General features: G+C 33.0%; 60 protein-coding genes, 2 tRNA genes and 1 riboswitch (2 of these 63 cut by a window edge). Of the genes, 26 read left to right on the forward strand and 36 right to left on the reverse strand.

Annotated elements, in window-relative coordinates:
* The 7 genes from NLG42_RS07580 to ahcY all read right to left on the reverse strand — a co-directional run.
* A protein-coding gene (locus tag NLG42_RS07580; RefSeq protein ID WP_257683402.1) for a bifunctional helix-turn-helix domain-containing protein/methylated-DNA--[protein]-cysteine S-methyltransferase crosses the window boundary here: on the reverse strand, positions 1-66 show its 5' end (the start). The gene continues 777 nt to the left of window position 1, outside the view; 66 of the gene's 843 nt are visible here — the first part of the coding sequence; its start codon is at positions 64-66; its stop codon lies off the left edge, out of view.
* A gap of 210 nt (positions 67-276) precedes the next feature.
* Positions 277-741 carry a GNAT family N-acetyltransferase gene (locus tag NLG42_RS07585; protein ID WP_257683403.1) on the reverse strand — a complete coding sequence of 155 codons (465 nt, stop codon included), beginning with the start codon at positions 739-741 and terminating at the stop codon, positions 277-279.
* Positions 742-800: 59 nt separating this feature from the next.
* Complete coding sequence (locus NLG42_RS07590; protein WP_089057534.1) at positions 801-1,133, reverse strand: DMT family transporter; 333 nt, start codon at positions 1,131-1,133, stop codon at positions 801-803.
* Positions 1,134-1,177: 44 nt separating this feature from the next.
* A complete protein-coding gene (locus NLG42_RS07595) occupies positions 1,178-2,257 on the reverse strand; it encodes a hypothetical protein (protein ID WP_257683404.1) in 1,080 nt (359 codons plus the stop codon).
* Between the two features lie 9 nt (positions 2,258-2,266).
* On the reverse strand, positions 2,267-2,551 hold the full coding sequence (locus NLG42_RS07600; protein WP_089057536.1) for a hypothetical protein: 285 nt from the start codon (positions 2,549-2,551) through the stop codon (positions 2,267-2,269).
* 130 nt (positions 2,552-2,681) lie between these two features.
* Complete coding sequence (locus NLG42_RS07605) at positions 2,682-5,000, reverse strand: patatin-like phospholipase family protein (RefSeq protein WP_257683405.1); 2,319 nt, start codon at positions 4,998-5,000, stop codon at positions 2,682-2,684.
* Positions 5,001-5,189: 189 nt separating this feature from the next.
* Positions 5,190-6,506, reverse strand: a complete 1,317-nt coding sequence (gene ahcY / locus NLG42_RS07610) for an adenosylhomocysteinase (RefSeq protein ID WP_089052655.1) — start codon at positions 6,504-6,506, stop codon at positions 5,190-5,192.
* A gap of 350 nt (positions 6,507-6,856) precedes the next feature.
* On the opposite strand from ahcY, the gene NLG42_RS07615 reads away from it, so the two are divergent.
* Positions 6,857-7,507, forward strand: a complete 651-nt coding sequence (locus NLG42_RS07615) for a 4'-phosphopantetheinyl transferase family protein (protein WP_257683406.1) — start codon at positions 6,857-6,859, stop codon at positions 7,505-7,507.
* A 67-nt stretch (positions 7,508-7,574) separates the two neighbouring features.
* On the opposite strand, the gene NLG42_RS07620 is transcribed toward NLG42_RS07615, so the two are convergent.
* The 3 genes from NLG42_RS07620 to NLG42_RS07630 form a co-directional block, all read right to left on the reverse strand.
* The gene (locus NLG42_RS07620) at positions 7,575-7,985 is read right to left on the reverse strand and encodes a group III truncated hemoglobin (RefSeq protein ID WP_257683407.1); all 411 of its coding nucleotides are present in this window, start codon (positions 7,983-7,985) and stop codon (positions 7,575-7,577) included.
* Complete coding sequence (locus tag NLG42_RS07625) at positions 7,982-8,266, reverse strand: hypothetical protein (protein ID WP_099720612.1); 285 nt, start codon at positions 8,264-8,266, stop codon at positions 7,982-7,984. The genes NLG42_RS07620 and NLG42_RS07625 overlap by 4 nt, the downstream gene beginning before the upstream one ends.
* Before the next feature lie 80 nt (positions 8,267-8,346).
* Positions 8,347-8,943: a Crp/Fnr family transcriptional regulator gene (locus NLG42_RS07630; protein WP_257683408.1), complete on the reverse strand. Its 597-nt coding sequence runs from the start codon at positions 8,941-8,943 to the stop codon at positions 8,347-8,349.
* 96 nt (positions 8,944-9,039) lie between these two features.
* Here NLG42_RS07630 and NLG42_RS07635 point away from each other — a divergent pair, with 96 nt between their 5' ends.
* The 6 genes from NLG42_RS07635 (at position 9,040) to NLG42_RS07660 (ending at position 16,123) form a co-directional block, all read left to right on the forward strand.
* Positions 9,040-9,768 carry a phosphoglycerol geranylgeranyltransferase gene (locus NLG42_RS07635; RefSeq protein ID WP_089057542.1) on the forward strand — a complete coding sequence of 243 codons (729 nt, stop codon included), beginning with the start codon at positions 9,040-9,042 and terminating at the stop codon, positions 9,766-9,768.
* A 33-nt stretch (positions 9,769-9,801) separates the two neighbouring features.
* Positions 9,802-10,425, forward strand: coding sequence for a nicotinamide riboside transporter PnuC (pnuC, locus tag NLG42_RS07640; protein ID WP_089057543.1), 624 nt, complete (start codon positions 9,802-9,804; stop codon positions 10,423-10,425).
* Positions 10,386-12,500 carry a DUF4301 family protein gene (locus NLG42_RS07645; protein ID WP_257683409.1) on the forward strand — a complete coding sequence of 705 codons (2,115 nt, stop codon included), beginning with the start codon at positions 10,386-10,388 and terminating at the stop codon, positions 12,498-12,500. The genes pnuC and NLG42_RS07645 overlap by 40 nt, the downstream gene beginning before the upstream one ends.
* A complete protein-coding gene (arfB, locus tag NLG42_RS07650) occupies positions 12,500-12,901 on the forward strand; it encodes an alternative ribosome rescue aminoacyl-tRNA hydrolase ArfB (protein WP_099720616.1) in 402 nt (133 codons plus the stop codon). The genes NLG42_RS07645 and arfB overlap by 1 nt, the downstream gene beginning before the upstream one ends.
* A 13-nt stretch (positions 12,902-12,914) precedes the next feature.
* On the forward strand, positions 12,915-13,676 hold the full coding sequence (locus tag NLG42_RS07655) for a hypothetical protein (protein ID WP_257683410.1): 762 nt from the start codon (positions 12,915-12,917) through the stop codon (positions 13,674-13,676).
* A 257-nt stretch (positions 13,677-13,933) separates the two neighbouring features.
* Entirely contained in the window at positions 13,934-16,123 is a 2,190-nt protein-coding gene (locus NLG42_RS07660) for a TonB-dependent receptor (RefSeq protein ID WP_257683411.1), read from the forward strand.
* A gap of 56 nt (positions 16,124-16,179) precedes the next feature.
* Here the strand turns inward: NLG42_RS07660 and NLG42_RS07665 are convergent, their stop codons facing one another.
* Positions 16,180-16,593, reverse strand: coding sequence for a Rieske (2Fe-2S) protein (locus tag NLG42_RS07665; RefSeq protein WP_089057548.1), 414 nt, complete (start codon positions 16,591-16,593; stop codon positions 16,180-16,182).
* A gap of 155 nt (positions 16,594-16,748) precedes the next feature.
* Between NLG42_RS07665 and greA the strand changes: the two genes are divergently transcribed.
* Both greA and NLG42_RS07675 read left to right on the forward strand, forming a co-directional pair.
* Entirely contained in the window at positions 16,749-17,225 is a 477-nt protein-coding gene (gene greA / locus NLG42_RS07670) for a transcription elongation factor GreA (RefSeq protein ID WP_089052667.1), read from the forward strand.
* Between the two features lie 44 nt (positions 17,226-17,269).
* Positions 17,270-17,659, forward strand: a complete 390-nt coding sequence (locus NLG42_RS07675) for an HIT family protein (RefSeq protein WP_099720619.1) — start codon at positions 17,270-17,272, stop codon at positions 17,657-17,659.
* Between the two features lie 95 nt (positions 17,660-17,754).
* Here the strand turns inward: NLG42_RS07675 and NLG42_RS07680 are convergent, their stop codons facing one another.
* Positions 17,755-18,909, reverse strand: coding sequence for a sensor histidine kinase (locus NLG42_RS07680; protein ID WP_099720620.1), 1,155 nt, complete (start codon positions 18,907-18,909; stop codon positions 17,755-17,757).
* Between the two features lie 161 nt (positions 18,910-19,070).
* Here NLG42_RS07680 and NLG42_RS07685 point away from each other — a divergent pair, with 161 nt between their 5' ends.
* The 4 genes from NLG42_RS07685 to NLG42_RS07700 all read left to right on the forward strand — a co-directional run bounded on the left by NLG42_RS07685 (position 19,071) and on the right by NLG42_RS07700 (position 22,119).
* A complete protein-coding gene (locus tag NLG42_RS07685; RefSeq protein WP_089057551.1) occupies positions 19,071-19,946 on the forward strand; it encodes a flavin reductase family protein in 876 nt (291 codons plus the stop codon).
* A gap of 30 nt (positions 19,947-19,976) precedes the next feature.
* Positions 19,977-20,348: a DUF3127 domain-containing protein gene (locus NLG42_RS07690; RefSeq protein ID WP_089057552.1), complete on the forward strand. Its 372-nt coding sequence runs from the start codon at positions 19,977-19,979 to the stop codon at positions 20,346-20,348.
* 336 nt (positions 20,349-20,684) lie between these two features.
* Positions 20,685-21,323 (forward strand): leucyl/phenylalanyl-tRNA--protein transferase, encoded by a 639-nt coding sequence (gene aat / locus NLG42_RS07695; RefSeq protein ID WP_089057553.1) that lies wholly within the window; start codon positions 20,685-20,687, stop codon positions 21,321-21,323.
* 1 nt (position 21,324) lies between these two features.
* Positions 21,325-22,119 (forward strand): MOSC domain-containing protein, encoded by a 795-nt coding sequence (locus NLG42_RS07700; RefSeq protein WP_257683412.1) that lies wholly within the window; start codon positions 21,325-21,327, stop codon positions 22,117-22,119.
* Here NLG42_RS07700 and NLG42_RS07705 read toward each other — a convergent pair.
* The 12 genes from NLG42_RS07705 to NLG42_RS07760 form a co-directional block, all read right to left on the reverse strand.
* Entirely contained in the window at positions 22,116-22,826 is a 711-nt protein-coding gene (locus NLG42_RS07705; RefSeq protein WP_257683413.1) for a HesA/MoeB/ThiF family protein, read from the reverse strand. The two genes, NLG42_RS07700 and NLG42_RS07705, sit on opposite strands and share 4 nt — an antisense overlap.
* 63 nt (positions 22,827-22,889) lie before the next feature.
* Positions 22,890-24,011 (reverse strand): 2-iminoacetate synthase ThiH, encoded by a 1,122-nt coding sequence (gene thiH / locus NLG42_RS07710; protein WP_257683414.1) that lies wholly within the window; start codon positions 24,009-24,011, stop codon positions 22,890-22,892.
* Between the two features lie 37 nt (positions 24,012-24,048).
* The gene (locus NLG42_RS07715; protein WP_257683415.1) at positions 24,049-24,426 is read right to left on the reverse strand and encodes a GxxExxY protein; all 378 of its coding nucleotides are present in this window, start codon (positions 24,424-24,426) and stop codon (positions 24,049-24,051) included.
* A 156-nt stretch (positions 24,427-24,582) separates the two neighbouring features.
* Positions 24,583-25,359 carry a thiazole synthase gene (locus NLG42_RS07720; protein WP_307774305.1) on the reverse strand — a complete coding sequence of 259 codons (777 nt, stop codon included), beginning with the start codon at positions 25,357-25,359 and terminating at the stop codon, positions 24,583-24,585.
* Positions 25,340-25,978: a thiamine phosphate synthase gene (locus tag NLG42_RS07725; protein WP_257683416.1), complete on the reverse strand. Its 639-nt coding sequence runs from the start codon at positions 25,976-25,978 to the stop codon at positions 25,340-25,342. Before NLG42_RS07725 ends, NLG42_RS07720 begins: the two co-directional genes overlap by 20 nt.
* Positions 25,968-26,723, reverse strand: a complete 756-nt coding sequence (locus NLG42_RS07730) for a hydroxymethylpyrimidine/phosphomethylpyrimidine kinase (protein ID WP_089057559.1) — start codon at positions 26,721-26,723, stop codon at positions 25,968-25,970. Before NLG42_RS07730 ends, NLG42_RS07725 begins: the two co-directional genes overlap by 11 nt.
* Complete coding sequence (locus tag NLG42_RS07735) at positions 26,690-27,298, reverse strand: thiamine phosphate synthase (RefSeq protein ID WP_257683417.1); 609 nt, start codon at positions 27,296-27,298, stop codon at positions 26,690-26,692. The genes NLG42_RS07730 and NLG42_RS07735 overlap by 34 nt, the downstream gene beginning before the upstream one ends.
* A gap of 55 nt (positions 27,299-27,353) precedes the next feature.
* Positions 27,354-29,177, reverse strand: a complete 1,824-nt coding sequence (gene thiC / locus NLG42_RS07740) for a phosphomethylpyrimidine synthase ThiC (protein WP_257683418.1) — start codon at positions 29,175-29,177, stop codon at positions 27,354-27,356.
* Positions 29,178-29,323: 146 nt separating this feature from the next.
* Entirely contained in the window at positions 29,324-29,530 is a 207-nt protein-coding gene (thiS, locus tag NLG42_RS07745; protein ID WP_257683419.1) for a sulfur carrier protein ThiS, read from the reverse strand.
* Positions 29,531-29,616: 86 nt separating this feature from the next.
* Positions 29,617-29,713, reverse strand: a riboswitch (TPP riboswitch).
* A 135-nt stretch (positions 29,714-29,848) separates the two neighbouring features.
* Positions 29,849-30,409: a DNA-3-methyladenine glycosylase I gene (locus tag NLG42_RS07750; RefSeq protein ID WP_257683420.1), complete on the reverse strand. Its 561-nt coding sequence runs from the start codon at positions 30,407-30,409 to the stop codon at positions 29,849-29,851.
* Between the two features lie 68 nt (positions 30,410-30,477).
* Complete coding sequence (locus NLG42_RS07755; protein WP_257683421.1) at positions 30,478-30,930, reverse strand: lipocalin family protein; 453 nt, start codon at positions 30,928-30,930, stop codon at positions 30,478-30,480.
* 38 nt (positions 30,931-30,968) lie between these two features.
* On the reverse strand, positions 30,969-31,643 hold the full coding sequence (locus NLG42_RS07760; protein WP_099720634.1) for a queuosine precursor transporter: 675 nt from the start codon (positions 31,641-31,643) through the stop codon (positions 30,969-30,971).
* 171 nt (positions 31,644-31,814) lie between these two features.
* Here NLG42_RS07760 and NLG42_RS07765 point away from each other — a divergent pair, with 171 nt between their 5' ends.
* Positions 31,815-33,935 carry a M3 family metallopeptidase gene (locus NLG42_RS07765; protein ID WP_257683422.1) on the forward strand — a complete coding sequence of 707 codons (2,121 nt, stop codon included), beginning with the start codon at positions 31,815-31,817 and terminating at the stop codon, positions 33,933-33,935.
* Between the two features lie 109 nt (positions 33,936-34,044).
* On the opposite strand, the gene tsf is transcribed toward NLG42_RS07765, so the two are convergent.
* The 6 genes from tsf to NLG42_RS07795 form a co-directional block, all read right to left on the reverse strand.
* Positions 34,045-35,007, reverse strand: coding sequence for a translation elongation factor Ts (tsf, locus tag NLG42_RS07770; protein ID WP_089057567.1), 963 nt, complete (start codon positions 35,005-35,007; stop codon positions 34,045-34,047).
* Positions 35,008-35,145: 138 nt separating this feature from the next.
* A complete protein-coding gene (gene rpsB, locus NLG42_RS07775; protein WP_099720636.1) occupies positions 35,146-35,916 on the reverse strand; it encodes a 30S ribosomal protein S2 in 771 nt (256 codons plus the stop codon).
* Between the two features lie 176 nt (positions 35,917-36,092).
* Entirely contained in the window at positions 36,093-36,479 is a 387-nt protein-coding gene (gene rpsI, locus NLG42_RS07780) for a 30S ribosomal protein S9 (protein WP_017497947.1), read from the reverse strand.
* Positions 36,479-36,934, reverse strand: a complete 456-nt coding sequence (rplM, locus tag NLG42_RS07785) for a 50S ribosomal protein L13 (RefSeq protein WP_026983738.1) — start codon at positions 36,932-36,934, stop codon at positions 36,479-36,481. The genes rpsI and rplM overlap by 1 nt, the downstream gene beginning before the upstream one ends.
* Positions 36,935-37,128: 194 nt before the next feature.
* On the reverse strand, positions 37,129-37,941 hold the full coding sequence (locus NLG42_RS07790; RefSeq protein WP_089057569.1) for a ferritin-like domain-containing protein: 813 nt from the start codon (positions 37,939-37,941) through the stop codon (positions 37,129-37,131).
* Positions 37,942-37,967: 26 nt separating this feature from the next.
* Positions 37,968-38,714: a ferritin-like domain-containing protein gene (locus tag NLG42_RS07795; protein WP_257683423.1), complete on the reverse strand. Its 747-nt coding sequence runs from the start codon at positions 38,712-38,714 to the stop codon at positions 37,968-37,970.
* Positions 38,715-38,908: 194 nt separating this feature from the next.
* On the opposite strand from NLG42_RS07795, the gene NLG42_RS07800 reads away from it, so the two are divergent.
* Positions 38,909-39,934 (forward strand): LacI family DNA-binding transcriptional regulator, encoded by a 1,026-nt coding sequence (locus NLG42_RS07800; protein WP_257683424.1) that lies wholly within the window; start codon positions 38,909-38,911, stop codon positions 39,932-39,934.
* 31 nt (positions 39,935-39,965) lie between these two features.
* Here the strand turns inward: NLG42_RS07800 and NLG42_RS07805 are convergent, their stop codons facing one another.
* Genes NLG42_RS07805 through polA form a run of 3 tightly spaced genes read right to left on the reverse strand, consistent with a single transcriptional unit; the run spans position 39,966 to position 45,066 of the window.
* On the reverse strand, positions 39,966-41,081 hold the full coding sequence (locus tag NLG42_RS07805) for a hypothetical protein (protein WP_257683425.1): 1,116 nt from the start codon (positions 41,079-41,081) through the stop codon (positions 39,966-39,968).
* A 6-nt stretch (positions 41,082-41,087) separates the two neighbouring features.
* Positions 41,088-42,215: a hypothetical protein gene (locus NLG42_RS07810; RefSeq protein ID WP_257683426.1), complete on the reverse strand. Its 1,128-nt coding sequence runs from the start codon at positions 42,213-42,215 to the stop codon at positions 41,088-41,090.
* 10 nt (positions 42,216-42,225) lie between these two features.
* Complete coding sequence (gene polA / locus NLG42_RS07815) at positions 42,226-45,066, reverse strand: DNA polymerase I (RefSeq protein WP_257683427.1); 2,841 nt, start codon at positions 45,064-45,066, stop codon at positions 42,226-42,228.
* Positions 45,067-45,379: 313 nt separating this feature from the next.
* Here polA and NLG42_RS07820 point away from each other — a divergent pair, with 313 nt between their 5' ends.
* The 7 genes from NLG42_RS07820 to NLG42_RS07850 all read left to right on the forward strand — a co-directional run bounded on the left by NLG42_RS07820 (position 45,380) and on the right by NLG42_RS07850 (position 50,098).
* The gene (locus NLG42_RS07820) at positions 45,380-45,577 is read left to right on the forward strand and encodes a hypothetical protein (RefSeq protein WP_089057575.1); all 198 of its coding nucleotides are present in this window, start codon (positions 45,380-45,382) and stop codon (positions 45,575-45,577) included.
* Positions 45,578-45,636: 59 nt separating this feature from the next.
* Positions 45,637-45,819, forward strand: a complete 183-nt coding sequence (locus NLG42_RS07825; RefSeq protein ID WP_089057576.1) for a hypothetical protein — start codon at positions 45,637-45,639, stop codon at positions 45,817-45,819.
* 185 nt (positions 45,820-46,004) lie between these two features.
* The gene (locus NLG42_RS07830) at positions 46,005-46,679 is read left to right on the forward strand and encodes a response regulator transcription factor (protein WP_089057577.1); all 675 of its coding nucleotides are present in this window, start codon (positions 46,005-46,007) and stop codon (positions 46,677-46,679) included.
* A 9-nt stretch (positions 46,680-46,688) separates the two neighbouring features.
* Entirely contained in the window at positions 46,689-48,023 is a 1,335-nt protein-coding gene (locus NLG42_RS07835; protein ID WP_257683428.1) for a sensor histidine kinase, read from the forward strand.
* A gap of 106 nt (positions 48,024-48,129) precedes the next feature.
* On the forward strand, positions 48,130-48,315 hold the full coding sequence (locus tag NLG42_RS07840; protein ID WP_257683429.1) for a hypothetical protein: 186 nt from the start codon (positions 48,130-48,132) through the stop codon (positions 48,313-48,315).
* 173 nt (positions 48,316-48,488) lie between these two features.
* Positions 48,489-49,724: a metallophosphoesterase gene (locus NLG42_RS07845; RefSeq protein WP_089057580.1), complete on the forward strand. Its 1,236-nt coding sequence runs from the start codon at positions 48,489-48,491 to the stop codon at positions 49,722-49,724.
* 71 nt (positions 49,725-49,795) lie between these two features.
* Positions 49,796-50,098 carry a thioredoxin family protein gene (locus NLG42_RS07850; protein ID WP_089052699.1) on the forward strand — a complete coding sequence of 101 codons (303 nt, stop codon included), beginning with the start codon at positions 49,796-49,798 and terminating at the stop codon, positions 50,096-50,098.
* A 21-nt stretch (positions 50,099-50,119) separates the two neighbouring features.
* Here the strand turns inward: NLG42_RS07850 and NLG42_RS07855 are convergent, their stop codons facing one another.
* Complete coding sequence (locus NLG42_RS07855) at positions 50,120-50,755, reverse strand: polysaccharide deacetylase family protein (RefSeq protein WP_089052700.1); 636 nt, start codon at positions 50,753-50,755, stop codon at positions 50,120-50,122.
* Between the two features lie 92 nt (positions 50,756-50,847).
* On the reverse strand, positions 50,848-54,129 hold the full coding sequence (locus tag NLG42_RS07860) for a glycosyltransferase family 117 protein (protein WP_257683430.1): 3,282 nt from the start codon (positions 54,127-54,129) through the stop codon (positions 50,848-50,850).
* A gap of 245 nt (positions 54,130-54,374) precedes the next feature.
* Between NLG42_RS07860 and NLG42_RS07865 the strand changes: the two genes are divergently transcribed.
* Positions 54,375-54,445, forward strand: a tRNA-Gln gene (locus NLG42_RS07865).
* Positions 54,446-54,553: 108 nt separating this feature from the next.
* Positions 54,554-54,624 (forward strand) — tRNA-Gln (locus tag NLG42_RS07870).
* 73 nt (positions 54,625-54,697) lie between these two features.
* Here the strand turns inward: NLG42_RS07870 and NLG42_RS07875 are convergent.
* Positions 54,698-55,522, reverse strand: coding sequence for a universal stress protein (locus NLG42_RS07875; RefSeq protein ID WP_257683431.1), 825 nt, complete (start codon positions 55,520-55,522; stop codon positions 54,698-54,700).
* 174 nt (positions 55,523-55,696) lie between these two features.
* Here NLG42_RS07875 and rimP point away from each other — a divergent pair, with 174 nt between their 5' ends.
* Positions 55,697-56,161 (forward strand): ribosome assembly cofactor RimP, encoded by a 465-nt coding sequence (gene rimP, locus NLG42_RS07880; RefSeq protein WP_164973666.1) that lies wholly within the window; start codon positions 55,697-55,699, stop codon positions 56,159-56,161.
* A 13-nt stretch (positions 56,162-56,174) separates the two neighbouring features.
* Positions 56,175-57,031, forward strand: partial view of a transcription termination factor NusA gene (gene nusA, locus NLG42_RS07885; RefSeq protein WP_089052704.1) — the 5' portion only. It continues 397 nt past the right edge of the window; 857 of the gene's 1,254 nt are visible here — the first part of the coding sequence; its start codon is at positions 56,175-56,177; the stop codon falls past the right edge of the window.

A 57,031-nucleotide genomic window follows, 5' to 3' on the forward strand; every position in this document is an offset into this window, starting at 1 on the left:
ATTGGCTTTGATATAATCGATCGCTTCTGCAATACGATTATAATTAATGGTTTCCTGTGTGTTCATTTTCATTCAATTTTATAAGGCAAATATCGATTGGTTTCTGCTGGTATAAAATCCGAATCTTGCGGAGTTTTTTTTTAACCGCAAAGGGCACTAAGATTTACGCAAAGTACGCAAAGTTTTTTTTACGCAATATTGTCACCTTGAGCGAAGTCGAAGGGCAGAAAGTATGTCGACAACGATTGGCACAAACCTGAAACCTGAAACAAATTATTAAATCTCTTTTTCCATTTTATAATTGATAAGTATTTCATTGTGACGAATGTTTTTTTGCTCAGCTTTTACAATAAATCCCTTCTTTTCAAAAAATGGTTTTGCAGTAATACTGATATCCGAAGTTATAATTTTGGAATGTTGTTTTTTTGCTTCGAGTTCTAATTCAGTCAAAAGTTTAGCAGCAATTCCTTGTCGTTGAAAATCCTTATGAATGTAAAAGAAATCAATATAATTTCCGTTTTTTAAAGTTCCGTAACCAGCTATTTTATCTTCAATAATTACTAATAAAACAAATTGTGTTTCGATAACTTCAATCCAGCGTTCTTTATTTTTTACACCAGAAATCCAAGCTTCAATTTGTGCAGCAGTATAGTCATTTTTGCAAACAGATTGTATAGTTTCTATATACAATTGCTGCATTTCGTCTAAGTCTGAAAGTGTCGCTTTTCTGAAATTTATCATCCTGTGGATTATTAAAATGATGTGTTTAGGATAGTAATCAATTTTTGATTCTAATTATTTTAATGTGCCGTAGTTTTAGAAAAAACATTGATTACAATAACTCCAATTATAATTAAGCTTAATCCGATAATTGCTGGTAAATCTGGGATTTCTTTAAAGAAAATAGCACCGATAGCAGTAATTAAAACAATGCCGACTCCTGACCAGATAGCGTAAGCAAAACCAACAGGAATAGTTCTTATGGCAAAACTTAAAAAGTAAAATGCAGCAAAGTATCCAACGATTGTAATAATGCTGGGAATGAGCTGGGTAAATTGTTCCGATTTTTTTAATGCTGTGGTTGCAATGATCTCGAAAATTATGGCAATGAATAGAAATAGTAGATTCTTCATGTTTTACTTTTTTACAAAGTTAACTTTTATTGAAAGGCGAAAAATTATTTAAGATTATGTTTTGCTGCAGAAACACTAATCAATTTGTAACCATTTTCAGTTCGTAGAAATTCTAAATGATCTTGAGTGCGATCAATTTTATTTTTTGAAGAAATAACAATATCCATAGTCGGATAAATCCAATCCTTAGATTCATTACAATTATTGAAATACATTTCGTATTCGGCAGATTCAAAAATAAAAGGATTCAAACCGTCAGCCGAAATGAAATATTCGGTTTTTGCAGTATTTAATTCTTGAAGTTTAAGCTTTATATAATTGTAATTTTCATTTATGAACTTGTTTTTTTGGTTGCTTATCCAACCCGTTGGTTCTTTCCAATAAGTAATTTTGTCAAAAGATTGTTTTAAGATATTAGTTTTAGATAAATCTTTGAGCAAATTGTTTGTCAGCCATTCTTTAAATTCCTTTTCAAAGCTTATAAACGAATAATAATTTCCGTTAACTCCAAGAAAACTTTCTCTTGTTGCATTTTTACTTGGTTCTCCCGATTTTTCTAGAGTGTAAAAGTTAAGATTATCATTGTATGCGAAATCTTCAATTAAAACAGTGTTGTTGATGTCGATTAGAAATTCTTTTCCTCCAGTCCAGAAAAAGTGTTCTCCATCTCTTACTTTTTCAGCATCTTTTAAACCTATAAAAGTTCCATTTCTAACTTTGGTTAAATTACTGTATATCGCTGGAATTACGATTTTACCATCGCTGTTAAACATTCCCATTTTATCCGTTTTACGATCTGTAAATCTTATGAAACCTTCGTTTTCACAATCTGGACCATTGTCAAAAATATATAAACTGTCGCGCCCGACAATTTTTCCTGCTTTGGTTAAATAATAACTTTCCCATTTTTGATTGTTTTCTTCATTAACAGCAATAATATTTTCAAATTTATGAGCGATTGTCATTCCCATAAATTTTGGTTCAATTTTGATAACGCCGTTTTTATCTTTAAATCCAATATGAGTTGAATCTTTATCTGGAAATGAGATCCAAATATCATTGTTTTGAGCAAATACAGTTAAGTTTAAAAAGAAGAAAACAGAAAAAAGGATACTCTTTTTCATAAGATTTATTTATCGTATATGAATTTCGGATTCCTTGTTTTTTGCTTCATCAAAGCAGTCGCTGCATAACATTTTAAAATCGGCTTTAGCTTGAAAAACATTAGTCCATTCTTCACCATTATCAAGCAGCCATTGTTCGCATTCTCCGCACCATGCAATTTGCGGAAGATCTTCTTCGGCTTCTGAGTAGAAAAAGCCTGTTTTTTCTTCTGAGTCTATTGCCATTGCAATGTGAATACATCCAAAAGACATTTCTTTTGAGCCATGTACTTCACATAAAACATTTTCAATCATAATTTTTTTTAAGGATTTATTAGAAAGCAATTTTACATTACTTCAATTAATTTGAATTAATTGTTGTCAAATTTGATGTGTAAAGTTAATCTAGTTTTACTGTTATAAACGAAAAATAGTTCTGATTCTATTATGGGTTGAATGAAAATCCAACACTAAAAAATAATCTTACTTTGTCGATATTATTTATCCAGGAAGTATCAAAATGAATAGGTCCTAAAATCGATTGATAAGAAATAGAAGCTCCTCCAGATATTACAAGACTAGGATCAAAGCCATCATCCCATTTTCCTTTTGGACTAAATGCTTTGTTAATGTATTTATCAAAAGATTCAAAACCAACAGTTGCAATATTAAAATGGGGAGTTAGGTAGATTTTTCCCATAAGGTTTATTTGAGAAGCTAGTTTTAAGCCCATATATTGCGAAACATTCAGTTCGTCTTCATGCAGGCCGGGAAATGAAAAACGATTACTGCCAGAACTTGGTATAATTCCCCCTATGAAATACTTTGCTGCATAACCAAAATCAGAAAACGGGATTTGATCGTCGCTAAGTTTATCCTCAAAAATAAAATAAGAATCAAACCCAATGATTCCCGTAATTTTCTTTTTTAAAAGTGCTCTTTTTTCAAAACTGAAGCCAAGTTTTGTATAACCATTGGTTGAGCCTGATATACTTGTATGATCAGGCGAGTTAAAAGAAGTGTAGACATTTGTAAACAATGATCGGGTTATATTTGCTTTTAAAATTGTTCCGTTTTCAGCAAAGAAAACTTTATCCATGTCATTATAGGAATAATGCATGTTTAATTCGATGTTGTTTAATGAGTAATTCGTGATGTCGATTGAATTAGGATTGTATTCTCTGTCGTATTTTGGTTTTAAATTGGCGTATTGATAGTGTAAGCCGTAGCCAAAATAACTTTTTAATGAATTTATGTTTCTATTGATTTCATTACTAAATTCAACAGAATTATAAAGTACATTATCTGAAGCCCTGCCGTTAAAATAAATTTCTTGTCTTAATAAGGCTCCATAAAGTTCAGATGACCACCACCAATCACGGTTTTTTCCAAAATTTTTCTGATAATTGATTCTTGCTTTGGGCTGCTCAGCTATATCGACTGTTACAAGAAGACGAGATGCTCTGGCAAGAACATTTCTGGCAGTGTAATTAAAAATGATTCCAACGCCTCGATAAGTATCATAATGAACAGATGTGTTCAGTTGGTTTTTGGCACGTTCATGGCCAAAGATTGTAACACCTAGTTTGTTGTCATCTTTGACGAAATAGTTGTAGGTAATCTCATCAAAAAGATTGGTGCCCATTGCTCTGTTAATGCCCGCTATTAAATCTTTTGTAGTGTATTTTTGATGTGTCTTTAGATTCATTCTCCCTAATACGAGAGCAAGGTTTTCTGGACTGATTTTTTTGTAAACAATCGTATCAAGAATAATTTCTGAAGGCATTTTTGGTAATTCGTGAATTCGTTGTTGGTATCCTTTTAATTTTTCGGATAATGCTGTTAAAGCCGGAAGATTTTCATTTGTTGCAATTTTACCATCTTTATAGATTTCTGCACTATCTCCAAAATCTGCAGTCGAAAAACGAAGGTTAGGCATGTGATCTACCAAAATATCACAGAGTTTTCTATTAGCAGGATTCTTAATGTTACTCGGAAACATACTGGTTTGCGTCAATATAGTTATAACATTGTTCAGTTTGTCTATTGGTTCCAATCCGCCTCCAACATCACTGCCAATAATAATGTCAGCACCCATTTGTTGGGCGACATCAGTAGGGAAATTATTCAAAACACCTCCATCAACTAATACTGTTTTTTCATAGGTCATAGGTTTGAAAATAGCAGGGAGTGACATACTGGCTCTCATAGCATAAGCCAAGCTGCCTTTGCTTAAAATAACCTCTTTTCCTTCAGACAAATCTGTGGCCATTGCTCTAAACGGAATGGGCAGGCTGTCAAAATCTCTAATATTATATACGGGGTAAGTTAATTCAGAAAGATATTCTCTTAAATTTTGATCATTTAGTAAAGAGCCAATGCTGTTTAGTTTTTTGTTTTTAATTCCGATTCCAACTAAATATCTCTGAAACTCTCTTTTTTCTTCTACGCTTACAGATTTTAATGATTGTCCGCCGCCAAGTAATTTATCCCAATTAATGTTTTTGGTTAGTTTCTCTATGCTGTCTCCAGAATATCCCATAGCATATAAACCGCCAATAATACTTCCCATACTATTTCCAACGATAAGATCAGGAACAATGTGTAGAGAATCTAATTTTTGTAAAAGCGGAATATGCGCAATTCCTTTTGCGCCGCCGCCGCTTAATACCAATACGACTTTAGGTTTCTTTTCCTGCGAAAAAATAATTTGCGGGAGACTGAGTAAGAATAAGAAAGCGAACAAATAAGATGTTTTTTTCAAGATTACAATGTTTATGTATTTGAGAAATAAGGGCTTATTTTTATTTTTAAAATTAAGGACTTATTTCTAAAAAGTAGAATTTTTTGGTTGAAATGTTTAAAAAGACAATTTATTCATTCTTAAAAGCCTTAAAAATTAAAAACCCTCACATTTCTGTAAGGGTTTTTATAAATCTGAAAACTGCGATTTTTAGTATCTGTAGTATTCTGGTTTGAATGGACCTTCAACTGGAACACCAATATAAGCAGCTTGATCATCACGCAAAACTTCAAGTTCAACGCCTAATTTAGCTAAGTGTAAAGCAGCAACTTTTTCATCTAAATGTTTTGGTAACATATAAACTTCATTTTTGTAAGCTGCGCTGTTGTTCCATAATTCGATTTGAGCCAAAGTTTGGTTTGTAAACGAGTTACTCATTACAAAACTTGGGTGACCTGTAGCACAACCAAGGTTTACTAAACGACCTTCAGCAAGAATGATGATATCTTTTCCAGCGATGTTGTATTTGTCAACCTGAGGTTTGATTTCGATTTTAGATGCACCGTGGTTTTTGTTTAACCAAGCCATATCAATTTCGTTATCGAAGTGACCAATGTTACAAACAACAGTTTTGTCTTTCATTTGCTCGAAGTGCTCTCCAAGAACGATATCTTTATTTCCTGTAGTTGTAATGATGATGTCAGCATTAGCAATTACAGTGTTTAATTTTTTAACTTCATAACCGTCCATTGCAGCTTGTAAAGCACAAATTGGATCGATTTCAGTAACCGTTACAATAGAACCAGCACCTCTAAAAGAAGCAGCAGTTCCTTTTCCAACATCACCGTATCCGCAAACGATAACTCTTTTTCCAGCTAACATTAAGTCAGTTGCACGACGTACAGCATCTACAGCAGATTCTTTACAACCGTATTTGTTATCAAATTTAGATTTAGTAACAGAGTCGTTAATGTTGATTGCAGGCATTGGAAGAGTTCCAGCTTTTACTCTTTCGTAAAGTCTGTGAACACCAGTTGTAGTTTCTTCAGATAATCCTTTAATTCCAGGAACCAATTCTGGGAAACGATCAATAACCATGTTAGTTAAATCTCCACCATCATCAAGAATCATGTTCAATGGTTTTCTGTCTTCACCAAAGAATAAAGTTTGCTCAATACACCAGTCAAATGATTCTTCGTCAAGACCTTTCCAAGCATAAACCTGAATTCCAGCAGCAGCAATAGCAGCAGCAGCCTGATCTTGAGTAGAGAAAATGTTACAAGAAGACCAAGTAACTTCAGCACCTAGAGCAATTAAAGTTTCGATTAAAACTGCAGTTTGAATCGTCATGTGTAAACATCCAGCGATACGAGCACCTTTAAGAGGTTGTTCGTCTTTATATTCAGCGCGAAGAGCCATTAAACCTGGCATTTCAGCTTCAGCTAGTTCAATTTCTTTTCTTCCCCAAGCAGCCAGAGAAATGTCTTTTACTTTGAAAGCCACATAAGGCGTAGTCGTTGTACTCATTTATAGTATATTTGTAATTGTAAAATTTTTGCAAATTTACATAATAGCTTTTTATTTTTACTACTTTCTGTCAGATTTGTGAAATCTTTAATTTCTTAATCTTTAGAATGTTAGTTTGTAAAACGATTTTAACCATATAAGTGATATAAGTACGTTAAAAAAAGGATTCTTATATTCTGCTTTTTGAAAACATATAAGTGATATAAGTTCATTTAAAAAAGATTCTTAAAGGATTACCTTTGCTTCTAATTGCTTATATTTACTAATACATTTTTTAAGCTACTAGTTATATTTTCTTAAATGACTTATATGATTTAAAATGTACCATCCATAATTTATAATTAAAGAAAATGCCTTTATTTCAAACCATACAATTCAACGAAACCACAAAAATTTTAATTTGGGAAATAAGCGAATCGTTCGATGAATTGTATAGTAAGGTTACCTTAAAAGAAAAGACGCAGCGCAGACTTGACGGAATGAAATCGCAAATGCATCAGCGGGCTTTTTTAAGTGTTCGAATGCTGATTCAGGAAATGGGTTTTACAGATCATGATTTGCATTATGACGAATTTGGAAAACCTTATTTTGATTGTCATAATCATATTTCGATTACACATTCGTATCATTTTGCAGCAATAATTGTCAGCCGCGAGACCGTAGGAATCGATATGGAATTACAACGTGAAAAAATACTTCGCATTGCAGATAAATTTGTTGATACTGAATTTGAATATTTGAATCCAGATGTTTTACAAGATTACGTAAAAAAGCTAACGGTTATTTGGGGCGCGAAAGAAGCAATCTTTAAAATTAGAAACGAAAAAGGCATTAGTTTTAAAGATCATATTAGAGTTGATGATTTTTCTTTAAATAAAGATCAAACCAGTGCCAGTCTTCATTTTGATGATTTAGTGAAAGGTTTTGATGTGCATTATGAAGAAATAAAATCAGAAAATTTTGAAGGTAATTTTACACTGGTTTATGCTTTTGAGAAATAAGTTTTTTAGTCTTGGTCACGGTTTTAGCCGCAATCTTGTCATTTGACAAAAAGCAGATAGATATTCACTATTCTAAAGGATTCTCTGGCAATTTTTTTCGATGTTCAAACATGCTCATGTACAAAAAAGTGCTCATTTTTCTAGCACGTCTCTTTAGTATTTCGACATTTTCACCTTCAAAATACTCCTCTAAAGTTTGAAACCAATGATTAAGCCAAATTCCAAATTCATTTGAAGTAATCTGCCCCTTAAAATGAGCATCAACTTCATTGTGAACAGCAATAGGATTACCATCGTATTTTTTTACACCAAACAAATTCATTTCCCAAAAATCAGTCAGTTTTTCCAGATGTGAATCCCAATCTTTAATCATTTCATTAAAATAAAAACCAATTTCTTCGTCGGCTCTTATTTTTTCATAAAATCGATGTACTAGAAAAGAAACATCACCTCTGTTTTCTATTTGTTTTTTACTCATGTAAGACTATTCAAAATAATAAATAAAACACTAAAAAAGGCACTTGCAATTAGTAAGTTAAAAATCAGTTTATGCTTCATTTGAGCCAAAATCGAAGTGTTTACAAAGATACAAACTAAAACAATAACTGCCAGTTGTATCATTTGCGGAATAGAAGTTCCATTGGCAAGAATAAACATTGCTGCCGCTGCTCCCAGACAGCTTTGACCGATTACAGCCATTGTTGCAGAACCAATAAAATTTTTGTCAAAATTTTCGAATGTAGTTTGATAAAGTGTCATGATATTAAGTTTTAGAATAACAAAGGTACAGGCACCTTGAGGCTGTTATTTATGACTTAAATCATAAAACAAAATCTTTTTTATCGATATACTTTTCGGTTTATAATCTTTAGTTGTCCCTTTTTTTCTAGCGCTTTTATAGCTCTAATAACAGTTTCAACACGCAGGCCTGTTAAATCTCCAATTTGTTGTCTTGTAAAACTAATAAGATGTCCGTTTACATCTTTTTTAAAATTAAAATAAGCAATTCCGTGATCTATTAATTTTAAAACTCGATGCTCAGGTTCATGAGTAGATATTTCTGCAGCCATTATAGATTTATAATACAAACGCTGTGCAAGATTCTCGATTATTTCAATACTCACAGAAGGGTTTTCCTGAAGCAGCGTCATAAAAATAGCTTTAGGCAGAAGAAAAATTTCAGTATTCTCTACAGCTATCGCATTTGCTGGATATTTTTGATTTAAAAATAATGGAGGTTCTCCAAAAGATTGATTTTTGTAAAATATACCTTGAATAAATTCCCTTCCGTCATCATTATAATTACACATTTTAATCTCACCTGAAATAATTTGATAATAATGTGTTGGAAGCTTTCCCTCTTCAAAAATAATATCATTTTTGTTAACAGATTTTTTTAACGCATCATATTTTTCTAACAATTCAGTAGTAATCATAAATTTGTCTGCTTTGGTTGTTAACTCATGTATTACAAATATAATTCATTCTGAATAGTTCTTCTACACTAAAAACTTTTTACTTTTACAGCCATTATGGAGCAAAAATTACTCACTATTCATCAGCAGATTTTAGAGGCTAAGAAAAATGGACAAAAGTTATTGGCCATACTTCTAGATCCAGATAAAATTGTATGGGAAAATTTAAATCATTTATTGTTCAAAATAAATGAATCTCCTGCGACTCATATTTTTGTTGGCGGCAGTATTGTTCATAGCAGCATTCTAGAAGATTTAGTACAGGAGTTAAAATTAAAGACAAACCTTCCAGTTATTTTGTTTCCAGGAGATCCATCACAGATTTCCCCGCAAGCCGATGCCATTTTGTTTTTGTCTTTATTATCGGGACGTAATCCTGATTATTTAATAGAATATCAAGTTCAGGCAGCGCCAATTCTTAAAAAAACAAATCTCGAAGTTATTTCTACAGGATATATTTTGATTGAAAGCGGTAACGAAACTGCGGTTGCGCGCGTAAGTAAAACAGAACCTCTTAAGCGCGAGAATTTCGATTTGGCACTTGCAACAGCACAAGCCGGCGAAATGTTAGGGAATAAATTGATTTATTTAGAAGCAGGAAGCGGAGCAAAAAATCCAGTTCCGTTAGAAATGATACAGTTAATTGCTCAAAATATTGAAATTCCTGTAATTGTTGGAGGAGGAATTGTAGATTTACACTCCATTAAAAAAGCTCACAATGCTGGTGCTGATTTGGTGGTTATAGGAACTGCATTTGAAAACGACAGCCATTTCTTTGAATCCTAAATAAAACTTTTACAGTTTATAAATACCACACAAATGATAGATTTTTTTCTTGATAGTTATAAAAATGCGCCGCTTTGGCATATTGCTTTAGAGTTTTTAGTTTTCGTGTTTGGGATTTTAAGCGTATGGTTTGCAAAAAAAGAAAACATCTTAGTTTATCCAACCGGTTTAATCGCTACTGTTATTTCTGTATATCTTTTATATATTGCAGGTTACATTGGTGATATGATTATAAACGGATATTTCTCAATCATGAGTATCTACGGATGGTATGTTTGGGGAAGAGGAGGAACAGTGGAGGATAATATGCCCATTACCAGAACGAATCTTAATGAAAAAATAATTGGTGTAGTATTGTTTTTAGTAACTGTTTTTGTAGTTTTCGGGATTTATAAGTATTTCGATTACGAAATTAGAAATGACAATTATGTCGATATGATATCGTCTGGAATATTTTTTGCAGGAATGTGGTACATGGCCAGAAAAAAAATCGAAAACTGGACACTTTGGATTATTGGTGATATTATTGTAGTTCCTCTATACGCTTATCGCGGTCTAGGAATGCTATCACTTCAATATTTAATTTTTACAATTTTAGCTATTTCAGCTTATTTAGAATGGAGAAAAATCTTAGACAGCAAAAAACAACTATCATAAAAATAGCCTTATTTGGTCCTGAAAGTACAGGTAAAACCACATTGGCAAAACAGCTTGCAGAGTATTACGAAACAGAATGGGTTCCGGAATTCGCTCGCGATTATCTGCAAGAAAAATGGGAAGAAAATCAGCATATTTGCGTTGAAGCAGATATGATGCCCATTGCTTATGGGCAGACTGCTTTAGAAAATCAAAAGCTTTCTAAAGCAAATAAATACTTGTTTTGTGATACCAATTTAATGGTTACCAAAGTTTTCTCGGAAATGTATTATAATGTTTGCGATCCGCTTTTAAATGAAGCAGCACTTGAACATGAATACGATTTGTTTTTTCTCACAGACATCGATGTTCCTTGGGAAAAGGATGATATTAGAGATACGCCAGAAGGCAGAGAAACCGTGTTTTCTGTTTTTAAAGAAACCCTGATAAATACTAAAAAGCCCTTTATAACGCTTTCTGGAAACAAAGAAAGCCGTTTGGCAAAGGCAACAGAAATTATAGATGATTTAGCAATAGCTAAAAAGCATAGTTTTACTTCTGCTGATTTTGTGCAGATATACGAACATGGTATTCCTTTTGAAAATGTTCTAAAACAGTTGGAAATTTTTAAAAACGGAATTGCAAAAAGCAGCTTAATAAATCCAGCAACGATTAATAATGGAATTTTAAGTTTATCTGATACAGAATTTAAAGAAAAGGCTGTTTTTTTTGATGCTCAGAGAGGAAATTTAAAAATTAAAAAGTTCGTTCCTGCTTCTGGAGCAGCAACTAGAATGTTTAAATTTTTAATCGCTTTCCTGAATGATTTTGATATTCAAAAAGAGACAATAAACGCTTATATCAACAGGAAAAATGACAAAGGACTTGCTATTTTTATTGTGGGAATGGAGAAATTTCCTTTTTTCGAAATAGTTTATAAAAAGTTAAAAGAGCTTTATCCAGACTTTGATGCCTTAGAAAGAGATTATAAGAATTATTATTTCATAAAATTATTGCTGTCTCCAGAGCATTTCAATTCAGCAAATAAACCAAAAGCGGTGTTGCCTTTTCATCTATACAAAACCCATCTTGCAAATCCAATTGAAGAGCATTTGAACGAATGCGTTCATTATGCTACAACAAATAACAGCTCGAATTTGCATTTCACCGTTTCAGAAATTCATCAAAAATTATTTGAACAGGCTGTTGATGAGGTTAAAGGGAAAATAGAAAAATCTTCAGGAACAAAAATTAATATTGGATATTCCTATCAAAATAAAAGTACAGATTCTATTACAGTTGATGTGAAGAACAAAATTTTAAGAAATCAAAATGAAGAGCTGATTTTTAGACCTGGAGGACATGGAGCATTAATTGAAAATCTAAATAATCTCGATGCAGATATTATTTTTATTAAGAATATAGATAATGTCATTCAAAATCATATTGATGAAATTACCCTGTATAAAAAAACTTTGGGAGGTATTTTGATCGAAATTCAAGAAAAAGTATTCGGCTATTTAAGAGCAATTGAAAATGACAAATTACATGAAAGTGATTTCGCTGCAATTATTGAATTTCTAGCTGAGAAGCTAAATATTCAGGTAAGTAAAGATTTTTATAAATTTACTATTGAACATAAAATCACCAAAATTAGAGAAATCTTAGATCGACCAATCCGAGTTTGTGGAATGGTTCGAAATGAAGGTGAACCGGGCGGCGGTCCGTTTTGGGTAATGAATGATAAAGGAGAAGTTTCTCTTCAAATTGTAGAAGCCTCTCAAATTGATCTTCAAAATAAAAAACAACTTGAAATTTTAGAAGCAGCAACCCATTTTAATCCTGTTGATTTGGTTTGCGGAATTAAGAATTTTAAAGGCCAAAAGTTTAATCTTGATCAATTTATAGATAAAAATGCAGGTTTCATTGTAGAGAAAAGCGTAGAAGGCAGGGCGGTAAAAAATTATGAATTGCCAGGATTATGGAATGGTTCAATGGCACATTGGCTGACCGTTTTTGTTGCAGTTCCTTTAATAACCTTTAATCCTGTGAAGACGGTAAACGATTTATTAAAAGCGACACATCAGCCACAATAATGGATAACGAAAAAATCATATCAGAGTTAAGCTTTAAAGCTGTTAGAAGCAGTGGTGCAGGCGGACAAAACGTAAATAAAGTTTCCTCAAAAGTAGTTTTGACTTTTGATTTGGAAGCTTCTCAGGTTTTGTCTGAAGAAGAAAAAGCACTTCTGAAAGATAATTTATCATCTCGTTTAACATCTGAGAACATATTGATTTTGAATTGTGACGAAGATCGAAGTCAGATTAAAAACAAAGAGATTGTTATAAAACGTTTTTTAGAAATTATAAAAAAAGGTTTGTTTGTTCCTAAAATTCGAAAAGCGACCAAAATTCCAAAATCCGTAATTAAAAAAAGAATCAAAGACAAAAAAAGTGTTTCTGAAATAAAGAAAAACAGGAAGAGACCAGAGTTTTAAAAAATATAAATAAATGAAGATACTAGTTGTGTTACTTATAGCTTTGAGTGTAAAAACATATTCACAATCAACTAATTTTGAATACGATTTTGCTCTTAAGGGAAATGTAAAAGAAATGACTGCAACTCTTTTTAAGGCTGTAAAAGTTGGTAAAGAATTTAAAACGAGCGAAAAAATAGCTGATTTTTTATTTATAAAGAACCGTTCTGGAAAACTTTTTCAACCTGATTATATGGGGTCGGATCTATGGTCACAGCCCCAGGATGTTTACAATGAAAAGAATCAGATTGTTGAAAATGTCATCTATTCTGAAGAGAGTAAAGTGCTTCATAGAACAAAGTTTATTTATGATGAAAAAGGGCAGCTTGTAGAAGAAAAATTCTATAATGAACCTGATACCTTGTCGCAAATAACACATTATGAATACAAAAATAATTTGCTGCAAAAACAAGTATCCAAAAAATTGAAAGATATACAGGAGTATGAATATGTAAAAGATTCGCTAAAAAATTACATTTATGACGATCATGGTAATCTGACAAAAATTATTACAGAAGGCTCTTGGAATGTAATTTATAAATACAATTCAAAAGGTTTTTTAGCTGAGGAATATATAGAAGGTCAATTTGGTAATCCAAACGAAATACTTGTTAGAAGGTTTCATTATTTAAAAACAGACGATAAAAATTGGATAAGTGCTTATTTTGAGGTGTTTGCATACGAGGAAAAGCCAGTTTACTATTACCTTGAAAGACAAATTAAATATGAAGATTAGAAACGTATAGTTTTACAAATGATTTATTTTTAAAATACCTGGAGACATACTACTTTTTTCTTAATTCTTTTTTACCTTTGCCTCGTCTCAAAGGGGTGCTCTAAATAACGAGCTGAGATCATACCCAAAGAACCTGAGCGAGTAATGTTGCTAAGGGAAAAAACGACACTATCAAGCGTGCACACTTTATTTTGTCGTGAAACATTTATTAATTTAACAAAAGAATAATTCCCCCTTTTATTCGTAATTTTTTACGAATGAAAACTATTTTTCAAAGTACTGAGGTACTAAGCTGCAAAGGTTCTAAGGTTCCGAAAATGAGCAGAACCAAATCTATTTTCTTTCTTCTCTTTTCTATTTTCTTTTCGTCGTTTTCGTTCGCACAAGTTCAGGATTCAACAAAAATTACTAAACTTGATGATGTCTTAGTTTCTGCAGTTCGCGTTACTTCAAAAACTCCAGTTACATTTAGTAATATGGATAAAAAAGAAATTAAATACAGAAATCTAGGGCAGGATATTCCTGTTTTGATGAATTATCTGCCATCTGTTGTTACCACTTCTGATGCTGGAAACGGAATGGGTTATACTGGAATCAGAGTTAGAGGAAGCGATGCTACGAGAGTAAACGTTACCATAAACGGGATTCCGTATAATGATGCCGAAAGTCAAGGAACTTTTTGGGTGAATATGCCCGATTTTGCATCTTCTCTAGAGAGTTTACAGTTACAACGAGGTGTTGGAACTTCGACAAACGGATCTTCGGCGTTTGGAGCCAGCTTAAATATGCTTACGGATAATTATGCTTCTAAAGCAAATGGTGAAATTTCAAGTTCTTACGGAAGTTTCAATTCAAACAAAAACACTGTAAAATTCAGCACAGGTTTGTTAAACGATCATTTTGAATTAGCAGGTCGTTTGTCTACATTGAAATCTGATGGTTATGTAGATCGCGCCAGTTCTGATTTAAAATCATATTTCTTGCAAGGAACTTACGTTGGAAAAACAACTTTGATAAAAGCTCTTGTTTTTGGAGGAACTGAAAAAACGTACCAATCTTGGAACGGAATTGATGCTGAAACATTAAATTCAAACCGTACTTATAATTCGGCAGGAAAATATAAAGATGAGCAGGGAAATGTTCATTTTTACAATAATGAAACCGATAATTATCAGCAAGATCATTATCAATTGCATTGGAGCGAATCATGGTCTGATAAGTGGAGTACAAATCTAGCTGTTCATTATACAAAAGGATTAGGGTATTATGAAAATTACAAATATGATGAACCAATTGAAGGATATGGACCAATTCAGCCTACAAAACAAGTTGAGAATGATTTAGGAGAATTAGTTCCAGGAACTGATTTGATTCGTCAGAAATGGTTAGATAACGACTTTTACGGAACCACTTTTTCTGTAAAATATAAAGAAGAAAAACTAGATGTTATTGTTGGCGGAGGCTGGAATAAATACGAAGGTGATCACTACGGAAAAGTAATTTGGGCAAGAAACTCAGCTCAGTCTGAATTAGGCGATCATTATTATGATGATTTCTCGACAAAAACTGATGGAAATATTTTTGCAAAAGCGAACTATCAGTTTACAGAAAAGTTAAGTTTCTATGGAGATTTACAATACCGAAATGTACATTACAAAGCCAATAGCGCTGAGACAGGTTTAGTAAATGATAACTTTAGTTTTTTTAATCCAAAAGCAGGTTTGAATTTCGAAATCAATTCAAAAAACAATCTTTATTTTTCATATGCACGTGCCAACCGTGAGCCAAATAGAACAGACTATGAAGGCGGAAATGTAAAGCCTGAAAAATTAAACGATTTTGAATTGGGATGGAGATTTAATTCGGAGAAAATCCAATTGAATTCTAATTTCTATTATATGGGTTATAGAGATCAGTTAATATTAACGGGAAGATTAGATGATGTTGGCGCACCAATTCGTGCAAATACTGAAAAAAGCTACCGTTTAGGGTTTGAATTTGATGCTACAATCGCGCTTTCAGAGAAATTTATCCTTAGACCCAATTTCACTTTAAGCAGTAATAAAAATATTGATTTAGCTGTTGATGGTCAATACTACGGAACAACTGATATTGCTTATTCTCCAGAAGTTATTGCAGGGAATATTATGATTTATAAGCCAATTGAGAATTTATATCTATCGCTGCTGCAAAAATATGTTGGCGAACAATATATGAATAACATCGAATTGCCATCGGCAAAATTGGCCGATTATTTTGTAAACGATTTGAATGTGTCTTACGAGATTAAACCAAAATCTGTTTTTAAATCAATCATGATTACTGGTTTAGTAAATAATATTCTAGATAAAAAATATGTTTCAAACGGAGCCATGTGGGATATTTATCCATACTATTATCCACAGGCAGGAATTAATTTCTTAGCCGGATTAACATTGAAATTCTAAAAAAAGACTCGATATAAAAAAAGCCTGAAAATTTAAACTTTCAGGCTTTTTAATTTTTAGTTATAAACGCGAATTACAGTTCCGCTTACTTCAACACGATATTGTTTTAATGGATAATCTTTACCGCCAAGTCCAGTAAATAAACTATAAGATGTTTTATCACACGAACAAACAGCATTAATACCTTCAATAGTCATTGCAACACATGAGTTTAAATCCTGATTAGGGCAGGCAGCATCAAAAGCATTATAAGTACCTCCTGCATTAAAAATGATAATTCCTTTTGCTCCATAATTAGGAATTATTACACCGTTGCTCACAAATTTAAGATTTGAATAAGCCGGCAGGTTCATATCTACAGATAGATTTACAGGGTAATTAGGTATATAAGGATTTTTATTGCTTCGCTCGCTGTCACTGCAAGAGAAAAGAATAGAAACGAAGGCGATTATTAGAAAGATTTTTTTCATTATTTTAATAAGAATTAGTGAAACAAAAATAAAATATTTAGATTTGATTTTTATATGATTAACATATAATTATGTACTACAAAAAATAATAGTATATTTGTAATACAAAATCCCGTCCCGATGGGATTTTTTCTATTTATATAAACGATGAAGTTATGAGTAAAGTATCTTATTATACCGCAGAAGGATTAAAAAAATTAAAAGATGAATTGGAGCATTTAAAAAGTGTAATGCGTCCAAAAGCATCTCAAGATATAGCAGAAGCAAGAGATAAAGGTGACTTATCTGAAAATGCTGAGTATGATGCTGCAAAAGAAGCACAAGGTTTATTAGAAATGAGAATTGCTAAACTTGAAGAAGTATATGCAAATGCAAGATTAATTGACGAATCTCAACTTGATGTTTCGAAAGCTTTGGTACTTTCTAATGTAAAAATTAAAAACCAAAGTAACGGAATGGAGATGAAGTATACTCTTGTTGCTGAAAGTGAAGCCGATTTAAAAACAGGGAAAATTTCTGTAACTTCTCCTATTGGAAAAGGCTTACTAGGGAAATCTGTTGGTGAAGTAGCTGAGATTACAGTGCCAAATGGTGTTTTAAAATTTGAAATTCTTGAAATTTCGAGAGACTAAATATTTTAATGTTTAAGTGTTTAAACGATTAACCGAATAAAACAATGAGTTCTATATTCACTAAAATAGTAAACGGAGAAATTCCAGCATATAAAATCGCTGAAGACGATAATTATTTGGCTTTTTTAGATGTAAATCCTAATGCAAAAGGACATACACTTTGTATTCCAAAACAAGAAATCGATAAGATTTTTGATATGGATGACGAATTGTATTTAGGATTAATGAAGTTTTCTAAAAGAATTGCAGCAGCACTGGAAAAAACAGTTCCATGTAAAAGAATTGGAATAGCAGTTGTAGGTTTAGAAGTTCCTCATGCGCACGTACATCTAATTCCGCTTAACGAAATGGATGAAATGCGTTTTCATAATAAAGTAAAACTTTCAAAAGAAGAGTTTGAAGCTTTGGCAAAAGACATTCAATCTAATCTTTAAAAAAGAAGAGGCAGAAAAAGGTTTCCACTTCATTCAGCTGAACATAAAAAAAAACACCAATTCTGAACTTGAATTGGTGTTTTTTTATGTCTTTTTTAAACAGGAGTATTTATTTTATAACTGATTTGAAAAGTAGTTCCTTTTCCAATTTCAGAATGCAGTACTTTGATTTTTCCATTGTGATATTCTTCAACAATTCTCTTGGTTAAAGAAAGTCCCAAGCCCCAACCTCTTTTTTTGGTAGTAAAACCAGGTTCAAAAATAGTTTTGAATTGGTTTTTAGAAATACCGCTTCCAGAATCCTTCACATTTATTTTTACATGATGAGAATCTATTTCAATCTGAAGATCTAGATTTCCCTTTCCTTTCATTGCATCAATCGCATTTTTAATTAAATTTTCAATAGTCCAGCTGTGCAGCGTTGGATTGATAAGAACAAAAATTTGCTTTTCTGGAGCTTTATATGAAAATGAAACCTGTTTAGAAAATCTGGATTGTAAATATTCATAGGTATTCAAAGTTTCGGCCACAATATCATTTGCTTCTAAAACAGGAACAGAACCAATTTTAGAAAAACGATCAGTTATGGTTTGCAAACGTTCAACATCTTTTTCGATTTCAGCTGTAATAGATTGATCGATTTCTTCCGTTTTTAAAATTTCAACCCAGCCGATTAATGATGATAAAGGAGTGCCAATTTGGTGCGCCGTTTCTTTTGCCATTCCTGCCCATAATTTATTTTGTGTTGCCATTTTTGTGCTTTTGTAAAAGTTGTAAATCAAAGCACCGCATAAAAAAATAATCAATAATAAAGCGACAGGATAATATTTTAGTTTATTTATTAATGCGGAATTACCATAGTATATCTGCTGAAATTTACCAGGAGCATACTCAATTATAACAGGATCATTTTCGTTTTTAAGATTGTTTAAAAATGAAATAGATTCTTTTTTGTCATTGATAATGTGTTCAGGAACATTTACCGAACTTATAATTTTATCATACATTACTAACATTACGGGTACCGAAGTATTGTTGTTTATGATTTCAAGCGGTAAATCAAGATCTGTATTCTCATCTGCATTGATTAATGTTTTTTGAGCATTGGCCCAAAGATTCATCTTTAACCTTTCCTCATTTTTAAAGATTTGGAAAAAAGTATAAGTATTCCAAAGAATCAAAGAAATGATTAAGAAGGAAATAAAAATAATGATCCAACGGGTTGTATTTCTACTTTCAGAAAAACGCATAAATTAATTTTTGAGGTATAAATATAACGAAATAAACGCATTTTATATTTCGCAAAACTTTAAAGATTTTTTGTTTTTATCTTGTAAAACTATTTCTCGAAGTTAAACGATTTATATACTTTTGTAAGCCCGAAGTTGAGGTTCGGTTAAATGGAGAAATTATGATCAGCATAGACCCAAAAGAGATAACGACAGTAAAACTGCAAGGATATTTGCAAAGCGCAGTAGGTCCGAGGCCAATTGCTTTTGCAAGTACCATAAGTGTAAATGGAGTTCCAAATTTATCTCCCTTTAGTTTCTTTAATGTGTTTAGCGCTAATCCGCCAATTTTAGTTTTTTCACCATCGAGACGTGTTCGTGATAATACCATAAAACACACCTTGATAAATGCTGAAGCAACTCGTGAAGTTGTAATTAATGTTGTTAATTACGATTTGGTGCAGCAAACATCATTGGCAAGCACAGAATATGGAGATTGTGTAAACGAATTTATAAAAGCAGGATTAACTCAAATCCCTTCAGATTTTGTAAAACCATATCGAGTAAAAGAATCACCGGTTCAGTTTGAATGTAAGGTGACTCAGATTATTCCTCTTGGTACTGAAGGCGGAGCTGGAAATCTAATCCTTTGTGAGGTAGTCAAAATTCATATTCATGAAGCAATTCTTGATGAAAATGGAGCAATCGATCAACACAAAATTGATTTGGTTTCAAGACTTGGCGGAAATTGGTATTCTAGATCTAATCAAGGGTTATTTGAAGTGCAAAAACCACTAACAACTTTAGGAGTTGGAGTCGATGCAATTCCGGATTATGTCAAGCAAAGCCCTGTGTTTAATGGAAATGACCTTGGAAAATTAGGTAATATTGAAGCCTTGCCTACAAAAGAAGAAGTTAGTATATTTGTGAAAGAAAATTTTGCCGTCAAAGGAGTTTTAAGTTCAGACGATCAGGAAAAAATTCATTTAGAAGCAAAAAAATATCTCAACAAAGATGATATTGCCTCGGCTTGGAAAGTGCTTTTAGCTAAAAAATAAGAATAGAAACAATAATTAATATAGACGAAGATGGAAGTTATAGGAAAAGTAAAAGTGGTTAATCCTGAGCAGCAAGTTAGTGCTTCATTCAAAAAAAGAGAATTAGTAGTTACTACAGATGAGCAGTATCCACAGCACATTTTAATCGAATTTACACAAGATAAATGCGATTTATTAAGCAGCTATAAGCAAGGAGAGGCAGTAAAAGTTTCTATTAACTTAAGAGGAAGAGAATGGGTTAATCCACAAGGAGAAACTAGATATTTTAATAGTATTCAAGGTTGGAGAATTGAAAGAGTAGCACCAGAAGGTCCTGCACAAACTCCAGCAATGCCGGCAGCAGAAGCTTTTGCTCCAGCAACAAATTTAAACGAAGACGAACCAGACGATTTACCGTTCTAAGAGTTTAAAATTCAATTTATTAAATTCCAAATTCCAATTCATTTTCGTGAATTTGGAATTTGGAATTTTATTTTTATTTGCAGTTTATGTCATTTACATGAACGTGAATACATAGTTTTGTCATTTCGATCGAAGGGAGAAATCTCCGCGAGAAGCTCGACAAAGATTGGACTTTCGTTACGGAGTTACTTGTGGAGATTTCTCCATTCGGTCGAAATGACAATGATTATGGTTTTTTGTGTATAACTAAATATCCTTATACTGCTGATTCAAAACTTTGACAAAGGTTCGCAACGCTTGGAATTTGGCATTTAATTTTATTGGAATTTAAAAAAAATGTACTACGTATTTGAAGATCTATTTTTTCCGCCAGTTTCAGAAGCTGATGAAGAAGGCATTCTGGCAATTGGTGGGGACTTAAATCCAGAGCGGTTAAAGCTCGCTTACAGGAGCGGAATTTTTCCGTGGTTTAATGAAGGAGAACCAATACTTTGGTGGTCGCCAGATCCAAGAATGGTTTTGTTTTTAGATGAATTAATAGTGTCTAAAAGCATGCGGAATATTTTAAATAGAAATCAATTTAAAGTCACTTTTAATCAGAATTTTGAAGACGTGATTTCAAATTGTCAGAAAATAAAAAGAGACGGACAAAACGGAACTTGGATTTCGAACCAAATGATTGAAGCCTATTGTAAACTTCATGCGCAGGGAATTGCAAAATCTGTAGAAGTCTGGCAGGATGAAGTACTAGTTGGCGGTTTGTACGGAATAGATTTAGGACATGTTTTTTGCGGTGAAAGCATGTTCTCTAAAGTTTCAAATGCTTCAAAAATTGCTTTTATAGCTCTAGTTAATAAGTTAGCAAAAGAAAATTATAAACTATTAGATTGTCAGGTTTATAATCCGCATTTAGAGAGTTTGGGTTGTCGCGAAATTGACCGTGACGAATTTATGACGATTTTAAAAAGTAAATAAAATGAGTGCAGTTCATATCGTAAAGGAAATCTATATTTATCCGATAAAAAGTTTAGCAGGTATAAGCTGTCAGTCTGCTTTGGCTGAAGAAATGGGTTTTGAAAATGACCGAAGATGGATGCTGATTGATGCTGAAAATCAAATGATAACACAAAGAGAACATCGCATAATGAGTCAGTTTTATCCAAAGATTTTAGATGGAAAAATAAGCATTACTTTTAAAGATCAAAAACATGAATTTTCTATTAATGAACATTTAGACAATTCGCTGGAAGTGAATGTTTGGGATGATAAAAGCGAAGTAGTTGAAGTGAATCAAGCAACTTCAAAATGGTTCAGTCAGCATTTAGATTTCGAATGTAAATTGGTTAAAATTCTTAAAAATGGAGATCGTAAACATGAAAGTTCCAGAGTAAAAGAAACTTTCAATGTAAGTTTAGCCGATGGTTATCCTTATTTATTAATAGGTACAAAAAGCTTGGACTTTTTGAATGATAAACTTGATGAAGAAATTACAATAAAAAGGTTTCGGCCAAACATCGTTGTAAGCAGTGAAAATCCTCACGAAGAAGATGATTTTAAATCCTTTACCATTGGAAAAGTTCAATTTAAAAACATAAAACCTTGCGGAAGATGCATTATGGTAAATAATGATCCCGAAAACGGACGACTAAAAAAAGAACCTTTAAAAACGCTGAGCAAATACAGAAACGTAAATAATTCTGTTTTATTCGGAACCAATATTGTGAGTTTGAATTCTGGGAATATTACTGTTGGCGATACACTTGTTTTCTAGAAATTCAACTTTGTAAAATCCCAGTTCAAAGTATTAAAAATTATTAATTCATTGTTTAAAGCTGGTAAATCCAAGATTAGCTTTAAGGTTTCATGCGCCATCATATTTCCTATAATTCCTGGGAGAGTTCCTAAAACTCCGTTTAAATTACAATTCGGAACATCTTTTGGATCAGGCATTTCTGGAAATAAATCACGTAGATTTCGACTTCCATTGTGATTGAAAACAGCAATTTGTCCTTCAAATTTCAAAATACTTCCGTACACTAAAGTTTTATTGAGTCGAACGCAAGTATCGTTTACTAAATAGCGCGTCTTAAAATTATCAGAACCGTCAACAACAATATCAAATTGTTCAATAATTTGAGATGCATTTTCAAGCGTTAGTTTCTCTGTAATGGCTGTGGCCTCAATTAGAGGATTTAATTTTGAAATCGCCTTTTTTGCGATAAGAGCTTTTTGCTGTCCAATTTCGTCTTCAGTATATAAAATCTGTCGGTGAAGATTATGAATTTCAATAGTATCAAAATCCATAATTCCAATAAAACCAACTCCAGCTGTTGCAATGTATTGCAAAATAGGACAGCCTAAACCGCCGGCACCAATTACTAAAACACGTGCTTTTTTTAATTTCTTCTGACCTTCATCGCCAATTTCGGGCAGCATGGTTTGTCTGTTATAACGTAAAAATTCTTGTATAATACTCATTATTTTAATCTTAAAGTTTGAAAGTTAAAAGTCGAAAAAAGTAATTATCTATAACAATAGACTTTAAGACTTTCGACTATATGCTTTATCCCAATCTTTCCATACGGGGTCGTAACCTTTACTTTTTATGATTTTTGCAATTTCATCAGCAGAGCGTTCATCACTGATCTCAAATTGTTCTAATGACTGCGGGTCAACAACATATCCGCCCGGGTTTGTTTTAGAACCTGCACTCATGCTTGTAACTCCAATAGGAATAATATTGTTTCTGAATTTTTCGTTTTCTCTCGTTGAAATCGAAATTTCCAAATCTTCATTCCATAAACGATAGGCGCAAATTAACTGAGTCAAATCTTTATCATCCATTATAAAATTCGGCTCGATAATTCCTTCAGCAGGACGAAGGCGAGGGAAAGAAACAGAATATTTGGTCTGCCAGTATTTTTTTTGAAGATAATCTAAATGCAAAGCATTAAAAAAACTATCCGTTCGCCAATCCTCTAAACCCAATAAAACACCTAAACCAATTTTATGAATTCCAGCAGTTCCAATTCGATCAGGAGTTTCCAGCCTATAATCAAAATTTGATTTTTTACCTTTTGTATGGTATTTTTTGTAAACTTCCTGATGGTAGGTTTCCTGATAAACTAAAACCGAATATACACCAGCATTGTGCAGCTTTTCATAGTCTTCTGTAGAAAGCGGCTGTACTTCGACGGAAATAATCGAAAAATCGTTTTTGATAAGATTTATCGCGTTTAGAAAATAATTGATGTTTACAGTATAATTAGCTTCTCCAGTTACAAGTAAAACATGGTCAAAGCCTGTGCTTTTTAAGGCTTCAATTTCAATTTTTATTTCGGCATCCGTAAGTGTTTTTCGTTTAATTTTATTATCTAAACTAAATCCGCAATACGTACAAATGTTTTGGCATTCGTTGCTTAAATAAAGCGGCGCATACATTTGGATGGTTTTTCCAAAGCGTTTTTTGGTGATTTCATGGCATTTTTGTGCCATTTCTTCCAGATAGTTTTGGGCTGCTGGAGAGATTAAAATCAAGAAATCATCGAGCGTGTATTTAGTTTTAGTCAAAGTTTGCTCAACATCTTTTGACGTGGTTTGGTATATTCTGGCTTGAATATCGTCCCAATTATATTGTTCAAAAATTGTTTTGAATGTTTTCATTTTATTTTTTTATTTCACGCAGATTTTCATGAATACATCAGATTTTGTTTGCGACTCGATGTATATTATCTAAGATATTTATACAATTAAAATTGACTAATAATCCGAGTTTTTTGTTTGTTAGTTTTAAATAGGTATTTAGTTGTTTAAAGTGAATAGATTTAAGCTCTTCAACGGATTTTAATTCAACAATTACTTTGTGTTCGACTAGTAAATCTATTCGGAAAGTGATATCTAATTCTACATTATCATAATTAACCGGTATATTAACTTGTTTTATGGTATTTAATCCATCTTTGTTTAATTGATAATATAAAGCGCTTTCATAAACTGATTCTAATAATCCTGGGCCTAGGATGTTGTATACTGTAAAAATAGCGCCTCTAACTTTATATGAAATTTCATTTTCTGACATAATCTTGATTTTAATTTTAAATCAAGTTTAATAAAATTTCCTACTTTTTGTAAGGTATTTTTCTCGCAGATTTGGCAGATTGAGCAGATTATTTTTTGAGCATTTTTTATCCAAATAAATCTGCTTAAATCTGCAAAATCTGCGTGATATAAAAATCTAATCAAATAAGAATGAAGTTAAAGGGCTAGAAGCCACAGCATGGTTTTGTTGATTAGCAATTCGAGCTTCAAAAGCTTTTCTTCCTGCAATAACCGCTTCTTTAAATGCTTCTGCCATTAATTTGGGGTTTCCTGCAACGGCAATTGCGGTATTTACCAAAACAGCATCAGCGCCAATTTCCATTGCTTTTGCAGCATCAGACGGGGCGCCAATTCCTGCATCAACAATAACCGGAACATTGCTTTGTTCGATTATAATCTCTAAAAAATCTATTGTTTTTAAACCTTTGTTACTGCCTATTGGTGATCCTAATGGCATGACGGCTGTTGTTCCAGCATTTTCTAAATGTTTGCATAAAACTGGGTCGGCATGAATGTAAGGCAGTACAAAGAAGCCAAGTTTAGCTAATTCTTCAGTTGCTTTTAACGTCTCAACTGGATCAGGCAGTAAATATTTTGGATCTGGATGAATCTCAAGTTTTATCCAATTTGTTTCTAAAGCTTCGCGAGCTAATTGTGCCGCAAAAATGGCTTCTTTTGCATTTCTTGCTCCAGAAGTATTAGGTAATAAATTAATGTTTGGGTGTTGTAAATGCGCTAAAATGGCATCAGTATCGGTTTCAAGATCAATGCGTTTTAAAGCTACAGTAACCAGCTCACTTTCTGATGCTAAAATAGCTTCTTTCATTTCTTGGTTAGAACCAAATTTTCCTGTTCCTAGAAATAAACGGGATTTAAAGGATTTGTCTCCAATATTAAACAATGACGTTTGCATATAATTTTTCGTTTAATTGTTGAATTAATAGTTCTTTTTCATCACTTTTTGTGATGATGCCTGAAACTGCAATTCCGTGAATTCCAGTTTGAATCAACGGATTTAAATCTTTCAAGGTGATTCCTCCAATTGCATAAACTGGAATTTCAATTTTATTTTTTTTCAATTTTTCAAGGATCTCGAAATAACCAGACAAACCTAATATTGGACTTAATTTTTCTTTTGTGTTAGTAAATCTAAAAGGACCTAAACCAATATAATCACAGCCATTTTTTGTATGATTTACAATGTCTTCGAATGTATTTGCGGTTCCTCCAATAATTTTTGTAGAGCCTAAAATAGCTCTTGCTTCATCGATTTTCATATCTGATAAACCTAGATGAACACCATCGGCAGCAATTTGCTGAGCGAGATATAAATTATCATTTACAATAAAGTTGGCGAGATATTCTTCGCATAAAAATTTTACCGCTTCGGCTAAAGCAAAGCTGTCTTTTGCAGTCTGATTTTTAAATCGCATTTGTATCCAGTCACATCCAGCATCTAAAGCTTGATGGATGTTGTACAATTGTTGTTCGATTGTTTTTCCTTGTGAAATGTATTGCAATTTATTGTACATAATGATATCCGATTAAAGTTGATGTTGAACTCAGGTATTTTTCTATGTAGATTTTAGCATTTTTACAAGCTTCCTGTAAAGTTTGGTTTAATGCCAGATTTGAGGCAATCGCAGATGATAAAACACAACCCGAACCATGTTTCTCAAAGCATTTTTTATCTGATGGAAGTAAATCAAAAACTTCATTTTTTAGAAATAAATGATCAGTTCCAATGGCCGTTTCGTTATGTCCACCCTTCAATAAAACAGGAACAGGAATTTCATTTTGAAGCCAAAGTTTCTTTGAAATAAAACCAGGATATAAAACTTCAATTTCATGATAATTGGGTGTGATTAGATCAATTTTTGATACAATTTTATTTAAATCAGAATGATCGTTAATTGATAAAAACTCAAATTTTGTGGTTGATTTTAAAACAGGATCCCAAACGATTTGCGTAGTTGGAGACAACAGTTTTATGGTCGAAAGAATTCGATTTAAATAATGAGCAGAAGGAACAATTCCGATCTTGACCACGCTGATTTTGTAACTCAGAAAAAGAGTCTCAATTGAGCGAATCACAAAACTCAAATCTGTCCATTGAATTTCATAAAAAGTATCCTCAGTTTGAATAGTATTGGCGGTGATAACTGCAAAACCATTGACTTTATGCTGCTCAAAAGTCTTGATATCAGCCAGAATACCAGCTCCTCCCGAAGGATCAAGACCGGCTATTGTAAGTGCGAACGGACGATTTTCTGACATAGTTTAAATTCTTTTACAGGGTTTGTGTTACTCCAAACAGCACCTAAAAGCGCGATATTATCAAAACCATTTTCAAGTGTTTTTTGAATGTTTTTAGAATTAATTCCGCCTAATGCAATGATTTTTGTTTTATAATTTGTTCTTAATTTTAATGCTTTAAAGAGATTTGTTTTGGGGTGATAGTTTTCTTTTGAAATACTTTTAAAAACGGGACTTAAGAATGCGTAATCGAAATCACTTTCCAGAGAATTAAAATCCTCTATAGAATGTGTTGAAGCTGATTTAGATTTGTTCTTATATAAATTTGAAAGTCTTGCAGAAACATTGTGCCTGTGTTCTCTTTCTTTTTCAGAAAAATGAAAACGGATAATTCCTAAATCTTCTGCTAATTCATGATGACTATGCAAGACAAGCTTATTTCTATGCTCTGGGTTAATTTGTTGAATAAATTGAGCCATTTCCAATTCAGAAAAATCAGGTTTCCGAATATGAAATAGAGACAGTTCTTCTTCAAATAAAGAATGAATTATCTTGATTTCATCTACAACAGTCAAAGCATTAGAAATTACAATCATATTTTTCCACTTTCTACTAGAGTTTATTTCCGATTTTCTACTTTTTCGCCTCTTTCTAAATATAGATCTCTTTTCCCTGCTCGATAAACTCCTCTGATTTCTCCTGCATTCCTTTTTCTGCGGCAGCGACATCCCTGATTTCCTGAGATATTTTCATAGAACAGAATTTTGGTCCGCACATCGAACAAAAATGCGCCACTTTTGCACCATCTGCAGGAAGCGTTTCATCGTGAAATTCTCTCGCAGTATCTGGATCTAAAGCTAGATTAAATTGATCTTCCCAACGGAATTCAAAGCGAGCTTTACTCAAAGCATTGTCGCGATATTGTGCTCCCGGATGACCTTTAGCCAAATCTGCAGCATGCGCGGAAATTTTATAGGTGATTACGCCATCTTTTACGTCTTTTTTATTAGGTAAACCAAGATGTTCTTTTGGGGTTACATAACACAACATAGCGCATCCGTACCAGCCTATCATTGCGGCTCCAATTGCTGATGTTATATGGTCATAACCAGGTGCGATATCTGTTGTTAAAGGGCCTAAAGTGTAAAATGGAGCTTCATGACAATGTTCTAATTGTTTGTCCATGTTTTCCTTAATCATGTGCATTGGCACGTGTCCCGGCCCTTCAATAAAAACCTGTACATCATGTTTCCATGCGATTTTGGTTAGTTCACCTAAAGTTTCTAATTCGGCAAATTGCGCCGTATCATTAGCATCTGCAATCGAACCCGGGCGCAAACCATCACCTAAAGAAAAAGCAACATCATATTGTTTCATGATTTCGCAGATTTCGTCAAAATGAGTGTATAAAAAGTTTTCTTTATGATGAAATAAACACCATTTTGCCATGATTGATCCACCGCGAGAAACAATGCCGGTAACACGATTTGCAGTTAAATGAATATAACGAAGTAAAACTCCAGCATGAATTGTAAAGTAAGAAACGCCTTGTTCTGCCTGCTCTATTAAAGTATCACGGAAAATTTCCCAAGTTAAATCTTCGGCAATTCCTTTTACTTTTTCTAAAGCCTGATAAATCGGAACGGTACCAATTGGAACTGGCGAATTACGAATAATCCATTCTCTAGTTTCATGGATATTTTTTCCTGTAGATAAATCCATGATCGTGTCAGCGCCCCAGCGGCAAGCCCAAACTGCTTTTTCAACTTCTTCCTCAATACTTGATGTAACAGCGCTGTTACCAATATTGGCATTGATTTTCACCAAGAAATTGCGTCCAACAATCATTGGTTCACTTTCAGGATGATTAATATTGTTTGGGATAATAGCTCTTCCGCAGGCAACTTCAGCTCTTACAAACTCAGGTGTTATTTTGCTTTTTGGAGTGTTTGCACCAAAACTATTTCCGCCATGTTGACATTGCATTGCTTTTGTTTGTTCGTTTAAAAGCTCTATTCGTTGGTTTTCACGAATAGCGATGTATTCCATTTCGGGAGTAATTATACCTTGTTTCGCATAGTATAATTGTGTAACGTTTGCGCCCTTTTTAGCTCGTTTTGGCTGATGAAGATATTCAAAACGAAGATGATTCAGGTTTTCGTCACGCAATCGGCTTTGACCGTAATCTGAAGAGATTTCATTTAAAATTTCGACGTCATTTCGATCTAAAATCCAACTTTCGCGTAAGCGGGGTAATCCTTTTCTAATGTCAATTTCAACATTTGGATCAGTATAAGGACCAGATGTGTCATAAACGGTCACGGGAGGATTTTTTTCAATTCCTCCGTTTGAAAGTTTGGTGTCGCTAAGATGAATCTCGCGCATTGCTACTTTTATCGGATGCATTTCTCCGTCGATGTATACTTTCTTAGAATTTGGAAATGGTGTTCTTGATATTTGTTCTTCTGTAGTCATTGTTTTTTTGTTTCAGGTTTGAAGTTTCAGGTTGATCGTGTTTTATCGTTGAGATTTTCCGTAGAGGTGCACAGCAGTGCATCTCCTTTTGAGTATGAAATTGGAATTTGGTCCCGAAGCTTCGGGATTGATTTGTAGTTTAAATACTATCCGCCTTGTGTCGCAGAAATAATCAAAATTTCGTCAGTTTCTTGTACGAGGAATTCGTTCCATTTGATTTTTGGAACAACAGTATTATTAATAGCAACGGCGATTCCGTTTTGTTTGAGGGGAATTTCGAGATCAAGTAATGACTGAATGCTTAGGGATTCAGCATTAAAATGTTTAGTTTGTTGGTTGATTTTTAGTTCCATTCCTTTGTTTTTTTTGGTTTATCTAAGATTCACTGCAGTGAATCTCTACCTTAGGAATGGCCACAATTGCGCATAAAAATGCGCTCAGAAGTCATCTTACTTTTCCCTACGCTAGTATGAACTAGATCAGGTTCAGAGGGTAAAATCTCAGCCTGCATGTTGCAGACACCCCTAAAGTGTGAAGCAAATATAGAAAATTTTTGTTTGGTTGTTTAAAAAAGTTTCAAGTTTCAGGTTTCAAGATGCATGCGAGGAGAATTTTTTGTTTCTATTAAGATAGCGGTTTAACGTGAAACCTGAAACTTGAAACAAAAAATATTACTTTGTTCTCGTCCAGCAATCTTCAATATGATCATTGACCATTCCTGTTGCCTGCATATGAGCATAGATAACGGTTGAGCCGACAAATTTAAAGCCTCGTTTTTTTAAATCTTTACTGATTGCATCAGAAATTGGAGTTGTTGCAGGAACATCTTTTAGAGTCTTAGGATTATTATCAATGGGTTTTCCATCTGTGAACTTCCAGATATAATCAGAAAAAGTTCCAAATTCATCTTGAATTTTCATAAATGCCTGTGCGTTTGTAACTGCCGATCTAATTTTGAGTTTGTTACGAATGATTCCAGTATTTTGAAGTAATTCTTCGATTTTATCTTCAGAATAGCTGGCGATTTTTTTATAATCGAAATTATCAAAAGCTGTTCTGAAGTTTTCCCTTTTGTTTAAAATGGTAATCCAGCTCAAGCCAGCCTGAAAGGTTTCAAGAATTAAAAATTCAAATAGAGAAGGGTCGTCATAAATTGGAGTTCCCCATTCTTCATCATGATATTTTTTGTATAAATCGCTTGAGGTACACCAACCACATCTTATTTGTTCCATTTTTTTTAATTTAAATATAGATAAACTCAGATTGAAAAGTAAAGACTCCGATTTGTTTTATTTAATATTTATTTTCGGTTATAAACAGATATAAAGACTAAAAGAGTTGTGCCTGTCTTTAAAGTTTGTTTTAATTTTAAGGTTGATTGACTTAATTCCAGAATTTCAAGAGTAGTAGAGCCATCATCATAAATAGCTGTTATTATTTTGTCTTTTACAGACCATGTCCCTTTCTGGTTATAAGAAACGCATTTATTGTCTTGAAATTCATATCTGAGATTAGAAAAAGTTCCGTTTGATGAATACTCAAGAAGTCCACTATCACATTTTCCCGGATTAGGAATTTCCTGTAACGATTCATTTCCGTTTTCTGCTATTGTTCCCGTTTTTTTGGGAACCCATTTTCCTGTTAATAAAGCGGTATCATTTTCTTTATTATCACTGCTGTTGTCACTGTTACAAGATGATAAGTATAATGCTATTAGTAACGCAGATAAAAATAAAATGCTTGCTTTTTTCATGATTTTTTTTTAGAAATGGTTCTAAGATTTCGTATTAATTATTTGACTTTAGTATTTTTATGAGAAGGGTCGTTTTCTAAATATTTTTTTATCAAATGATGTCCGGCATAAATTAAAGGAGTTAGTAAAATTGCAATTGATAATTTAAAGGTGTATCCAACTAAAGCAGAGGAAATGAAAGTATCAAAATCAATTTTACCGGGCAGCCAAAAAGCAATTCCGAGAACAATAAACGAATCAAATAATTGTGAAATTACAGTTGAACCGGTTGTTCTAAGCCAAATTTTTCGTTCACCTGTGCGTCTTTTAAAGAACCAAAAAATCCATACATCGATTAATTGAGATGCCATAAAGGCAATTAAACTTCCAATTATAATCCACATACTTTGTCCAAAAACAGCTTGAAATTGCTCATCGTTTACTGGACTTATTCCTTTTGCTGCAGGAATTACAATTGCCATGAACAAAATCAGAAAAGCATATGCGATCAAACAGGCCGTTATAAAAGAGAGTTTTTTTACTCCTTTTTCACCAAAATATTCATTAATCAAATCTGTGGTTAGAAAAACAACAGGCCATGGCAAAATTCCAATGCTCATGACAAAAGGGCCAATTTGAATTAGTTTTCCACCAATAAGTTCGGCAACAACCGCATTCGTAATAAATATTCCGGCAAGTACTACAAAAACAATTTCTTTTCGGGTTTTAAACATCTTAATTTGGTAAATGATATTTCAAATTTAAACTATTTTCTTTATAACTTAAAAGGATTGATTTTAAATTAAGCTGTCCTTTTTAAGAGAATCTGAAAGTTAAAATTCTATTTTGAATGCTGATTTTAGTTACATTTGGAACAATAACATTTTAGTTAAAAATTAATGATAATGAAAAAATTAATGACAATTTTTCTCATGGGAACAACTTTTTTTGCGGCCACCGCACAAACAAATTCTGATAACCCATTGCTTAAAAACTGGACAGGGCCTTATGGCGGAGTTCCTGCGTTTAATGAATATAAGGTTTCAGATTTTAAACCAGCAATTCAGTTTGCAATTCAAGAAAAGCTAAACGAGATTGATGCTATTGCTAATAATCCGAAGGCGCCAACTTTTGACAATACAATTGCAGAACTGGAGCGTTCTGGGAAAACAATTACTAGGATCTTGACAGTATACGGAATTTATAGATCGAATTTGAGCACGCCTGAGTTTAGTGCCGTAGATCGCGAAATGTCTCCTAAGTTTTCTGAATTCTCGGACAAGATTAATCAGAATAAAAAACTTTTTACTAGAATTGAGACTTTGTATAATTCTAAAGAAAGTAAAAAATTGACCAGTGAGCAACAACGTTTAATCTGGTTGTATTATACTGATTTTGTTCGTGAAGGAGCTAAATTAAATGTGGCTGACAAAGAAAAAGTAGCTGATATTAATAAAAAGCTAGCGAGTCTTTTTACTAAATTCAGTCAAAATTTATTAGCAGAGGAGAATAATCAATATGTAGCTTTAAAAACAGAAAGTGATTTTGATGGTTTACCATTAGAAGTAAAAAACGCAGCTATTGCTGAAGCAAAAGAGAGAAAACTTGATGTTTTAGGTTGTATTGCAAATACACGTTCTTCAATTGAGCCATTTTTAACTTTCTCTAATCGTAGAGAATTAAGAGAAAAAGCATTCGATATTTTTGTGAAACGTGGTGATAATGGAAATGCAAATGATAATAATGCGACTTTGGTTTCTATTTTGCAATTGCGTACTCAAAAAGCAAAATTATTAGGATTTCCAACTTTTGCAGATTGGAGTTTATCTAATAAAATGGCAAAAGACCCTAAGAAAACATTGGATTTGATGATGTCAGTTTGGGAGCCGGCTGTAGAAAAGGTGCATCAAGATGTTGCTGAAATGCAAAAAATTGTAGATGCAGAAGGTGGAAAATTTAAAATTCAGCCATGGGATTATCGCTATTATGCTGAAAAAGTTAGAAAAGCAAAGTATGATTTAGATCAAAATGAGGTTAAACCGTATTTGCAATTAGAGAATTTACGTGAAGGAATGTTTTGGGTTGCTGGAGAATTATTTAATTTAAGCTTCAAACAAGTTACAAATGTTCCTGTTTATCATCCAGATGTGCGTGTTTGGGAGGTAAGTAACAAAATAACTGGTAAAACAGTTGGGCTGTGGTATTTCGATCCTTATGCACGTACAGGAAAGCGTTCTGGTGCATGGATGAATGCATATCGTGATCAGCAAAAAATGGATGGTGAAGTACTTACGATTGTGTCTAATAATTGTAATTTTATTAAAGGTGCTGCAAACGAACCTGTTTTGATTTCTTGGGAAGATGCAACTACATTGTTTCATGAGTTCGGACATGCACTTCACGGATTATGTTCAAATGTTACTTATCCTAGTTTAGCAGGAACATCTGTTGCTAGAGATTATGTCGAGTTCCCGTCGCAACTATTGGAGCATTGGCTTGCTACACCAGAGGTGTTGAATAAATTTGCTTTGCATTATAAAACAAATCAGCCATTGCCTCAGTCTTTAGTGGATAGAATTGAGAAAGCGGCTAATTTTAATGAAGGTTTTGCTACTGTAGAAACCATTTCTAGTTCTTTAATAGATATGAAACTGCATTTGGCAACAGCAACTATTGATCCTCATAAATTTGAGAAAGAAACTTTAGATGCCCTTCATATGCCTTCGGAAATTGTAATGAGACATAGAATTCCTCAATTCGGTCATATTTTTTCAGGAGATGGATATGCAGCTGGATATTACAGTTATTTATGGGCAGATGTTATTAATGCAGATGCTTGGGAGGCTTTTACAGAAGGAAAAGGTCCTTATGATAAGGAAGTGGCTAAGCGTCTTTATGATAATGTTTTTAGTGTAGGAAATACTATAGATCAGGAGAAAGCGTATGAGAATTTTAGAGGGAGAGCTCCAAAATCTGATGCGTTAATGCGTGCTAGAAATTTTCCAATTGTAGAAAAGAAAAAGTAAAAAATTTTGCAATTATAATAGGCGCACTGCGGTGCGTCTTTATAATTTGACAAACATAAAAAAGCCCGAATAAATAAATATTCGGGCTTTTTTTTATTGAAATAATATATTAACCTAAAGTAACTCTTTTGAAACCTGTAATTTCAACGTTGAATCCTTTAACGTAATCACCAACTTTTTTACTGTCATCTTTGATGAAGTTTTGATCTAATAAAGCTTTTTCTTGATCTAAAGTAGTGTTGTCAGAAATGAAACGTTGTACTTTTCCTGGAATAATTTTGTCCCAGATTTGTTCTGGTTTACCTTCAGCTTTTAATTCAGCTTTAGCATCTTCTTCAGCTTGTTTTAAAACTTCTTCAGTTAATTGAGAGAAAGAAATATATTTAGGAACATTTTTTAAAGTTTTTCCTAAACGTTTTGCCTCTTCGTTATCTTTTTCGATTACAGCAATACGAGCAGCAAGTTCAGATTCAACGAAAGCAGGATCAAAATCTTTGTAAGATAATGTATCAGCTCCCATAGAAGCAACTTGCATAGAAACATCTTTAGTTAAAACGTCAGCATTAGGAATTGCAGCAGAAATTGCAGTTAATGCAGCAATTTTGTTAACGTGAACATAAGATCCAACGAAAGCACCTTCTAAAATTTCAAAACCACCGATTTCGATTTTTTCTCCGATAACTCCAGTTTGCTCGATTAATTTTTCAGCAACTGTAATTCCGTTGAAATCTGAAGCTAAGAATTCTTCTTTAGAAGAGAAATTGATAGCTCTTTCAACTAAATCTTTAGCTAAAGTTACGAAAGCTTCATTTTTACCTACGAAATCTGTTTCACAGTTTAAAGTAATGATAGCTCCTTTAGTGTTGTCTGCGTTGATGAAAGAAACAGCAGCTCCTTCAGAAGACTCACGGTCAGAACGGTTAGCAGCAACTTTTTGTCCTTTTTCTCTAAGAATTTGTATAGCTTTATCGAAATCTCCTTCAGCTTCAACTAAAGCTTTTTTACAGTCCATCATTCCGGCACCTGTAGATTGTCTTAATTTATTTACGTCTGCAGCAGTAATTGTTGCCATAATATTTTGAATTTTAATGTTAAAAGTAAAAATTCCATCTTCTAAATCCCAAACTCCAATTTTATTAAATTATCAACATAACGTTTTTAATTTTGTATTTGGAGTTTGGAATTTAAAATTTGGAATTTAAAATTTGATTTATTCTTCAGTTGCAGGAGCAGCTGCAGCTTCAACAGCAGGAGCAGCTTCTTCAGCAGGAGCTTCAGTCTCTTTTTCAGAACCTCTGTCAGAAAGACCTTCGATTACTGCAGTAGTTACTAAAGATAAAATTTTGTCAATTGATTTAGAAGCATCATCATTTGCTGGAATTACGTAATCAACCTCTCTTGGGTCAGAATTCGTATCAACCATTGCGAAAACTGGAATGTTTAATTTTTGTGCTTCTTTTATTGCGATGTGTTCAGCTTTGATATCTACTACGAACAATGCAGCTGGTAGTCTAGACATGTCAGCGATTGAACCTAAGTTTTTCTCTAATTTAGCACGTAAACGATCAACTTGCAAACGCTCTTTTTTAGATAACGTCATGAAAGTACCATCTTTCTTCATTTTATCAATAGAAGACATTTTTTTAACTGCCTTTCTGATCGTTACGAAGTTAGTCAGCATTCCACCTGGCCATCTTTCAGTGATGTAAGGCATGTTTGCAGCTTTTGCTTTATCAGCAACGATGTCTTTTGCTTGTTTTTTGGTAGCTACGAATAAAATTTTTCTACCTGATGCAGCGATTTTTTTCAAAGCTTCGTTAGCTTCTTCAATTTTAGCTGCAGTTTTATATAGATTGATAATGTGAATACCATTACGCTCCATATAAATGTAAGGAGCCATGTTTGGATCCCATTTTCTAGTCATGTGTCCGAAGTGAACACCTGCTTCTAGTAATTCTTTTACTTCTATTTTGTTTGCCATTTTTGTACTAGTTTACGTTCTGTTGATTAGCAATGTATAAATGGCGATTTCTCTGGCTTTATACATTTAGATGCTAAACTATATCCTACCTCGGTAGGAGAGCAACAATAACTGTGTTTTTTAATTTCAATAAATAATTGATAATGTCTTGTCCCATTTGAACAAGACAGGTAATATTAACGTTTAGAGAATTGGAATCTCTTACGAGCTTTCTTCTGACCGAATTTCTTACGTTCAACCATTCTTGGATCTCTTGTTAATAAACCTTCTGGTTTCAAGATAGCTCTGTTTTCGATGTTCACTTCACACATTACACGTGCTAATGCCATTCTTACAGCTTCTGCTTGACCAGTTGAACCACCTCCGTAAACGTTTACTTTTACATCAAAGTTACTTGCATTTTCTGTCATAGATAATGGTTGTAAAACTTTGTATTGTAAAGTTGCAGTTGGAAAGTAAGTTGCGAATTCTTTTTTGTTTACAGTGATTTTACCTGTTCCTTCAGAAACATATACACGTGCAACAGCGGTTTTTCTTCTACCGATTTTGTGAATAACTCCCATTACTTAAGATCGTTTAGGTTAACAGTTCTAGGTTTTTGAGCTCCGTGAGTATGCTCAGCACCTACAACAACATTTAGATTTCTAAAAAGTTCAGCTCCTAATTTGTTTTTAGGTAGCATTCCTTTTACAGCTTTTTCTACTAATAATGCAGGGTTTTTAGATTGCAATACTTTAGCAGTTAAAGTTCTTTGTCCTCCTGGGTAACCTGTATGACGCATGTAAATTTTGTCATTCATTTTTGTACCTGTAAGGTTAATTTTTTCTGAGTTGATAACAATTACGTTATCTCCACAGTCAACGTGCGGTGTGTAACTTGGCTTGTACTTACCTCTTAAGATCATCGCAACCTTTGAAGCAAGACGTCCTAAGTTGTGACCTTCTGCATCAACAACAATCCACTCTTTAGTTACAGTGGCTTTGCTAGCTGAAATTGTCTTGTAGCTTAATGCGTCCATAATATTATTTTAATTAAACATTCCATCCCCAATAAAGGGGATGCAAAAGTACAATTAATTATTTTAAAACCAAATACCTTAAAAGAATATTTTATATCCTGAAAATCAGGCTCTCAGTTTTTATTTTTAAAACTAAAAAAAAACCAGCTTCACAATAAGGCGAAGCTGGTTCAATCTGTAGAGTATTTTTGTTATTAAACAATAAAGATATTGGCAATATTTACAACTTGTTGAGTTGTTAATGGTTCATCGTAAGCCTCTGATCCTGCGGAAGCTCCAAAGGCTGCCGCAGTATTGAATCCTGCTTGAGTGGTAACTCCTTCACCATCATAAACTGCTTGAGTTGCCGGCGGCATTCCTGTGCCTCGATCAGCATTCGAAATCCAGCCTTTTAAGCTGCGGAGTCTTCTCACTTCAGATGCATGTCGTGCTTCAACAGAATGTATTTGCAGTGCTGCGGTTAATAAATCGGGTGTAGTTATTAAGTTTGCAGCTTGTCCTTTGTATGCTCTTACGCCGGTATCTTCAAAAGCTTGTGCTAACGCAAGAAAGGTTGGGTAATCATGAAAAGGGTCAAATGTACCGCCCACCGTAAAGTCAAAAGTAGGTTTAGCAACGAAGTTAGCACTTCCTGGACCACCTAATCCTGCGATTAAAAATTTAACGTGACTTGACTCGTGAGCTGCTATTTGTTGAAAGACCTTTAAATCTCGTCCGCCATTTTCTAAAGCCGGAATGACACCAGAATCCAGCGCCATGGCATAAAATTCGTTTTCTAGATATTCTAGTGTTAAGGCAAATTGTAAAGCCCCGATTGGGGTGGCGGGTGTTGGGGTGATATCTTTTGCTATTGCTTTATTTGCCAATGCTGATAATCCAAAAGGAATTGATGCCAGCGCCAGATTTTTACTGATATTTCCAAATTGTGAAAAACTGTCTCTTCTTGAACCCGTACTATTCATTATACTATCATCAGTAAAGGTTTCTATAAATTTTAAAATATTCATAATTTCTAAGTTTTAGCTCGTTAAGATTAAGGTAAATATTTGGCAGTAAATTTTGTAGTAATAAATCCGCCCGCAATTGGTAAGATTTTAGAAGGATCTTTCGCAACATCTAATCCGTTTGAAACGCTTACAACATCGTCGCCCGCAAAATCTTTGGAATTTGGATTGATCAAACTTCTTATTGCAGAAGCGTGTCTGGCTTCAACGGAAACAATTTTTCCTGCCAGTAATAAATAATCAGCGCTTTTAATTAGTCGTCCCGCGCCATTGTAAGCGGCAACGCCTGTGTCTTCTAGCGCTTTTGCGGTAGCTAAAACTTCGTTACGGCTGTTAAAGTTTAAAGAGCCATAGTTGAATGCTAAGGAAGGAAGTAATTGAGAGCTAGGATCTGGAAGTGCTCCAGACAAGGCAGCTTTAAAAAAATCTCTGTGAATTACTTCGTGATGGTATAAGTCTGTTAAGACTTGACGCTCAATATCATTAAATACGGTGTTGAAATTTGTAGAATTTACAACTTTAGTATAAAAATCAGTTTCTAATTGTTCTAAGGCGTAAGCATAAGTAAGTACGCCAAAATCTCCAGAACCTAAATCAAAAACTCCATTTTTTATTCCAGGTAAGGAGTTGTCCTCCATATTATTATCGTTGTCATTATCGCTGCAACCAGCTAAAACCAAACCTGCGCTAACTAATGTCAGTCCGCTGAGCTTAAGAAAGCTCCTTCTATTATTCAGTGAAGGATCAACTTCATGAATTTTAACTTCGTTTTTCATAATCTAGGTTTTTATTAAGGTTATTAACATGCTATTAAGTTATTAACGAAATTTTAGCACTAGTGGTTTTAAATAATCAATGTTTTTGAATATTATTTCGAAAAGACCTTATGATTTCAAATAGTAGTAGTAGTTTTTTGTTTTATTTTAGGTAATTCTACTATATTTGTATTAATTACATAAAATATTAATAGATGAAAGCTAAAGCAACTCTAAAACAAATTGCGAAAGAACTTGGTGTTTCTGTGTCTACGGTGTCTAAAGCGCTAAATGATAGTCCGGAAATTAGTGAGCAGACGAAGGTGAAGATTAAGGAGTATGCCAAACTCAAAAATTATAAGCCAAATGTTATTGGTCTGAATTTGAAGAATCGTAAGACTAAAACGATTGGTGTAATTATACCTAATATATTGAACTCTTTCTTCGCAAAAGTTTTTAGCGGAATTGAAAAAGTGGCGGATAAAAAAGGATATAACGTAATTACTTGTATTTCTAATGAATCTTTAGAGAAAGAAGTTCATACACTTGAAATGTTAAGCAACGGAACAATTGATGGTTTTATTCTTTCTGTTTCTGAAGAAGCGCAAAAGCTTCAAGATTACAATCACTTTTCGGCTATTATAAATGACGGAACTCCAATTGTAATGTTTGATCGTATTGCTGATGAAGTAGAATGTGATAAAGTTGTGGTAGATGATTTTGATTCTGCCTTAAACTCGACTCAGCATTTAATTAATTTAGGATGTAAAAACATTGCTTTAATCTCTTCTGTAGATAATTTAAGTGTTGGAAAATTAAGAGCGGATGGATATTTAAAAGCTTTAAAAGACAATAACATTCCAGTAAACGAAAAAATTATTCTTCGTACCGATTCAGAAGAAGATATGAAAGCTAAAATTGATGCAATTTTTGAAAATAAAATTGATGCTATTTTTGCTTTAGATGAAAATGATTCAGTTGCGGCTTTGAGAGCAAGTTTGAAAAAAGGATATAAAGTTCCTGAAGATATTTCGATTATCGGTTTTGCTGACGGAATTTTGGCTTCAAGACGTTTGTCTCCAAGTTTAACAACAGTAAGTCAGCATGGAATCGAAATTGGTGAAGTTGCGGCAAAAAGATTAATCCAAAGATTGGAAGAGCCGGAAGGTGAAACTTCAGATTATGAAACTATCGTTATCAAAACAAAATTGAAAGAAAGAGAATCGACTAGAAAAGCATAAACAAAAAAAACCGTCTTTAAGACGGTTTTTTTTATAAAGAATATGGGAATTTAGGATTTTTATACTTTTTTAATTTTTCGAAAGGAACTAAAAAAGATTCTTCACAAGATCTTGCTGCTCTGTAAAAGATTGGCGTGAATTCTATACCTTTTTCAGTGTAACTCCAAGATGGAAAATCCCAATATTCTTCATTAGTATAATCGCAAGGATCATCATCGTCATTTTTTGGTTTTTCGAAATGAAACTCTGAGTTAAGTACGGCTAGTAATTTAGGAGCGAAATAAGTGCTTCTGTATTTTGAATAGTTATCAAAATTACTTTGTTCTTCGGTGGTAACACTCTTATCAAATGCAATGATATCATCTATTTCGTAGTCTTTTCCATTGTTTAGATCAATCAAATAACCGCTTCCTCCAAAATCAGGATGCGCACCGCCACAGTAATACGATGAGAACATTTCAAAGCCTAATAAGTTTGTATTGAGAAAATTTATGGTCGTTCTTCCTTCGATTCCTTTTCCCTCGCTATACTCAAAACTTGAGGAGCAGTTAAGTTGTGCTAATGTAGTTTGAATGTGGATATTTTCTAAAATTGGATTTATAACAGCTTTGTTTTTCTCTGAAAAATTACTTCCTAATCTAAAGAAATCCGAATCACAATGTTTTTCAGAATACCAGATAAATTCTTTGTTGTTGTAAATTGTGGTTTTTTGTTTTTTGAATTCCAGGAATTTACATTTTACAAGATTTAATTTTTCATCGGCATAATATCGGTCAAGTTTGAATTTGTAATTTGAAAAATCGATAGGTTGTAATTGAACCGGAAATTGTTTTCCGGCAGTATTGTACCATGATCCTTCAAAACGATTATTGGTCGATTTTTTTAAATAGAATTTTTCAGTAATTACATTATTTGGTTTAAAAAAGAAGGTATAAGTATCATTTTTCAAAGTAGCTTCAAGCGGAATATCTTTTAGTGAATTTTGATAAAAATAAACAGCATTTAAACTTGTTTCTTTACCATCTTTATAAACCTCAATTTTCATGAAGATTTTACTTTTTGCAATGTTTCCTTCCAGATAATAGGTGTCCTGACAAAATATAATTGTGGAATAAAGCAGGCAGAGAATAAAAACTATTTTTTTCATACGATATTATTTTGTTTTTCTGATAATGTACAAGTTTTTACTTTTGTCCTCAGAAATTAAAGTAAACTTCAAATTAGGATTAGAATAATAACTGTATTTTTTATTCACATCGTTTTCCATTTCTGTCCAGTTGTCTTTTGTAGTGCTATATATTGAATTTTCCTTGTTGCTATAATCATCCAAGAAAATATCTTCTTTTTTAAATTTTAGCGTATCTTTTTCAAAAGGTATATTGACGTAGGCAATTCCATCCCAGTAATAATAAGTATAAGGACTGTTGGACTGGGTTTGTCCTGCCATATTTGAAATATATTCTAATTTTTGATAATATCTAACCTTTATTTTGTCGTTTGGTATAGTGTGAAATACATTTTCATCATTGATATTTTTATGCTGTTCCGAGCTTAAATCTCGGGCATTATTATATATATCTTCACCTGCGCCATAAACTACATACCAATGGTTGTTTGCGTAATAAATTATAGATTCTCTTTTTTTATATGGTATTGAATCATCTCTCCAAGCATAAAAGGATTCAAGGTAAATACAATTTGGCACAATGGTATCGTAATAATATTTCGATAATTTTTCAGCAGACCAGCTTAAATCTTTATTTACAGGAATAAAAGCTTTTTTTGTTTTGTCCCCATTTGCAGGCCAAGTTTGGTAATAAAGCAGGGCTTTGTTTACTATTTGTTTGTTAAGTAAAACAATCTCGCCAAATTCAGATTGATCAGATGAGGAAGTTTTAAAGTTTATTGTATCTAAAACTTTCCCAAAAGAATCCATTTTAAATAAGGTGTTGCTGTAATTATCACCAGTATTTCCTCCCCCGTGATCATAAGGTTCAGATTTGGTAATTACCTTAACCATAATTTTATCATTAGCAATCTCAAGTATCTGAAAAGTATAACAATACTCAGCTCCTTTTTGAAATAGTGATACATCATGATTGCCAAATTTTTTAACTTCAGATAAGTTTTTATAAGCCGCAAATTCACTTGGCAGTTTTTTGCGGGGAAAAAGATTTATAACAAAAGTATCCAAGCCTAAAGCCAGGCTAACATTGATTTGATAGATTATAAATAGGACAGCTATTGTAACTAGAGAATACATTATTGTTTTCTGTTTCATAGCTGTTTTTTTAATGAGCCTCTAACCAGTCTTTACCCAAGCCAAGTTCAACTTCTAAAGGAACAGAAAGTTTAAATGCATTTTCCATTTCATGTTTAATCATGGGTTGGATTTTTTCTAATTCGTCGTTGTGCACATCAAACACAAGCTCATCATGTACTTGTAGCAGCATTTTAGATTTCCAGTTTTCGTCTTGTAATTTTTTATGAATGTTAATCATTGCAATTTTAATTACGTCGGCAGCGCTTCCTTGAATTGGCGCGTTTACGGCATTTCGTTCTGCAGCACTTCTTACAACTGCATTTGCCGAGTTAATGTCTTTTAGATAACGACGGCGACCTAAAATGGTTTGTACATAACCCTTTTCTCTGGCAGAATCAATCTGTTCTTGAATATATGATTTTAATCTTGGATAAGTTTTATAATAAGCATCGATCAAAGCAGCACTTTCGCTTCTTGATAATGAAGTTTGATTGCTTAATCCGAAGGCAGAAACACCATATATAATTCCGAAGTTTACAGTTTTAGCATGGCTTCTTTGCTCGCGGGAAACTTCTTCCAATGCTACATCAAAAACTTTTGCAGCGGTTGCTTTATGAATATCTTCTCCGTTTTGAAATGCTTTAATCATGTTTTCTTCTCCGCTTAAAGCGGCAATAATTCTCAATTCGATTTGCGAGTAATCGGCAGAGATTAAAGTATGATTTTCATCGCGCGCTACAAAGGCTTTACGAATCTGACGTCCTCTTTCTGTTCGAATTGGAATGTTTTGCAAGTTTGGATTGTTAGAACTCAAACGTCCTGTTGCAGCAACAGTCTGCATATAATCAGTATGAACACGTAAAGTTTTTTTGTCAACTTGTTCTGGTAAAGCTAAGATGTAAGTACTTTGCAATTTTACCATTTGACGCCAATCTAAAATTTGTTTTACAATTGGGTTGTCATTTGCTAAATAAGTTAATACTTCTTCGCCGGTTGCATATTGACCAGTTTTGGTTTTCTTTTGCTTTGCTCCGCCAATTTTAAGTTTATCAAATAAGATATCTCCTAATTGTTTTGGAGAGGCAAGATTAAATTTCTCTCCGGCAGTTTCGTATATTTTTTGTTCTAAAGATTTGATTTCAACATCCATTTCTTTAGACATTGCATTTAAAAAATCAACATCTAAGCGAATTCCTTCAGTTTCCATTGCAGCCAAAACGCTTACTAATGGAATTTCGATTTCATCGAATAATTTTTTAGTTTCGGTTTTGTCTAATTCTACGGTGAAGATTTCTTTTAATTGCAAAGTGATATCAGCATCTTCGGCAGCATATTCTTTAATGTCTTCAAGAGGAACATCGCGCATCGAAAGCTGATTTTTTCCTTTTTTACCTATTAAGGTTTCAATTGATTTTGGAGAATATTTTAAGTAGGTTTCTGCCAAAATATCCATATTATGACGCATATCCGGATTAATCAAATAATGCGCAATCATGGTATCAAAAAGTTTTCCTTTTACAGTAACGCCATAATTCGAAAGAATCTTTAAATCGTATTTAAGGTTTTGTCCAATTTTTTCGATGTTTTCATTTTCAAAAAACGGAACAAATTTGTCTACTAATATTTTTGCTTCTTCTTGATTTTCGGGAAACGGAACATAAAATGCTTTTCCTTTTTCGTAAGAGAAAGACATTCCTACAAGTTCTGCATGCAAAGCATCGATTCCTGTAGTTTCGGTATCAAAACAAACCGAAGTTTGGTTTTGTAAATTCTGTAAAAGCAGTTTTACTCCTAAATCTCCTTGAATAGTTTGATAGGAGTGAGGTGTATTTTCTAATGTGCTGTAAAAAGAGGTTCTTGTAGTTTCGGTATCTTCATCTGCGGCAGCACTTCCAAATAAGTCAAACTGTTCTTCGTTTTTTGGCTGTGGTTTTTTGTATAATTTGGCATCTGGAGCAGCTGCAGGAGCAGTTTGTGTTCCGTCAGTTTTAAACAAGTTATCAAATTGTTCCGCCATTCTTCTAAACTCTAATTCTTGAAAAATCGCATCTGTTTTTTCAATATCAGGGCGCGTTAACTCATAATCATTCTCATCAAAAGTTACCGGACAGTCTAGTAAAATTGTTGCCAGTTTTTTAGACAATAAACCTTTTTCTTTATTAGCTTCAATATTCTCCTTCATTTTTCCTTTCAGCTTATCGGTATTAGCCAAAAGATTTTCCATTGTTCCAAACTCTTTCAATAGTTTTTTGGCTGTAACTTCACCAACGCCGGGAAGACCAGGAATGTTATCGGCAGCATCGCCCATCATACCAAGAAAATCTATTACTTGTTCAGGACGTTCGATTTCAAATTTTTCTAATACTTCAGGAACACCCCAAATTTCAATTCCATTACCCATACGAGCAGGTTTGTACATGAAAATGTTTTCAGAAACCAATTGAGCAAAATCCTTATCGGGAGTTACCATAAAAACTTTGTAGTTCTCTTTTTCGGCTTGTTTAGCAATTGTTCCAATTAAATCATCGGCTTCAAAACCGGCAACTTCGATAATCGGAATGTGCATTGCTTTTAGTAATTCACATATATAAGGTACAGCTATTTTAATAGCTTCAGGAGTAACGTCTCGATTTGCTTTGTATTCTGGAAATAACTCATTACGCAATTGGCTTCCGCCTTTGTCAAATGCTACGGCCAAATGGTCTGGTTTTTCTCTTTTAATAACATCTAAAAGTGAGTTCATAAAACCCATAATTGCAGATGTATCCATTCCTTTTGAGTTAATTCTAGGGTTTTTTATAAAGGCATAATAACCACGAAAAATTAATGCGTAAGCATCTAGAAGAAAAAGGCGTTTTTGAGTTGACATATAAAAAATATTAGTCTGTAAAAATAAACAATTGAGGTCTCAAAAATTAAACTAACAAGATTTTTTTTCCACTATATAAGTTATATAAGCTCAATTTAGCATCATGCATACTGTACACGCTCTGCAGTGTGTCTAAATTTTTTTTGATCTAGAATATCTATAATGAGCTTATATAACTTATATGGTAAGAAAAGCAAAAGTTAATGTGAAGTTAAAATTTTTTTATTCGGAGATTTCTTCATTTTCTCTTCATTTTACGAGGGTACTTTTGATCTGTAAAATAAAAGGAATTGAATATTAAATCTTAGAAATCATGAGAAATTTATTAATGTTATTAGTCGCAGTTTTAGGAACAAGTGCAATGGTTCATGCATTTCCTGCAAAAGAGGGTAAAACGGTTCCTGCAAAAGAAGTAAAAGCAACAAAACACAAAAAAAATAAATCTGATAAAAAAACAAAATCAGAAAAAAATACAGCTCCAAAAGAAGAGACAGTAAAAGTAAAAAAGTAAATATATAAGGTTAAGGTTATTATTAAAACAAGTGTAATTAATTTAAAAATTTAGAAATCATGAAAAATTTATTTATTGTATTAGCAGCAGTTTTAGGAACAAGTGTAATGGTTAGTGCTCAAACAACTCCAACTCAGGCAGCGCCTGCAAAAGAGGTGAAAGCTACAAAACACCATCATAAATCAAACAAAAAAGCAAAAGCTGAAACTCCAAAAGAAGAAAGTGCCACTATGAAAAAATAAACATTGCTAATGTTTTGCCTTCAAAAGATTGTAAGGAGGCAAAGTAGGATTAATGATTGTGGAGAATGCGGTTGAAGAAAGCTGATGAAGAAATTTGTCAGCTTTTTTTGTTCGTTAATTTTTTAATAATGTGCCGCTTGATTTTTTATAATTGATTAATTTTAGTTGCACTTAAAAGATGTTTTATGAATGTTTTGATTGTTGAAGATAATAAAGAGCTTGCTGTAGAGGTTTACGACTTTCTTTGCAATGCAGGTTATGTTTGTAAAATTGCAAATAACTGCATGGATGCACTTGATGAGTTTAATAGCAATGATTATGATGCAATGCTGCTTGATTTAGGACTTCCGGATGGCGATGGTTTTGAGGTTTTAAAGGCAGTTCGTAAAACAAAATCAAAAATTGCAGTTATTGTACTTACGGCACGAGGGGAATTGGATGATCGAATTAATGGTCTTCATTTAGGTGCCGATGATTATTTGACAAAACCTTTTGCGCTCACGGAACTCGGAGCAAGGTTGTTTGCAGTAATTCGCAGGATTCATGGTTTTACTTTGAATAACTTAAGTATACACGGTTTTTTGCTGCAGCTTCAGGATTACAAAGTTAGTTTTGATGAAATTGCTATAAACTTGACTAAAAAAGAGTTTGATATCTTTCAATATCTTGTTTTGAATAAAAATCGTGTAATTACGAGATTACAATTGACGGAACACATTTGGGGAGATATTCTGGAGGTTAATTCAGATTCTAATTTTATTGATGTTCATGTTCGAAATCTTCGAAAAAAATTAGATAAACATGCGCCGATAGATTGGTTTGAAACGGTTAGAAATGTGGGTTATCGTATTAATGAATAAATAAATGTCGTGAAGATAAAACACCAATTAGCGATTTTTAATGCACTGACACGCTTGTTGGTGATTTTAATTTTGTGGCTGATGCTTCCTATTTTAGTCGAAAATGTGGTTTATAGACATATCAATAATAGTCTTATTGAGAAAAAAGAAAAGTTTATAGAGCATCTAAATCAACAGGAAATAAATGATTTTATCGAAAATGAAGGCGATTCGACTGAAACGTATTCTCAGTTTTCTACACTTCACAGTGAGTTTTTAGTTCTTTCGAAAGCTCCAATTGTACCCAATCAAAAGAAAACAACCTTTACAAATGAGTTTCGCATTATTGAAGGGGAAGAAAATGAATATAGAATTCTAACACATCATTTTAGTTTTGGAAATGAAAGTTATCAGCTTGAAATTGGCAGCAGTCTTGGCGAGGTAAATGATCTTACTTTTATAATTAGGTTTTTTATTATTATAGTTTTGTTTGTTATTCTTTTGGTGACTTTTTTAGCCGATACGGTTTATATCGAGTATTTATTGAAACCATTTTATAAAATCATTGATACAAAAATAAGGCGTGTCAATGAACCTGAAGTTTTTGATCATACGCCTATAAAGGCAAAATCCCGCGATTTTAGAGAGCTGGATTTGGTTTTGAATCAAATGATGGATCGTATTGCAGAACTTTTTAAAAAAGAAAAACAGTTTATTTCGAATGTTTCCCACGAGCTTCTTACTCCAATTGCTTTGCTTAAAAGCAGGTTTGAAAATTTATTACAGAATGAATCTTTAGATGAAAATGCTTTTGATAAAATCGCAGGTTCGCTGAAGACATTAGATATGCTGAAAAAAATCATCAATAATCTACTGTTGATTTCTAGAATAGAAAACAATCAATATGTGGCTAATGAGGAAATTAATTTTTATGAAATTATAAATGATGTCGAGGAGGATTTACAGGATCGAATTGAAGATAAAGGAATTCAATTTGTAAATAAAATGAAGAATGATCTGGCTTTTAGAGGAAACAAAACCCTGCTTCATATTCTTATTTATAATTTGGTAACAAATGCAATTAAGTATAATAAACAAGACGGAAGTATTATAGTCAGCGATGGTTTTGTACAGAATCAATATTTTATTTCAATTGCAGATTCTGGTATAGGGATGAACGCTTCTCAAATCGAGAATATCTTCAATAGGTTTGCCAGAGTTAGTTCTGATCAGGAAGGGCAGGGGCTGGGCCTTGCGATAGCAAAAAGTATAGCTGTTTTTCATCATATTGAAATCAAAGTTATATCTAACATAAATGAAGGAACAATTTTTACTTTATATTTCTCTGAAACGGTTAAAACTTAATTATTTGTTAAAGTTTTTCTTACTTATAAAACTTCATGTTGTCTTCATTTTACGGTTTTACCTTTGGGTTATAAATAAGAGATAATAATCACAAAAAAAAACAATCATGAAAAAATTAGTAATGTTAGCAATTGCTGTTCTAGGAACAACTGCTATGATAAACGCTCAAACAACTCCAGCAAAAGCTGCACCAGTAAAAGAGGCTAAAGCTCCTAAAAAAGACAAAAAAATGGATAAAAAAGCTGTAAAAGCAGATGCAGCTAAACCAGAAGCGGCGAAAGCAAAAAAATAAAAGGCATTAATTTGCTGAAGTAACCTATGCTTTGCATGAGGTTTTAGAAAAAAATTGTAATAAAAAAGCTGATAGATTAATCTATCGGCTTTTGCTTTTGTTTGAGTTAAATTTTTGATAATAAAAAGCAATAAAATTTTCATTATTTGTTACTTTGCTTAAAACTATAATTAATGATTCTTAAATTTATAATCCTTTGCGTCCTTTTTCTGCTTCTTGAATTTTATTCCTACCAAGCCTTTCGCACTCTTATTAAGTTAAGATGGGTTTTAATAAGCTATCAGATTATTAGTTTTTTGCTTCTAGCATTTATTCTGTATTCTTTTTCTCAAGTAGATCGGTCAGTTGGTCAAACCAAACAGTTTATGTTTACAACAGGTTTGATGCTGCTTATTTATGTGCCAAAAATTGTAATTACATTAGTTTTACTTAGTGAAGACATTTTTAGAATTGGCGCAAGTATCGTGAATTACTTTATTTATAATGCGCCTCGTAAGGAAATGATGCCGGACAGACGAAAGTTTGTAAGTCAGATCGCATTAGGATTGGCTGCAGTGCCTTTTTTATCTTTGATTTATGGAATATTTGAAGGAAAATATAATTTTAAGGTAATCAAACAAACTGTTTTTTTTCCTGATCTGCCAGATGCGTTTGATGGTTTTAAAATCACTCAGATTTCAGATGTTCACAGTGGTAGTTTTGATAATCCTGAAAAGATTAATTATGCTGTTGACTTGATAAATGAGCAGGAATCTGATATGATTCTCTTTACGGGTGATATCGTAAATACTCATGCTAAAGAAATGTATCCTTGGTTGGAAACATTTAATCGTATTAAGGATTATAAATATGGTAAATTTTCGGTTTTAGGAAATCATGACTATGGCGAGTATGTAGCTTGGTCTTCTGAAAAGGAAAAAAAGGAGAATTTTGAGGCAATAAAAAATCTCTATGGTCAAATTGGGTTTGAATTAATGCTAAATGAACATAGATATATTCAGAAAGGCGATGATAAAATTGCTTTAATTGGCGTAGAGAACTGGGGAGCAAATTTTAAGAAAGCTGGAGATTTAAATAAAGCTTCAGAACAGGTAAATCAAGACGATTTCAAGATTTTAATGAGCCACGATCCTAGTCATTGGGAATATGAAGTAAAAAAACATCCTAAGAATTTTCATTTAACCTTGTCTGGTCATACTCATGGCATGCAATTTGGAATTGAGATTCCGGGATATTTTAAATGGAGTCTCGCTCAGTATATTTATAAACAATGGGCAGGTTTATACGAAGAGTCTAAAAGATACGTTTATGTTAACCGCGGGTTTGGTTTTCATGCCTACCCTGGAAGAGTTGGAATTATGCCTGAAATAACGGTCATTGAACTAAAAAAGGGGAACAATGAGGCTTAATTCGTTAAAAATGCTACATTTGTATTAATTATCTTTTTTAACTAGATTAAAAGAATTAAATTTTTGGTTTTATGTCAAAATTTGGAGAACTTATAAATGCTCAGGTTCCAGTGTTAATTGACTTTTACACAGATTGGAACGAATCATCAGTATCGATGCATCCAGTTATTAAGGATGTTGCGGCTGCGCTAGGCGACAAAGCTAAGGTAATTAAGATTGATGTAGATAAAAATCAAGAATTAGCTGAGGCATTGCGAATTAAAGGGCTGCCTACATTGATGATTTATAAAGAAGGGCAAATGATCTGGAGACAGTCTGGAGAACTTGACGCCAATACGCTTATTGGTATTGTTCAAGATCAATTTGATTTTTAAAAGTTACGATTGTGATATTATTTAGTGAATAATATCAAACTTATATCCGTTTTCTTTTAAAAAATGTAATGTTTTTGGGAGAGCAAATTTTAAATTTGGTGAGGCTTTTATGCTGTCATGAAATACAATTACACTTCCTGATTTTACATTTTTTGTAACATTTTCAAGGCATTTTTCAGGAGTAATACTTTGGTCAAAGTCCGCGCTCAAAACATCCCACATAATTATTTTATAGCCTAATTTTCGTAAAATTTTAGATTGCGCTTTTTTTATTTTTCCATAAGGAGGACGAAATAATAAATTGCATGTTTTTTCTTCTTCTAAAATTGCCGCACAGTTTTTTACATTCTCAATATAATCATCGTTGTTACTTTTCCAGCCATTTACATGGTTCATGGTATGATTTCCTATGCTGTGTCCATCGGTTATAAGCTTTTCGAATAAGGATAAGTTGGCTTTAATGTTTTTTCCAATACAAAAAAAGGTAGCTTTTGCATCAAACTTTCTCAATTCGGCTAGTACCCAATCTGTAATCTCTGGAGTTGGGCCATCATCAAAGGTTAGGTATATTTTCTTTTCGTTGTTTGGAATGTCCCAACAATATTTAGAAAACACCGTTTTTATGAATGAATTAGTTTTTACCCAATAAAAGCTCATTGTTAACTTATTTAGAGATAAGTAAATTTAAAAAATGCAGCACTGTTTATCAAGCAGTACTGCATTTTTTTAATTAATATATTTTTCGTATATTATTCTTTTTCACGCCCAAAGCGCTCAAAAATATTTACATATGTATTAAAAGTCGTTTTGTGTTTTTCGTAAAAAGCTTTATCGTTGTTTTCTTTCATTACTTGCAGTAAGCTTCTGTATCGCTCAATATCAGTGATGATGTCAATGGCTAAATCTGTTTGATCTGAACCGCTCAAAGTTTTGTAGTAGTCTAGATTTTCTCTGTATTTATTTACTAGTTTTTCTAATAAATCGTGCGCTTTAGCTGTTTCTCCTACTTTGTAATATCCGCCGGCAAATGGCTCGACTAAAGAGTAGTAGCCAAATTTATCTAATGGCATTTTTGTAATAGCTAAATTGATAACATTTTTAGCTTTGTCAATTTTGCCTTCTGCAATAAGCTGATTCATTAAACGAGATAAATTTGTTCTATAAGTAATGCTGTTTCTTCTAGTCTCTGGATCGTGATAGATTTTCTCGCTTTCGCTGTTACCCCAGTCCCATTTCATTACAATGTCGTACATTTTATCAGCATCAATTTGTCCCATGTCCATTGGTCCGCCATCTTTTGATGGAACATTTTTAATAGGAACTAATTTGTAAACCATTCCGTCTAACTGTAAATAGTTTTTCAGCCATAAATAATCTTCATCATCAAAAGCACCTCCACTAAAATAAATTGGTCGTTTCCAGTTGTTGTTAGCTAAGATGTCAAGCATCATTAATCTGTTTTTATAGATTGCGCTTCCTTTAATGTCTATGTCCATGTAAGGAACAATAGAGTCATTGTATTTTGGATTTACAACTTTATTTTTGATGATGACATTTTTATCAATGTTAACTCTAATCTTGTTTGTTGGGTAAAAATGAATTGTTTGTCCATTCTGTAAGCCTACAGTTGATTTAGGGTTTTTAATAAAATCAATAAAATCCGTAATGTTCCAGCGTGTTTCTATTTTTGGAATATGAGCCACGTAATCTAGTTTATCTCCAACGTATTGCTCATGTGTAAATGATATAGGCAGAGGATCTGATTCGTATGATTTTGCTTTCATTTGATCAATATACCAATCTGTCATGAAAAGACTTGTATTTACAATTTTTACATCTGTTCTAAAGTGCTCAATTTCTTGGGCGTACCATAGAGGGAAGGTGTCGTTGTCTCCAATTGTAAATAAAATAGCATCTTTATCACACGAGCTTAAGTATGCTTTGGCCATTGCAACAGCAGTATATCTGTTTGATCTATCGTGATCGTCCCAGTTTTGTGAAGCCATTAAAATAGGAGCTGCTAATAAACTTCCAGCAATAATAATAGGTCCTGCAATTTTTGGAGCGATATATTTTTGGATACTTTCGTATAAAGAATAAACTCCAAATCCAATCCAAATTGCAAAGACATAGAATGATCCTACAAGAGCATAATCTCTTTCTCGAGGTTCAAAAGGCCTTTCGTTCAAGTAAATTTTTAATGCAATTCCTGTAAATAAGAACAATGCTAAAAGCACATAAAAGCTCTTAAGGTCTTTGTTTGCATGATACATTAATCCAATTAAACCTAGAATGAAAGGAAGGAAAAAGTAAACATTTCTTCCTTTGTTGTTTAAAACGTCAGATGGTAAATTGTCTTGAGATCCTAAATGTAGCGAGTCAAGGGCTTTGATTCCGCTGATCCAGTTTCCGTCTAAATTGTCGTATTTTCCTTGAACATCGCTTTGGCGTCCAACAAAGTTCCACATTAAATATCTCCAATACATATATCCAAATTGATATTCGAACATAAAGCTGAAATTGTCAACAGTAGACGGTTTCTCAATTATTAAGTAATCTTTATAGCTGTTTAAGAATTTAACATAGCCTTCGTTGTCAATTTGTTTTTGGGCATACGCATGTCTAAACTCAGAAATGGTTTTTTCAACCTCATTTCTTAATTGAGCAGTTGCTTTGTTGTATTCATCTTCGCTCAATTGGCTGGCATCAATTCCGTATTTTGCTAAATCCTCTTCGTAATTATAGTTTGGGTTGATCTTGAACTTAGGCGGATTTGTAAAGCTGATGTAGTTTTGAATGTGCCCTGTTTCAGTACTCCACATTCTTGGCAGAATTGTTTTCTGATTATCATCTGAATTTTGATCAGCGTTTTTGTAATTATTGGTAATGATATATTTACCAGTTTTATCGTCTCTCTCGTAGTTAGGTTTTTTGTCTAAGTATGGATTTTTGGCATCCAGACCAGCAAAAACTTCAGTGTATTGAGGACCGTAGAATAATGGATTTACGCCATATTGCTCACGATTATAGTAAGCTAAAACTTCGGCAGCATCTGATGGTTTGTTTTCGTTGATAACTGTATTTGCATTTGCGCGTACAGGAAGCATCATCCAAGTTGAAAAACCTATTAGTATAAATAAGATGCAAAGTATAATAGTGTTATAAAAAATCAAACCCTTCTGTTTGGTAAATTTTAAACCAAAATAAAAGAATGCGATAAGTATTAAAACAACAAAAATGGTTCCTGAATTAAATGGTAATCCCATATTGTTTACCATGAAAATTTCAGTTTTACCAAAGAATGCCATTGTTAAAGGCAGAAGTAATTTGAAAATAAATAATAAAATTCCAATTACAACAACATTTGCAATAAGGAAGTTTTTAATCGTTACTTTTTCGTAATGTTTAAAATAATAAAGAAACCCGATTGATGGAATCGTTAGTAGTGCCATAAAGTGTACTCCAAACGAAAGTCCAACAACTAAAGATATGATTAATAGCCATTTGTTTCCTTTTGGTTTGTCCATATCTTGTTCCCAGCGTAAGCCCAGCCAGAAAAGTAATGCGATAAGTAATGAAGCCATTGCATATACTTCGGCTTCAACAGCATTGAACCAAAAACTGTCTGAGAAAGTGTAAGCTAATGCTCCTACAAAAGAACTTCCTAGAATTACAATAGAATTGTTTTGATCAATTTCGGCAAAACGAGCTACAATTTTCTTTAAAATCATAGAAGATGACCAGGACATAAATAGTATTGTAAATGCACTTGAAAAAACAGACATCATATTTACCATTAAAGCTACATGCTGTGCATCTGTAGCAAACATTGCAAAAAACGCTCCCATCATTTGGTATAAAGGTGCTCCTGGCGGATGACCCACTTCTAATTTTGCCGCTGTGGCTATGTATTCCCCGCAATCCCAAAAACTCATGGTAGGTTCAACTGTTAATGTGTAGGTGATTAAAGCGATTGCAAATGCAAACCAACCAATAATTGTATTCCATTTATTGAAATTGAATTGTGCCATATTTAGGTGTTATAATTTTGTATATTTTTAATCCTACAAAGAAAATGTTTTTTTGTGTAAAGAAACGAGCATTAACAAAAAATTCTATAAAAGTATCTGTTGAAAGTAATTTGTTGTGTATGAGTTGTTTCTAGTCTTTTGGGAGGTTGTAAAGTTAAAAAATCAAAAAAAAATGATTTTTTTTGATGAAAAAGCTTGCGCAAATTAAATAAAGCCTTAAATTTGCACTCGCTTAACAGCACTGCTGGTCTATGGTGTAATGGTAACACAACTGTTTTTGGTGCAGTCTTTCTAGGTTCGAGTCCTAGTAGACCAACATAAAAGCCTCTCATTTGAGAGGTTTTTTTTTATGCGAAAAAAATGTCTCTAAAAATTTGCATAAACTAAATAAAGTTTTAATTTTGCACCCGCTTAACAGCATTATTGGTCTATGGTGTAATGGTAACACAACTGTTTTTGGTGCAGTCTTTCTAGGTTCGAGTCCTAGTAGACCAACATAAAAGCCTCTCGTTTGAGAGGTTTTTTTTATGGAGTAAATCCAGATGTTGTGTTTGATTGCGGTTTGGCTCTAGATTTTAAGTGTGATAATGGGTTTTACGGCATGATTTACTAAGCCTTCGCTAATGCTTCCGTTAAAAAAGTGTGCAAAACCTGTTCTTCCGTGTGTGCACATTCCGATAATATCTGCGTTTATCTTGTTTGAAAAGTTTATGATTCCTTTTTCGATATTTGTGTCATTGTAAATATTTGTAGTGTAATCAGTGAGGTTGAATTCTGTGATGAAATCAGTTATAGCTTTTTCTGCTGCGTGTGTAGTTTTAAAGCTGTTTGGTGTGCAAATTGTAACTAAATGTAATTTTGATTGGAATGTTTTGGCGAAGTCAAGGAGTTTTTTGAATGGTTTTTTTGCTTCTTCTGAAAAATCCGATGCAAATACAATGTTTGATGCGTTAAAAGCTTTGATGTCTTTTTTGATTACCAAAACAGGAATGTCAGAATTGCGTACTACTTTTTCAGTATTTGAGCCTATTAGTAGTTCTTCGACTCCAGAAGAGCCATGAGAGCCCATTACAATTAAGTCTATATTGTGATCTTTACTTACTTGTGTGATTCCGTGAATTGGTCTGTCCATTTTTACAATTTCAGTCACTTGAATTCCGTTTAAATATGGTTTTGATGAAATTTCATCCAGCATTTCGTTTGCTTTTTTCATGAAAAGCATGGTTTCGGGGATGCTGGTGCCGCCTAAAATGGCGTCGTTCATTTGGCTTGGAAGTTCAAGCATATGCAGGATGATGATCTCGGAGTTGTTTTTTTTAGCAATTTGTGCAGCGACTTTTAAGGCGTCTTCTGCGTGTTCGGAGAAATCAGTGGGTACTAGAATTTGTTTCATGGTTTTTGGGTTAAATAGTGAGAAATTCTGTTAAATTAATGCTTCTATAAAGATAAGAAATATTTTTAGAGCGATCTATTTATTTTGATTTATAAAAAAATCACTATATTTGCACCGTTATTTATTAAAATCTAAATAATGAGGGGACTAAGTGTCCCCTCTTTTTATAAAATTATGACATTTAAAGAAAAAGTAAACGGATTAATTGCGGAGGCTCTTTTAGAAAAGCCGTCAATCTTTTTGATTGATTTGGCTGTTTCTGATGCTTTTAAAATTAGTGTAGGTTTAGATGGTGATACAGGAGTGGCGCTGCAGGATTGCATCGATATTAGTAGAGCAATTGAGAATAACTTGGATCGTGAAGAGCAAGATTTTTCTCTTGAAGTAGCATCAGTTGGAGTAGGGTCTCCTTTGAAATTGGTAAGACAATACAAGAAAAATATTGGTAGAACATTGATTGTTACTACAAATACTGAAAAAATTGAAGCAGAATTAGTAGAAGCTAACGATGTTTTTATAATTTTGTCTTGGGAAGCAAGAGAACCGAAAAAAATAGGAAAAGGAAAAGAAACAGTTCAAAAAGAGCAACAAATACCTTATACAGAAATTAAAGAGGCAATTGTTACAGTAACATTTTAATTAAAGAATTCGCATGGAAAATTTAGCATTAATCGATTCATTCTCAGAGTTTAAAGACAATAAACTTATTGATCGTGTAACGCTTATGGCAATTTTAGAGGACGTGTTTAGAAATGCATTAAAGAAAAAATACGGTTCTGATGATAACTTCGACATCATTATAAATCCTGATAAAGGAGATATGGAGATCTGGAGAAGAAGAGTAATTGTTGCTGACGAAGATCTTGATTTTGAAAACGAAGAGATTACTTTGACTGAAGCAAGAATGATCGAAGCGGATTTTGAAATTGGCGAAGAAGTTTCTGAAGAGGTTAAATTGATTGATTTAGGGAGAAGAGCTATTTTGGCTTTGCGACAAAACTTAATATCTAAAATTCACGAGCACGATAATACAAATCTTTATAAGCAATTTAAAGATATTATTGGTGATATATATACTGCAGAAGTACACCACGTACGTCCTAGAGTAGTTATCTTGGTTGATGATGAAGGAAACGAAATTGTGCTTCCGAAAGAAAAACAAATTCCGTCTGACTTTTTCCGTAAAGGAGATAATGTTCGTGGAATTATTGAAAGCGTTGAATTAAAAGGAAACAAGCCTCAAATTATTATGTCTAGAACTTCTGAGAAGTTCTTAGAAAAATTATTTGAACAAGAAATTCCTGAAGTATTCGACGGTTTGATTACAGTTAAAAATGTAGTGCGTATTCCAGGTGAAAAAGCAAAAGTTGCGGTAGATTCTTATGATGATAGAATTGATCCAGTTGGAGCTTGTGTTGGTATGAAAGGTTCTCGTATTCACGGTATTGTTCGTGAATTAGGAAATGAGAATATTGATGTTATCAATTATACAAACAACATTCAATTGTT

The organism is Flavobacterium plurextorum (assembly GCF_024638035.1).
Classification (GTDB): Bacteria; Bacteroidota; Bacteroidia; order Flavobacteriales; family Flavobacteriaceae; genus Flavobacterium; species Flavobacterium plurextorum.

What these genes read in the sequence shown, in the direction of transcription:
- NLG42_RS07585 (WP_257683403.1), bottom strand. Translation starts at nt 741, where the DNA reads ATGATAAATTTCAGAAAAGCGACACTTTCAGACTTAGACGAAATGCAG.
- NLG42_RS07590 (WP_089057534.1), bottom strand. Translation starts at nt 1,133, where the DNA reads ATGAAGAATCTACTATTTCTATTCATTGCCATAATTTTCGAGATCATT.
- NLG42_RS07595 (WP_257683404.1), bottom strand. Translation starts at nt 2,257, where the DNA reads ATGAAAAAGAGTATCCTTTTTTCTGTTTTCTTCTTTTTAAACTTAACT.
- NLG42_RS07600 (WP_089057536.1), bottom strand. Translation starts at nt 2,551, where the DNA reads ATGATTGAAAATGTTTTATGTGAAGTACATGGCTCAAAAGAAATGTCT.
- ahcY (WP_089052655.1), bottom strand. Translation starts at nt 6,506, where the DNA reads ATGAGTACAACGACTACGCCTTATGTGGCTTTCAAAGTAAAAGACATT.
- NLG42_RS07615 (WP_257683406.1), top strand. Translation starts at nt 6,857, where the DNA reads ATGCCTTTATTTCAAACCATACAATTCAACGAAACCACAAAAATTTTA.
- NLG42_RS07620 (WP_257683407.1), bottom strand. Translation starts at nt 7,985, where the DNA reads ATGAGTAAAAAACAAATAGAAAACAGAGGTGATGTTTCTTTTCTAGTA.
- NLG42_RS07625 (WP_099720612.1), bottom strand. Translation starts at nt 8,266, where the DNA reads ATGACACTTTATCAAACTACATTCGAAAATTTTGACAAAAATTTTATT.
- NLG42_RS07630 (WP_257683408.1), bottom strand. Translation starts at nt 8,943, where the DNA reads ATGATTACTACTGAATTGTTAGAAAAATATGATGCGTTAAAAAAATCT.
- NLG42_RS07635 (WP_089057542.1), top strand. Translation starts at nt 9,040, where the DNA reads ATGGAGCAAAAATTACTCACTATTCATCAGCAGATTTTAGAGGCTAAG.
- pnuC (WP_089057543.1), top strand. Translation starts at nt 9,802, where the DNA reads ATGATAGATTTTTTTCTTGATAGTTATAAAAATGCGCCGCTTTGGCAT.
- NLG42_RS07645 (WP_257683409.1), top strand. Translation starts at nt 10,386, where the DNA reads ATGGAGAAAAATCTTAGACAGCAAAAAACAACTATCATAAAAATAGCC.
- arfB (WP_099720616.1), top strand. Translation starts at nt 12,500, where the DNA reads ATGGATAACGAAAAAATCATATCAGAGTTAAGCTTTAAAGCTGTTAGA.
- NLG42_RS07655 (WP_257683410.1), top strand. Translation starts at nt 12,915, where the DNA reads ATGAAGATACTAGTTGTGTTACTTATAGCTTTGAGTGTAAAAACATAT.
- NLG42_RS07660 (WP_257683411.1), top strand. Translation starts at nt 13,934, where the DNA reads ATGAAAACTATTTTTCAAAGTACTGAGGTACTAAGCTGCAAAGGTTCT.
- NLG42_RS07665 (WP_089057548.1), bottom strand. Translation starts at nt 16,593, where the DNA reads ATGAAAAAAATCTTTCTAATAATCGCCTTCGTTTCTATTCTTTTCTCT.
- greA (WP_089052667.1), top strand. Translation starts at nt 16,749, where the DNA reads ATGAGTAAAGTATCTTATTATACCGCAGAAGGATTAAAAAAATTAAAA.
- NLG42_RS07675 (WP_099720619.1), top strand. Translation starts at nt 17,270, where the DNA reads ATGAGTTCTATATTCACTAAAATAGTAAACGGAGAAATTCCAGCATAT.
- NLG42_RS07680 (WP_099720620.1), bottom strand. Translation starts at nt 18,909, where the DNA reads ATGCGTTTTTCTGAAAGTAGAAATACAACCCGTTGGATCATTATTTTT.
- NLG42_RS07685 (WP_089057551.1), top strand. Translation starts at nt 19,071, where the DNA reads ATGATCAGCATAGACCCAAAAGAGATAACGACAGTAAAACTGCAAGGA.
- NLG42_RS07690 (WP_089057552.1), top strand. Translation starts at nt 19,977, where the DNA reads ATGGAAGTTATAGGAAAAGTAAAAGTGGTTAATCCTGAGCAGCAAGTT.
- aat (WP_089057553.1), top strand. Translation starts at nt 20,685, where the DNA reads ATGTACTACGTATTTGAAGATCTATTTTTTCCGCCAGTTTCAGAAGCT.
- NLG42_RS07700 (WP_257683412.1), top strand. Translation starts at nt 21,325, where the DNA reads ATGAGTGCAGTTCATATCGTAAAGGAAATCTATATTTATCCGATAAAA.
- NLG42_RS07705 (WP_257683413.1), bottom strand. Translation starts at nt 22,826, where the DNA reads ATGAGTATTATACAAGAATTTTTACGTTATAACAGACAAACCATGCTG.
- thiH (WP_257683414.1), bottom strand. Translation starts at nt 24,011, where the DNA reads ATGAAAACATTCAAAACAATTTTTGAACAATATAATTGGGACGATATT.
- NLG42_RS07715 (WP_257683415.1), bottom strand. Translation starts at nt 24,426, where the DNA reads ATGTCAGAAAATGAAATTTCATATAAAGTTAGAGGCGCTATTTTTACA.
- NLG42_RS07720 (WP_307774305.1), bottom strand. Translation starts at nt 25,359, where the DNA reads ATGCAAACGTCATTGTTTAATATTGGAGACAAATCCTTTAAATCCCGT.
- NLG42_RS07725 (WP_257683416.1), bottom strand. Translation starts at nt 25,978, where the DNA reads ATGTACAATAAATTGCAATACATTTCACAAGGAAAAACAATCGAACAA.
- NLG42_RS07730 (WP_089057559.1), bottom strand. Translation starts at nt 26,723, where the DNA reads ATGTCAGAAAATCGTCCGTTCGCACTTACAATAGCCGGTCTTGATCCT.
- NLG42_RS07735 (WP_257683417.1), bottom strand. Translation starts at nt 27,298, where the DNA reads ATGATTGTAATTTCTAATGCTTTGACTGTTGTAGATGAAATCAAGATA.
- thiC (WP_257683418.1), bottom strand. Translation starts at nt 29,177, where the DNA reads ATGACTACAGAAGAACAAATATCAAGAACACCATTTCCAAATTCTAAG.
- thiS (WP_257683419.1), bottom strand. Translation starts at nt 29,530, where the DNA reads ATGGAACTAAAAATCAACCAACAAACTAAACATTTTAATGCTGAATCC.
- NLG42_RS07750 (WP_257683420.1), bottom strand. Translation starts at nt 30,409, where the DNA reads ATGGAACAAATAAGATGTGGTTGGTGTACCTCAAGCGATTTATACAAA.
- NLG42_RS07755 (WP_257683421.1), bottom strand. Translation starts at nt 30,930, where the DNA reads ATGAAAAAAGCAAGCATTTTATTTTTATCTGCGTTACTAATAGCATTA.
- NLG42_RS07760 (WP_099720634.1), bottom strand. Translation starts at nt 31,643, where the DNA reads ATGTTTAAAACCCGAAAAGAAATTGTTTTTGTAGTACTTGCCGGAATA.
- NLG42_RS07765 (WP_257683422.1), top strand. Translation starts at nt 31,815, where the DNA reads ATGAAAAAATTAATGACAATTTTTCTCATGGGAACAACTTTTTTTGCG.
- tsf (WP_089057567.1), bottom strand. Translation starts at nt 35,007, where the DNA reads ATGGCAACAATTACTGCTGCAGACGTAAATAAATTAAGACAATCTACA.
- rpsB (WP_099720636.1), bottom strand. Translation starts at nt 35,916, where the DNA reads ATGGCAAACAAAATAGAAGTAAAAGAATTACTAGAAGCAGGTGTTCAC.
- rpsI (WP_017497947.1), bottom strand. Translation starts at nt 36,479, where the DNA reads ATGGGAGTTATTCACAAAATCGGTAGAAGAAAAACCGCTGTTGCACGT.
- rplM (WP_026983738.1), bottom strand. Translation starts at nt 36,934, where the DNA reads ATGGACGCATTAAGCTACAAGACAATTTCAGCTAGCAAAGCCACTGTA.
- NLG42_RS07790 (WP_089057569.1), bottom strand. Translation starts at nt 37,941, where the DNA reads ATGAATATTTTAAAATTTATAGAAACCTTTACTGATGATAGTATAATG.
- NLG42_RS07795 (WP_257683423.1), bottom strand. Translation starts at nt 38,714, where the DNA reads ATGAAAAACGAAGTTAAAATTCATGAAGTTGATCCTTCACTGAATAAT.
- NLG42_RS07800 (WP_257683424.1), top strand. Translation starts at nt 38,909, where the DNA reads ATGAAAGCTAAAGCAACTCTAAAACAAATTGCGAAAGAACTTGGTGTT.
- NLG42_RS07805 (WP_257683425.1), bottom strand. Translation starts at nt 41,081, where the DNA reads ATGAAAAAAATAGTTTTTATTCTCTGCCTGCTTTATTCCACAATTATA.
- NLG42_RS07810 (WP_257683426.1), bottom strand. Translation starts at nt 42,215, where the DNA reads ATGAAACAGAAAACAATAATGTATTCTCTAGTTACAATAGCTGTCCTA.
- polA (WP_257683427.1), bottom strand. Translation starts at nt 45,066, where the DNA reads ATGTCAACTCAAAAACGCCTTTTTCTTCTAGATGCTTACGCATTAATT.
- NLG42_RS07820 (WP_089057575.1), top strand. Translation starts at nt 45,380, where the DNA reads ATGAGAAATTTATTAATGTTATTAGTCGCAGTTTTAGGAACAAGTGCA.
- NLG42_RS07825 (WP_089057576.1), top strand. Translation starts at nt 45,637, where the DNA reads ATGAAAAATTTATTTATTGTATTAGCAGCAGTTTTAGGAACAAGTGTA.
- NLG42_RS07830 (WP_089057577.1), top strand. Translation starts at nt 46,005, where the DNA reads ATGAATGTTTTGATTGTTGAAGATAATAAAGAGCTTGCTGTAGAGGTT.
- NLG42_RS07840 (WP_257683429.1), top strand. Translation starts at nt 48,130, where the DNA reads ATGAAAAAATTAGTAATGTTAGCAATTGCTGTTCTAGGAACAACTGCT.
- NLG42_RS07845 (WP_089057580.1), top strand. Translation starts at nt 48,489, where the DNA reads ATGATTCTTAAATTTATAATCCTTTGCGTCCTTTTTCTGCTTCTTGAA.
- NLG42_RS07850 (WP_089052699.1), top strand. Translation starts at nt 49,796, where the DNA reads ATGTCAAAATTTGGAGAACTTATAAATGCTCAGGTTCCAGTGTTAATT.
- NLG42_RS07855 (WP_089052700.1), bottom strand. Translation starts at nt 50,755, where the DNA reads ATGAGCTTTTATTGGGTAAAAACTAATTCATTCATAAAAACGGTGTTT.
- NLG42_RS07860 (WP_257683430.1), bottom strand. Translation starts at nt 54,129, where the DNA reads ATGGCACAATTCAATTTCAATAAATGGAATACAATTATTGGTTGGTTT.
- NLG42_RS07875 (WP_257683431.1), bottom strand. Translation starts at nt 55,522, where the DNA reads ATGAAACAAATTCTAGTACCCACTGATTTCTCCGAACACGCAGAAGAC.
- rimP (WP_164973666.1), top strand. Translation starts at nt 55,697, where the DNA reads ATGACATTTAAAGAAAAAGTAAACGGATTAATTGCGGAGGCTCTTTTA.